The organism is Hydrogenophaga sp. NFH-34 (assembly GCF_021401345.1).
GTDB lineage: Bacteria > Pseudomonadota > Gammaproteobacteria > Burkholderiales > Burkholderiaceae_C > Hydrogenophaga > Hydrogenophaga electricum.
In genome coordinates, this window is sequence record NZ_JACBGE010000021.1 from 1 (window position 1) to 55,743 (window position 55,743).

The window sequence follows — 55,743 nt, forward strand, 5'->3', positions numbered from 1 at the left end:
TGCGTTCTGTACTCAGTCACGGGCTCGATCACCCCAGCCGCTACCAAACTGCACGGGCCGGTCTGGCCGCCTCAACGGCGGCCACACTCTACCGCGCCAGTCAGATATGAAGATACAAGCCTGGCCGGGGTATTCAACGGGCCGCGTTATTGGCACGCCCGTGCTGCGAGAGGCTGGCTCTTCTTCGCCTGAGCGCCAGGGTTGACTGCCTCCACGGCTGCCCCCGGGCGCTGCGCGCCCTCCGCCTCTATGCCGCTGCGGCAGCCATCCCTGTCACTCAGGCAGCAACCACCATGCAGGCGCGCCAACGGCTGCACACCACCGTTTCGTCAGATCGGGGTGATGGGTCGCCCTGCGCAGCGGCATCAAGGAGGAGCCGGCACAGCCGGCGGGGGACAGTCGCGGAGCAGGGTGCCCCGCCGCACCGATCCCGCGAGGTCGCTGTCAACCTGAATCAGGACAGTGTGACCTTGGCAAACTTCCGCTTGCCCACCTGCACCACATAGACCCCGGCCCCCAGCTTCAACCCCTTGTCGCTGACCACGGAGGAGTCCACCCGCACACCGCCGCCCTCGATCAAGCGGTTCGCCTCGCTGGAGGAAGGTGCCAGCCCGGCCGATTTGAGCAGCGCCCCGATGCCCAGCGGCGCACCGCTCAGCGACACCTCGGGAATCTCGTCCGGCACCCCGCCCTTGCTGCGGTTGACAAAATCCTGCTCCGCCGCATCGGCCGCCGCCGCGCTGTGAAACCGCGCAGTGATCTCCTTGGCCAGCATCACCTTCGCGTCCTTGGGATTGCGGCCCGCGGCGACCTCGGCCTTGAGGGCCTCGATCTGTGCCATGGACTTGAAGGACAGCAGCGTGAACCAGTCCCACATCAGCGTGTCCGAGATGCTCAGCACCTTGGCGAACATGGTGTTGGCGTCCTCGGTGATCCCGATGTAGTTGTTCTTGGACTTGGACATCTTGTCCACCCCGTCCAGCCCCACCAGCAGCGGCATCGTCAGGATGCACTGCGGCTCCAGGCCATACTCGGCCTGCAGATGGCGCCCCATCAGCAGATTGAACTTCTGGTCGGTCCCACCCAGCTCCAGGTCGCTCTTGAGCGCCACCGAGTCGTACCCCTGCATCAGGGGATAGAGGAACTCGTGCACGCTGATCGGCGTGCCGGCCGAGAAACGCTGGTGGAAATCGTTGCGCTCCATCATGCGCGCCACGGTGTACTTGGCGGCGAGCTGGATCATGCCCATCGAACCCAGCGGCAGGCTCCACTCGCTGTTGTAGCGAATCTCGGTTTTGCTTTCATCCAACACCAGACTGGCCTGCTTGTAGTAGGTCTCGGCGTTGGCCTTGATCTGCTCGGGCGTGAGCGGCGGGCGCGTGCTGTTGCGGCCAGAGGGGTCGCCGATCAGGCTGGTGAAGTCGCCGATCAGGAAGATCACCGTGTGGCCCAGGTCCTGCAACTGGCGCATCTTGTTGAGCACCACCGTGTGACCGATGTGAATGTCGGGCGCGGTCGGGTCCAGCCCCAGCTTGATGCGCAACGGCACCCCGCTGGCTTCGGAACGGGCGAGTTTCTTCAGCCAGTCGTCCTGCGGAATCAGCTCGTCACAACCGCGCAGGGTGATGGCCAGCGCTTCGCGAACACGGTCGGTGACCGGCGATCCGACAGACGGTGCGGCAACAGGGGCTTGAGAGGCGTCAGAGCGGGTATTCATAGGGGGATTTCGCATGTCATTCGCCTGACACTGGCTCTATACTAGAAAAGGCTGTGGTCAGATTTTAGAGGGGTCGGGCATCCCTCGTTGGCCAGACCCGGCGCACGCTGCTGTGCCCGGTGCGGAACTTGCTGCAGCCAGAACCCTCACACCAGGCTTCTGAGCCTTCCGCAGCGCTGCTGCTGCGCCTTCGCAACCGATTCGACATTTTGAAACTCAACCCCTTGCCCCTGCTGAGCGGCATGGCGCAGGCTTCGGCCCAGCTGCTGTCCCGCCATCCGCGTCGTGTGGCAGCCGGGCTGGGCGTGCTGCTGCTGGGAACCGGTGTCACCGCCTTCGGTATCGCCCCCTTGGCCCCCGACGCCGCCGACCTGCCTGTGACCCGTATCGTCGAAGCCGTGCCCTTCGCACCGCTGTCTCCCGACGCTCTCGGACCGGCATTGCCCTTCACCCTCTACCGCAGCGAAGCGGTCCGCCGCGACGACACACCCCAGAGCCTGCTGCAGCGCCTTGGCGTCCAGGACCCGGCCGCGCTGGCCTATCTGCGCAACGACCCGGCCATGCGCGACCTGTTCGGCGCCCGCACCGGCAAGCTCGTGACCGTTGAAACCAATGACCGCCACGAGTTGCTGCGACTCCAGGCCCGCTGGCTGCCCGGCGATGAACGCAGCTTCACCCGGGTCACGGTCGAGAACGGTGACCAGGGCTGGCACACCAGCGTCGAAGCCGCCGAACTCGAACCCACCTCGCAATTGGCTGGCGGGGTCATCCGCAGCTCGCTGTTTGCCGCGACCGACGCCATCGGTCTGCCCGACAGCGTCGCGGTGCAACTGGCCGAAATTTTTGGCAGCGACATCGATTTCCGCCGCGACCTCCGCGAGGGCGACCGCTTCAGCGTGGTCTACGAAACCCTCAACGCCGATGGCGAAGTCATGCGGACGGGCCGCGTGCTCAGCGCCTCGTTCATCAACAACGGCAAGACGTTCGAAGCGGTCTGGTACGAACCTCCCGGCCAGAAAGGCGCCTATTACGGCTTTGATGGCCAGTCTTCGCGCAAGAACTTCTTGTCCTCGCCCCTTGCCTTCACCCGCGTGAGCAGCGGCTATGGGATGCGCTTCCACCCGATCACCGGTAAGCAGAAGGCCCACCTGGGTGTCGATTACGCAGCACCCTCCGGCACCCCCGTGCGCACCATCGGTGATGGTGTCGTGAGCTTTGCCGGCTGGCGCAATGGCTACGGCAACACCATCGAGATCTCGCACCGGGGCAACCAGTCGACCTTGTATGCCCACCTCAGCCGCATCGGCGTGCGCCAGGGGCAGAAGGTCGAACAAGGGGAATTCATTGGTGCCGTCGGTTCGACAGGCCTGTCCACCGGCCCCCACCTGCACCTGGAATTCAAGGTGAAGGGCGTGCATCAGGACCCATTGGAAGTGGCCCGCAAGAGCGAAAGCGTGCCCATGCAGGCCGAATGGCGTGCCGGCTTCAATGCCGTCGCGGCCTTGCAACGCGCGCAACTCGACGCCGCCAGATCGGTGCAGCAAGCCAGCGCCGAATGACCCGGAGCGTGCCGCAGGCACGCCAGCAGCCAAGAAAAAAGGAGCGCCCGGGCGCTCCTTTTTTTGTCCCGGCTCGCGGAAAAACCACTCAGACGCTGAAGCTCGATCCACAGCCACAGGTCGTCGTGGCATTCGGGTTGCGGATCACGAACTGGGCGCCTTCGAGGTCTTCCTTGTAGTCGATCTCTGCGCCAGCCAGATACTGGTAGCTCATCGCATCGATCAGCAGGGTGACCCCATTCTTGGACATCTGGGTGTCGTCTTCGTTGACGACCTCATCGAAGGTGAAGCCGTACTGGAAGCCGGAACAGCCGCCCCCCTGAACGAAGACACGCAATTTCAGGTCGGGATTGCCCTCTTCGGCAACCAGGTCGGCCACTTTGGCTGCGGCGCTGTCGGTAAAGACCAGCGGTGCAGGCATGTCGGTGGGAAGGGCTTCGGCAACAGCGTTCATGAGAGATTCCTTTCGGAGGCATGGGCACAGGGCCCTGAATTGCCGGAAATGCTAGCGCAAAACGCCTTGACGCATCCCTCAGCCGTTGTTTGCCGCCAGTTTCAGTGTGGGCTTGTCTTCTTCGGCCCCTTCGGCCATCGGCTGGAGTTGCCCCGCAATGGTCGCCCCCTGGTGCATCTCCAGCGCCTTGTAGGAGACATCGCCTTCGATGCGTGCTCGCGGCTGGAGCTCCAGCAGTTCATACGCCTTCACAGGCCCTTTCACCGTCCCGTTGATGATCACGTGGTCGGCATGGATCTGCCCCGTGACACTGGCCGATTCGCTGACCACCAGGATGCTCGAATGTTCGTCGCTGGCCCGGATGTCGCCCACCACTTCCCCGTCGACCCGAAGACCATCGTGGAACACCACATGACCTTCAATGCGGGTGCCCTGGGCAATCAGGCTTTTGATGGGCGGCTGCTTCTTCTTGCTGAACATCGACGTTCTCCGGGGACGGCACAGCCGTCAGAGCTTGACGGTCTGGATGGATTTGACGGCACCGCCCTGCACGATCCGGGCGGTCACGGTTTTTACCACGACCGCTGCCGGCACGTCCACGACGCCCTCCTGGCGCAAATAGCTGCGCACACTGACCGGCTTCGGGGTGCCCGGCGCATCCAGCGTCCAGGGGCGCCCTTCGAGCGTGCCGGCAAATGAAAGCTCCAACGCACCCTTGAATTCCGGCGCGTTTTTCGACGGCTGAATCATGAGCACCTGCCACTTGAGCTGACCCTCGGTCAAACGCTCGACCTGCAGGCCACGAATGCTCAGCGCGTCGCCACCCGAGGCCGGAATCAGCCGCTCAAACAACCCCAGATCGCTGCGTAGCACCTGGTTGTCCGCTTCCAGCTGACGAATCTGCAGAATCAACTGCTCCTGTGCCGCCTTCTCGGCGGTCAGCAGGCTTTCGGCGGTATTCGCCACCGACTGGGCCTTGCCCAGTTCCTCACGCAGACTCACCACATCAGAGCGCAGTTGCGCCAACTCTTCCTTGGCACCCCGCTCAAGGCCCGCGATGTCTTTGCCCGTCTCGAAAGCCCAGAGGGCCAGCGCCCCCGAAAAACCCAGCACCACCGCCGCCAGCAACCAGCGCAGCGGCCAAGGCATGGCACTGCGGATCGCCACCCGTGGGCTGCTCACCGTCAGGCGTCGCCGTAACAGCCGGAATCTCATTGAGCACCCTTCCCGTCAGCGAAAACCACCTTGCAGCGGCCCTCCAAAGACAAAAGCCGCCCCAAGACTGACTTGAGAGCGGCTTTGGCGGTTCGAAGCAACGCGATCAGCGCTTGCTGAACTGCTTGCGACGGCGTGCAGAACGCAGACCAACCTTCTTACGCTCGACTTCGCGAGCGTCGCGGGTCACGTAACCAGCGCTCGACAGGGCGGGCTTCAGGTTGGCGTCGTAATCGATCAGGGCGCGGGTGATGCCGTGGCGCACAGCGCCGGCCTGACCGGATTCGCCGCCACCGTGGACGTTGACCTGGATGTCGAAGGTTTCGACGTTCTCGGTCAGCACCAGGGGCTGCTTGGCGATCATGATCGAGGTCTGGCGGCCGAAGAACTGTTCGATGTCCTTGCCGTTGACCGTGATCTTGCCGGTGCCTTTTTTCAGAAACACGCGGGCGACGCTGGATTTGCGACGGCCGGTGCCATTGTTCCATTCACCAATCATCGTCGGCTCCTCAGATGTCCAGCACTTGCGGCTGTTGGGCGGTGTGCGGGTGCTCGGCGCCGCCGTACACCTTGAGCTTCTTGATCATGGCGTAACCCAGAGGACCCTTGGGCAGCATGCCCTTGACGGCCTTCTCGAGTGCGCGGCCAGGGTGCTTGGCCTGCATGTCACGGAAGCTGGTGGCATAGATGCCGCCCGGGAAACCGGAGTGACGGTAGTACATCTTGTCGGTGTTCTTCGTCCCGGTCACGCGCAGCTTGGCGGCGTTGATGATGACGATGTAATCACCGGTATCGACGTGAGGCGTGTAGATGGCCTTGTGCTTGCCGCGCAGACGGAGGGCCACTTCACTGGCGACCCGTCCGAGAACCTTGTCGGTTGCGTCAATCACAAACCACTCGTGCTTCACGTCAGCGGGCTTGGCGCTGAACGTTTTGGTCATGAGTTTTCTCTGCAAAGAGTTGGTTTGGCGGGCCCTTTTCCACGGTCGGTCGTTCTCTGACGGAACGCTCTTAGGTGGGTTGGTGTGCTTCGCCGCGGGACCACGAAATCGCTGCGAAGCCGAGTATTGTACGATTTTTCCGCCATGGCCGGCAAGCAGCCCACACATCCCCGACGCATTCCCCCCGGGGTGACGGCCTCGTGGCCTGCTCCCTGTCTGCAAATCGGGCAGGGCCATCACCGTTCTGGCGCTACCATCGCCCGATGTTCAGTTACCGCCACGCCTTCCACGCCGGCAACCACGCCGACGTGTTGAAACACACCACCCTGCTCGCCACCTTGCGTCATCTGATGCAGAAGGAGGCAGGCATCACCCTGGTGGACACCCATGCGGGCGCGGGCCTTTACCGGCTCGATGGCGACTACGCGGAAAAGGGCGGCGAGGCGGCCGACGGCATCGTCAAGCTGATGGCAGCTTTGCGCGCAGCCGGACAAGAGCCGCTGCCTTCGACACCCGCCCTGGACGACTACCTCGACCTTATCGCCAGCTTCAACCCCGACGACCAGCTTCGCGTCTATCCGGGCTCCCCTTTTGTCATGCAGTCGCTCATGCGCACCGAGTCGCGCGACCGGCTCAAGCTGTTTGAACTGCACCCCACCGACAGCCGCACGCTCACAGCCAACGTGGCCCAACTGAACGCGGGCCGCCAGGTGTCTGTCCAGCTCCAGGATGGTTTCGAGAGCCTGAAACCGATGCTGCCCCCCCCACCTTCCACCTCAGGCTCCAAGCGGGCGCTGGTCCTCATCGACCCAAGCTACGAAATCAAAAGCGACTACGCGAAAGTAAGCGCCTGCATACAGGAGTGCCTCAAGCGCTTCCCCACCGGCTGCTACCTGGTCTGGTATCCGATCATTCCCCGCGCCGAGGCGCACGACCTGCCCAGGCGCCTCAAGACGCTCTCCAACCAGGCCGGTCGGCCCTGGCTGCATGCCACACTCAACATCGGGCAAAGAGACCTGTCGCTCAATGAGCGCCCAGGCCTGTCCGCCAGTGGCATGTTTGTGATCAACCCGCCGCACACCCTCAAGGCAGAGCTGCAGGCGACGCTGCCGCGGGTGCTGGACGTGCTCGGACGGGGACGCGGCAAAGCGCAGTCGGTGGAGGCTGGCGGCCGCTGACCGCTATCCACAAACGCCCGCGGCATGACCGCCGCACCACCGCCCACGGGTAAATCCCGATCCGACCGGGCCGAATTAACCAACCGATCGGTCGGTTAATTTTCTATACTGCACGCCTGTCCACGACACGGTCTCAGGAGCCGCGCATGTATACCCAGTCGTTTTCGGTCGCTGATGGTGCCACTCCCGGCGCGGCAAAGCCGGCCGCCACGCCCCTTCGCAACGAAGACGCGGCGCTGCAGGCGCACTTCGACACCGTCATCGACGCCGACGGCAAGATCGAGCCGCGCGACTGGATGCCCGAGGCCTACCGCAAGACCCTGGTGCGCCAGATCAGCCAGCACGCGCACAGCGAGATCGTCGGCATGCTGCCCGAAGGCAACTGGATCAGCCGCGCGCCCAGCCTCAAACGCAAAGCCATCCTGATCGCCAAGGTGCAAGACGAAGGCGGCCACGGCCTCTATTTGTATAGCGCCGCCGAAACCCTGGGCACCAGCCGCGACCAGATGCTGGATGCCCTGCACACCGGCAAGGCCAAGTACAGCTCGATCTTCAACTACCCCACGCTCAACTGGGCCGACGTGGGCGTGATCGGCTGGCTGGTCGACGGCGCGGCGATCATGAACCAGATTCCGCTGTGCCGTTGCAGCTATGGGCCCTATGCGCGCGCCATGATCCGCGTCTGCAAGGAAGAGAGCTTCCACCAGCGCCAGGGCTACGAGGCCCTGTTGGTGATGATGCAGGGCACGGCCGAACAGAAGGCCATGGTGCAGGATGCCGTCAACCGGTACTGGTGGAAATGCCTGGCCATGTTCGGCCCGCCCGACGCCGACAGCCCCAACAGCGTGCAGGGCATGCGCTGGGGCATCAAGCGCATCGGCAACGACGACCTGCGCCAGAAGTTCGTCGACGCCACCGTGCCGCAGGCCGAGGTGCTGGGTGTGACCCTGCCTGACCCCGACCTGAAATGGAACGAGGCGCGTGGCCACTGGGACTACGGACAGATCGACTGGGACGAGTTCTGGGCCACGGTCAACGGCCACGGCCCGATGAACCAGGAGCGCCTGACCACCCGCGTCAAGGCACACGAACAGGGCGCCTGGGTGCGCGAAGCCGCGCTGGTCCACGCTCGCAAGCAACAGCAACGCCCACAAAAGGAGGCCGCATGAACCAGAGCCCTCACCCCAGCCCTCTCCCCAAGGGAGAAGGCGCCCCGGCATTGAAAGAATGGCCCCTGTGGGAAGTGTTCGTGCGCAGCAAGCAGGGCCTGGAACACAAGCACTGCGGCAGCCTGCATGCCAGCGACGCCCGCCACGCCCTGCAGATGGCGCGCGACGTCTACACCCGCCGGCAGGAAGGCGTGAGCATCTGGGTTGTGCCGTCGACCGCCATCACCGCCAGCGAACCCGACAGCAAGGACAGCTTCTTCGATCCGGCGGCTGACAAGGTCTACCGCCACCCGACCTTCTATCAGATCCCCGACAAAGTGGGGCACATGTGATGAAGGCGCCCGTCGACTACCTTCTCCACCTGGCCGACAACGCCCTGGTGCTCGGCCAGCGCAACGCCGAGTGGTGCGGCCACGGCCCCATCCTCGAAGAGGACCTGGCGCTGGCCAACAACAGCCTGGACCTGATCGGCCAAGCCCGCCTGCTGTACCAGCACGCGGCGGAGCTGATCAACAGCAACGCCTCACTGGCCCAGCGCTTCGCGCACCTGCCGGGTGCTCGCCAGGACGGTCGCGTGACCGAGGACACCCTCGCCTATTTCCGCGACACCGCCGAGTTTCGCAACCACACGCTGATGGAGTTGCCGCACCACGGCCCCTTGGTGGGCTACGCGGTGAGCGAGCGCGACTACGCCGTGACCATCGCGCGCAACTTCCTGGTGAGCGCGCTGATGGTGCTGGTGTGGGACAGCCTGCGCGCGTCCAAGGATGCGCAGCTGGCCGCCATCGCCGCCAAATCGCTCAAAGAAGTGCGCTACCACCTGCAGCACGCGGGCGACTGGCTGGTGCGCTTCGGCGACGGCACCGAAGAGTCGCACCGCCGCGCCCAGAACGCGATCGACCTCCTGCTGCCGTACTGCGAGGCCTTCTGGCATCCGGGACCGGCGGAGTCCGCCGCGGCACAGGACGGCACGGGGGTCGACATCCTCAGCTTGCGCGAGCACTGGAACGCGCTGGTGAACGAGACCCTGGCCGAAGCCACGCTGACACGCCACGACCAGCCCCACCCGGGTTACGTCGCACAGGGCCACACAGGCATCCATTCGGAACACCTGGGATTCCTGCTCGCCGAGATGCAGAGTCTGGCCCGCGCCCACCCCACCGCCGCCTGGTGAACGCCATGAGCGCGGCCACCGAGGCATCGCTGCAAGCCGTCTTCCAAGCGCTGGCGCACCTGACCGACCCGGAGATTCCGGTCGTCAGCCTGAGCGATCTCGGCATCCTGCGTGCCGTGCGCGAAGGCGCCGACGGCGTGCCCGAGGTCGTCATCACGCCCACCTACAGCGGTTGCCCGGCCATGGGCCAGATCGCCGACGACATCTTGGTGGCGCTGCGCGATGCCGGCCTGCCCGGCCGGGTGGTGACACAGCTCGCACCGGCCTGGACCACCGACTGGATGAGCGCAGTGGCCAAAGAGAAGCTGCGCGCCTACGGTATCGCACCACCGCAGGGTGGCAGCGCGCCACCGGCCACACCCGGCGTTCTGCGCTTCAGCCGGCACGCGGCGCGCCCGGCCAGGGTGACCTGCCCGCACTGCGGCTCGCGCAACACCACGCTGATCGCGCCCTTTGGCTCCACCGCCTGCAAAGCGCAACACCGCTGCCTCGACTGCCTCGAACCTTTCGACCACTTCAAACCCTACTGACGACGCCATGAGCACCGCCGCCCCCCGCTTTCACGAGCTCACCGTCTCACGCGTCGACCCCGAAGCGGCGGGTGCGGTGGCGATCTCGCTTGCCATCCCCGAGACCCTGCGCGAAACCTTCGCCTTCAAACCCGGCCAGTTCCTCACACTGCGCGCAGACATCGGTGGCCAGGACGTGCGCCGCAGCTACTCGATCAGCAGCCCGCGCAGCCGGCTCGCCAAACATGGCGAACTCACGCTGGGGATCCGGCCGGTCGAGGGGGGCGTGTTCTCCCACTGGGCGGCCACCCAGCTCCGGGCGGGTGACACGCTGCGCGTGATGCCCCCCGATGGGCGCTTCACGGTGCACAAGCCGCGTGCAATCCACCGCGTGGGTTTCGCGGCCGGCTCGGGCATCACGCCCATCCTGTCCATCATGGCCAGCACGCTGGAAGACGCCCCGGACGCCAAATTCACCCTGGTCTACGGCAACCGGCGCATGGACAGCGTCATGTTCAACGAGGACCTGCAGGACCTGAAGGACCGCTACCCTGGTCGCCTCACGCTCATCCACGTGCTTTCACGCCAGGCCAACGAAGTGCCGCTGCTCGAAGGCCGCATCGACGGCGACAAGGTGCGCGCCCTCATGGGCGCACTGCTGCCAGTGGGCAGCATGGACGAGGTCTTCGTGTGTGGGCCCGAAGCCATGATCGACGCCACGGAAAAGGCCTTGCTCGATGCCGGCGTGCGGCCCGACCGCATCCACACCGAACGCTTCACCTCGCCCACACCGGATGTGCAACCAGCCGGTCAGCGCCAGGCTCCCACGCCGAGCCCGCCAGCGGAACGGAAACTCGGGGAAGTCGCCTTGACGGTGGTGCTCGACGGCAAACCCCATGCACTCCGGATGCGCAAGGACGAGCACGTGCTCGACGCCGCGCTCAACGCCGGGCTCGACCTGCCCTGGTCGTGCAAAGGCGGCGTGTGCTGCACCTGCCGCGCCAAGGTGATGGACGGACAGGTCACCATGGACAAGAACTTCACGCTGGAGCCATGGGAAACCGAGAAGGGTTTCGTGCTGTCCTGCCAGGCTCGGCCGACCACCAGCACGCTGGTGGTCAGCTACGACGAGCGCTGAAGCCCTGGCGGCACAGGCGCCACATCAGCCACCCCATCCGCGCGCATCCTCCATGACCTCCCGGCCCAACGGGGTCAACCGGGCGTGTTCACACACTGTGGCGAATCCCGCCTGGAACCGCCGCCGATCGTCTGCCGCCGCCAGCAATGCGGCCTTGTGCTCGGCATCGTTCAGACACCCGCTGCCGGCCAAACCCTCCATGGCCCAGGCCATGCGAGCGGAAACATAGGTCGCATGAACAATGCCATCCATCGGGCGCGGATCTTCCCGCAACGGTGAGGGATAGAGTTCGTCGTCGGCGTTTTCGATCAGCGCCTGCTCACGACACATACCGAACAGCACACTGTGACCGGACTCGTGCGCCAACACCTCGGCCACGGCGAGACGGTCGCGGTGATGCCGGGGGTTGAGCAGCAACAGGCCCCAGAACTGGTAATGCGACGCCCCGTCGAACTCGTAACGGGCCCCCGGCGGCGCCTGCGCCAGCAACACATCCGAGACGATGGCCGTCAGTTCCCCATGCAATGCCGGCAAGCCCTCGGCCAGCAGCTCGCGCCCCGCCCGGAGCAGAACCTCAAAAGCCTGTACGTCCGCCTCGCCCAAGGGATGGAAGGCATCGGCCTCTTCGCCCAGACGTGCGTCCAGGATGGCATCCAGCGTACGCGCCTCCAGGCTGCCCCGGCCACGAACACACCATGCGCCGCCCGGATCGGGGCGAGCCGGGCAGGCCGCCAGCCGGTGCGCCACCGCCAAGGCGGGCTCGGGCTCGTCCAGCAACAGGTGCTCGGCCAACTGGAAATAGAGCCCGAAGGCCTCGGGCCCCAAAGACTGCCCCGCAGACAGGCGCTCCATGGCGGGAGACAGCGCCTCCTGAAGTCCAGCAGGCCCGGCCTCAGCGAGATGGAGGAGACTGCCCAGCAGATCCGCCTGCATTCCCCGATTCAGCTGTTGGCCACGCGCAGCCGAGGGCACAAACCCCATGTCACACCTCGGCGTGCGGCACGCCCCCAGCCAACGTCGCCGGAACGCCCATCAAGCGCACATGCCGCGCTTGTCGCCCCTTTTCAGGCCCAGCAGCGGGGACGTCTTGCGACCGACCTTGAAACCCTGCTTCACCCCGCGCTTGATCCCCACACGCAACTGCCGTTGCTGCGCATCGTCAATGGATACCGAGACATCGGCCACACCATCCGACGGGGCCAGCCGAGCCGCGTCGAGACGGAAACCCAGCAACTTGCGGACATCCAACTTGATGTTCATCGAATACGCTCCAGTCAAAGTGTCTACACAAATGGACACACTGCCTCATAATTACACTGATGCAGGCCTCCGTCAATCGCGTCCGTCGACTGATTTACGTCACCACCCGGGACCATGCCTACACGTTTCAGGCCTGGCCGGCATTGCTGGCACCGACGGGCATCGAGGTGCAGAGGTTCTGCTATGAACAGTGGCTGCCTGCAGCCCGCACCCCCGTGGGCACCTACGTCCTGACCGACTTTGATCGTCTGTCCGTCAGCGAACTCCAGGTGGCGGGGGAACTGTTTCAGACCCTGGTGGCTGCGGGCATGACCGTGCTCAACGATCCCCGCCAGTTTCGCCCCAGGGCCTTCCTGCTCAAACAGCTCCAGCACTCAGGCATCAACACGTTTGGCTGCCACCTGCCCGCAGCCGGGGAGTGGCCGGATCGCTTTCCGGTGTTTCTCCGCACACTGGCCGGGCACCGGGGCGTGCTGTCCGAATTGCTGCACGATGGGACTGCCTGCCAGCAGGCGCTGGAAGCAGCGCTGGCGCAAGGCTTCACACTCAGTGACCTGGCCTTCATCACTTTTGCCGCCACCCCCAGCGCGACGGGGGCTTTTCAGAAACACGCGGCTTACCGCATCGGTGACCGCATCGTCCGCGCGGTCACCGTCAACCAGCGGCACTGGATGGCCAAAGTGGGGGAACTGGGTGTGGCCTCCGAAGCCCAGTACCGGGAAGAGCTGACTGAAATGGATCACTACCCGCACGCGGCGTTCGTACACCGCGTGTTCGACGCGGCCGGGTCAACCTTTGGCCGGCTGGATTTCGGTCTCACGGACGCGGGTCCGCAGGCCTATGAAATCAACACCAACCCCCATATGGGCAGTGGTGCACCCGACGAATTGATGCACCCGAATGCCGACCGGAGCGCCACCATGCAACGCATTCGCCGCGACCTGATCGAAGCGTTCGGGGCACAGGTGCCACCGCACCCCCGAGGCTGGATCCGCCTGCGCGATCAACGCAGGCCGGTGCCCCGGGTGTGAGGGCCCCGCGAAAGGCCCTCAACCCTTGACGGTGCTGCTCAGAACTTCCAGCCCAGGCCCACGCCCACCAGCACCGGATCGACCTTGAACTTGCCGATTTCGGCGCCACCGGCGGAGACCTTGGTGCCGATGTTGACCTTCTTCACGTCAAAGTTCAGGTACAGGGTCTGGGACAGCGGCACGTCCACCCCCACCTGCAACGCCAGGCCTGTGCTGTTGCGCTTGATGTCGACGCCTGCCGGCAGCTTGACCGAGCTGAAGCGCGTGTAGTTCAAGCCGGCACCCACATACGGCTTGAAGCTGCCGGCGTCGAAGTGGTACTGCACCGTCAGCGTCGGCGGCAGGTGTTTGAGGCTGCCGATGTCCAGCGCACCGTTGCCCGCCGACAGGGTGTGCTTCTGGGGCACGGTCAGGATCAGTTCGGCCGCCAGGTTCGGGCTCAGGAAGTAGGTGAAATCGACTTCCGGCAGCCACTTGTTGTTGACCGAAAGCGCCAGACCGGTGCTGTCCTTGTTGGCACTGTCGAGGTGCACGGCACGCGCACGCACCAGCAGGTCTCCGGACTTGAAGTCCTGCGCCATGGCGGCGCCGGCCGACAGCATCGCCAGGGCAGCGACGGCAACGATGTGCTTCTTCATCATGATGTCTTCTTCATCCTCGTCACGGGAACATTCCCGGCGGCCATTACAGAAGACCCGATGGGGCGCAACTTTGCGTCAGATCAAACCCGACCGGCGCCCCGATTCGGGGCATCGGTTTTTCTTTGCACGCTTTTGACGCACGTCAATGCTGGCGAGGAACCCGCTTTCACTCAGGCAGCAGCTGCACCCGAAACACGCCCCGGTGCCGCACCCCCAACGCTTCGGCGGCGGCGTGGCTGAGATCGATGGCGCGGTTGCCCGTGTTCGGTCCCCGGTCGTTGATGCGCACGACCACTTCGCGCCCGGTATCGACGCTGCGCACGCGCAACCAGGTGCCAAACGGCAACGTCGGGTGCGCGGCCGTGAGTTCGTCGCGGTCGAAGCGTTCCCCGCTGGCGGTGCGCCGTCCATGAAACCGGTCGCCATACCAGGAGGCCAGGACGATGGGCACCCGCCCGGGGTGCCAGCTGGTGTCGCCCAGGGCGTCCCGCTGTGTGCTGCAGCCGGCCAGCGCCGCCACGCCCAGCAACAGGAACATGCGGCGTTGCCAGCCCGGGGACGTCATGCGCGCAGTCGGCGCACGAGCTCGAGGGTCGCCGCGCTCTGGTTCATGGTGTAGAAGTGCAGGGCCGGAGCGCCCAGCGCCACCAGGCGTTCGACCAGGCTGCTGACCACGTCGAGCCCGAAGGCCTTGATGGACGCCGTGTCGTCGCCATAGGCCTGCAGCCGCAGGCGAATCCAGCGAGGAATCTCCGCACCACACGCGTCGGAAAAGCGCATCAATTGCGTGGAGCTGGTGATGGGCATGATCCCCGGCACCACCGGTACATCGGCCCCCAGCGCCCGCGCCTCGTCGACGAAACGGGCATAGGCGTCGGCACTGTAGAAATACTGGGTGATCGCGGAATCCGCGCCCGCCCTCACCTTGGCCGCGTAGGCCTTGAGGTCGGCCTCGGGCGAGCGGGCCTGTGGGTGCACCTCGGGGTAGGCGGCCACTTCGATGTGGAAGTCGCGCCCGGTTTCGGCACGGATGAAAGCCACCAGATCGCTGGCGTACTGAAATTCACCACCGATGCCATAGCCGCTGGGCAGATCGCCCCGCAGCGCCACCAGCCGCCGCACGCCCATGGTCTTGAGCTGCGCGAGCTGATCGCGCACGCTGGTCTTGGTGGCGCCAATGCAGGAGAAATGCGATGCCGCGTCCACACCTTCGGTCAGGATGGCCTTCACGGTGTCGAAGGTCCCTTGCTGCGTGGAGCCGCCGGCGCCATAGGTCACCGAACAGAACTCGGGCTGGAGCGCGTACAGCTGCTGGCGCACGGCGCGCAGCTTGTCGGCGCCCTCGGGCGTCTTGGGCGGAAAGAATTCAAAACTCAGGGGCAGGCCCATACGAAAAACTCCCGGTTGCCATCACCACCGGTGATGGCGCTGTCGAAATAGTCGCGGCAGCGCAGACCGTGATCGGCACAGGCCTGGGCCATGCGCTGCTGCACTAGGGCGTAGCTGGCGGGGTTTTTCACCAGCCCCCCTTTGCCGATGTGTTCGGGCTGCAACTCGAACTGCGGCTTGACCAGCATCAGCAGCCCCGGCCCGCCGGCCTTGAGCAGCGGCACCAAGGCCGGCCAGACCAGCGTCTGCGAGATGAAAGACAGATCGCCGACGATCAGATCGAACGGTGCGGCGGCCGCAGCGCCGCCAGCAGCCACCAACTGCGGTGCGGTCAGGTCGCGTGCATTGCACTTTTCGATGCAGATCACGCGCGGATCGTTCCGCAGCGAAGGATGCAACTGGCCCTGGCCCACGTCCACCCCGACCACGTGCGCCGCACCGCGCTGCAGCAGGCCGTCGGTGAAGCCACCGCTGCTCTGCCCCACGTCGAGGCAGCGCAGGCCCGCCACGTCGATGCCGCAGTGGGTGAGTGCCGCATCGAGTTTGAGTCCGCCGCGCGAGACGAAGCGCGATTCCGCCGTGTCCAGCAGTTCCAGATCCACCGTTTCGCGCAGCTCCTCGCCGTTCTTGGTCACCGTTTTCCAGTCGCCGCCGGGCAGGCGCCAGCGCACGCCCGCCGCGATCAGCCGCTGCGCTTGCGAGCGCGATGCGGCCAGGCCACGGTCAACCAGCAACTGGTCAGCACGCATGATGGGATGAAGAGATCTGATGCCAGGGCGCAGTGGAACCGGCTTGACCGGGCCACCAGCGCCACCCCCAAGAGGGTGACACCGAAGGCCGCGCGAGGGGCGTCCTCATGCTGCGCGGGGGATCAATACCGGTACGTGTCGGGCTTGTACGGCCCTTGCACCGGCACGCCGATGTAGGCGGCCTGTTCCTTGGTCAGGGTGGTCAGCTGGGCGCCCAGCTTGGACAGTTGCAGGCGCGCGACCTTTTCATCCAGGTGCTTGGGCAGCACGTAGACCTGGCCGACCTTGTAGTCCTTGGGCTTGGTGAACAGCTCGATCTGGGCGATGGTCTGGTTCGCGAAGCTGGACGACATCACGTAGCTCGGATGGCCCGTGCCGCAGCCCAGGTTCACCAGACGGCCCTTGGCCAAGAGGATGATGCGCTTGGCCGGCTTCTTGCCCACCTTGGGGAAGATCACGTGGTCCACCTGCGGCTTGATCTCTTCCCACTGGCAATGCTTTTCCAGCGCGGCAACGTCGATCTCGTTGTCGAAGTGGCCGATGTTGCAGACGATGGCCTGGTCCTTCATGGCCACCATGTGCTCGTAGCGGATCACGTCCTTGTTGCCGGTGGTCGTGACGAAGATGTCGGCCTTGTCGGCCGCATATTCCATGGTCACGACGCGGTAGCCTTCCATGGCGGCCTGCAGCGCGTTGATGGGGTCGATCTCGGTCACCCACACCTGGGCGCTCAGTGCGCGCAGGGCCTGGGCCGAACCCTTGCCCACGTCGCCATAACCGCAGACCACGGCCACCTTGCCGGCAATCATCACGTCGGTCGCGCGCTTGATGCCGTCCACCAGCGACTCGCGGCAGCCGTACAGGTTGTCGAACTTGGACTTGGTGACGGAGTCGTTGACGTTGATGGCGCGCAGCATCAGCGTGCCCTTGGCCGACATCTCGTTCAGGCGGTGCACGCCGGTGGTGGTCTCTTCGGTCACACCGATGATGTTCTTCAGGCGGCGGCTGTACCAGGTCGGGTCCTGCTTGAGCTTGGCCTTGATGGCCGCGTGCAGGATTTTCTCTTCCTCGCTCTTGGCCTTGCCCAGCGCCTTGATGTCCTTCTCGGCCGCGGCGCCCAGGTGCATCAGCAGCGTGGCGTCGCCGCCGTCGTCCAGGATCATGTTCGGGCCTTCGGTCTTCGAGCCCTTGGGGCCGAATTCGAAGATGCGGTGGGTGTAGTCCCAGTAATCGACCAGGGTCTCGCCCTTGACGGCGAACACCGGTGTGCCGTTGGCCGCAATGGCGGCGGCGGCGTGGTCCTGCGTGCTGAAGATGTTGCACGAGGCCCAGCGCACTTCGGCGCCCAGCGCCTGCAGGGTTTCGATCAGCACCGCGGTCTGGATCGTCATGTGCAGCGAGCCGGTGATGCGCGCGCCCTTGAGCGGCTGCTTCTTGGCGAACTCGTCGCGGATGGCCATCAGGCCGGGCATTTCGGTCTCGGCGACCTGGATTTCCTTGCGGCCCCAGTCGGCCAGGCCGATGTCGGCGATGACGGAATCGGCGTGGGGGGCAGGCGTGCGTGCGTTCATGTGGAAGGCTCCAAAAGCGACGTTGGGCAGAAAGCCACCGACGATGGGGAACCGGACTCACCTCACTCGTGCAGTGGATGAGCGTCGTTGCGAAGAAGGGATCCGAGCCTCACGCCCCGCGGCCGGTGACACCACCGGTGGGGACGCTGCAACGCTCCTCGGAATGGCGGAATTCTAGCGCAGGCAGGCTTTTCAGGCATCTGCGACACTGGCGGCCCTTTATGAACCCGACGCCGCTTTCCGACTGGCCCCTGGCCGCCCGGGCCCGCATCCAGGGCGTGCTCACCGACATCGACGACACCCTCACCACCGGAGGCGCCCTCACGCCCGACGCGGGCGCCGCGCTGCAGCGTCTGCGCCATGCCGGCCTGCCGGTGTTCGCCATCACCGGTCGCCCGGCCGGCTGGAGCGCCCCCTTCGCGCTGGCCTGGCCGGTCGATGGCATCGTGGCGGAAAACGGCGCCGTGGCCTTCTGGCGCGGCAGCGATGGGGCCCTGTGCCGCGCCTATCAGCAGGACGCGCCCACGCGGCAGCGCCACGCCCGGCGGTTGCAGGCGGTGGCCCACGCCATCCTGGCCGAGCTGCCGCATGCGCGGCTGGCGCAGGACAGTGCGGGCCGCGAAACCGACATCGCCATCGACCACAGTGAATTCGCCCACCTGACACCCGCCGACACCGCCCTCGTGCAACGCCGGATGCTGGAATCCGGCCTGAACGCGACCGTCAGTTCCATCCACATCAACGGCTGGATCGGCGACCACGACAAACTCAGCGGGGCACGCTGGATCGTGCGCGAGCGGCTCGGGCGCGACCTGGACGCCGAGCGCGAGTGCTGGGCCTTCATCGGCGACTCGACCAACGACGCGCCCCTGTTCGCCCACTTCAGCCAGAGCATCGGCGTGGGCAATATCGCGCGCTTTCTGCCGGCACTCACCCACCCGCCCCGTTACCGGACCGCCGGCGAACGCGGTGCCGGTTTTGCCGAAATGGTCGATGCCCTGCTGGCCGCGCGCGGCGCCAGGAGTCCGGCATGAGCGAGCACCCGCTGCCCCCGGCCCACTCGGGCATCGCCGGCACCGGAACGTCCGCCCCGCAGGCCGGCCGGGGCCTGGTGGCCATTTTCGGCTCCACCTTCTTCGAGCTGATCGGCTACTTCATGCTCATGCCCCTGCTGCTGCTGCGGCTCAAGGGCGACGGGCTGTCGACCTCGATGGCCGGGCTGTTCGCGGCCACGGGCTGGGTCGGCATCTTCGCCATCACGCCGTTCGCCTCGGGCATCACCCAACGCCTGGGCCGGCGCCCCACGCTGTGGCTGGCCGCTGCCGTGCCCGTGGTGGCGATCGCCGGCTTCCTGGCCACCGATGCGCTCGCGGCGTGGTTCGTGTTCGAGTTCATCTCGGGGGCCGCCTCCGGCCTGCGCTGGGTGCTGGCCGAAGCGGTGGTGGCCGAATTCGCACCCCCCCGGCAGCGCGGACGCATGGTCGGCATTTTCGAAACCATGATTGGCACCACCTTCGTCATCGGGCCGGCGCTGCTGGCCGCGGTCGGTCCCCAGAGCCCGCTGGCCTTGTGGCTGGTGCTGGCCTCGGTCAGCGTGGGTCTGGTCTGGAGCCTGCTGATTCCGCGTCTGCCGGCCGCCGCCGACCAGCACTCGGCCCGCGTCGGTCTGCACGGGGTGTGGCAAGCCCTGCGTGCGCACCCGCTGATCATGACCATCGGCTTCGTGGGTGGTTTTTTCGAAAGCGGCCTGACCTCTCTGCTGCCGCTCTACGGCCTGGCGCTCGGGCTCGGCGCCGCCGCAGCCGCGCTGCTGGTGTCGGCCAGCGGGCTGGGCAGCGCCCTGATGATGCTGCCCGCCGGGCTGCTGGCCGACCGCCTCAGCCACCACCCGCGCTGGCCGACACCGGCCCGGGCACGCCTGGCACTGATGCACGGCTGCGCCCTGGTCACCCTGCTGGCCACGCTGTTCATCCCCTTCGTCGCCGGCACACCCTGGCTGGCCGCTGTCATCGCCTTCGTCTGGGGCGGCGCAGGCGGCAGCCTCTACACCCTGGCCATGATCGACATCGGCTCGCGCGAAGAGGGCATCACGCTGGTCAACAGCACCGCCGTGCTGGTGCTGGCCTACACCCTGGGCGGGGTGCTCGCTCCGGCGCTGGGTGCGGCGCTGCTGGACCTGTCGCCCGTGTTCGGATTTCCGGCCCTGCTGATCGCCGTGGCGCTGCCCGGCTGGTGGTTGCTGCGGCGCGCCCGCACCTGAGGCGCGCCGCAAGCGCTGTCAAGGGGCGGCGGAGGCGCCAGCGGGTGCCGTGGCGGGTGCACGGTCGAGCAGGCGGTCGGCCAGGCCGCCACCGACCCACATGCCGCCCAGCGTCAGCCAGGCCGTCGTGGCGAAAATCGCGCCCCCGGTCATGCCGGCGCCCACCGCACAGCCCCCCGCCAGCATGGAGCCGAAGCCCATGAAGATCGCGCCGATGATGTAGCGCGGCATGGTGTAGGCCCCGCCGAAACCTTCGAGCTTCCAGTCCCGACCGATCAGCGCTCCCACCAGCGATCCCAGGAACACGCCGGGCATGAGCCCGAGGCCGAATGTCCAGGGTTTGCCCGGCTCGGCCAACACGCGCATCAGCCATTCGGCCGAAGGCCCGCTGAAGGTCAGCCCCTGGATCTGCACCGGCTCGAAAGAATGCGCCATCACCTGGTAGGTGCCCAGCCAGGCCAGCGCCACCATCAGGCCCGTGCCCAGCCCGCCGACCCACTTCCAGGCGCTCCAGCCGCTGTAGTGGGCAAAAAAGCCGGCGGTCACGAGCCAGACGGCACCGAAGACCAGCCCGTCCAACGGCCCGGCGCCGGCCAGCGCCAGCAGACTGCGCGACGCCCCGCCCTCCACCACCCACCAGCCGGCGATGGTTTCCCGCAACGGCGCCAGCACGCCCCCCAGAGACGCCTGCGCGACGACAGCAAAGATCAGCCCCGACAACAGCGCCCGCAGGTTGCCGTTGGCCGTCAGCACCAGCAGCCGGCTGGCGCAGCCGCGGGTCATGACCATGCCGAAGCCGAAGATCAGCCCACCGATCAGCGCCCCCGACAGGCTGCCGCGGGCAGACAGCTGGCGGGCCGTCCCCACGTCGAGCCAGCCGGCCACGACGAAGCCCTGCACCGCCACCACCGCCGCCGAAAACGCCAGCAACCAGACGGCCAGCTTTTCACCGAAGCGGCCGTGCCAGAACTCGATCACGGCGGCGCGCAGGCAAAAGCGCGAACGCTGGGCAAAGAAGCCAAAGCCCAGCCCCACCACCAGCCCGCACAAGGCCAGCACGGCAGGCTCCCCCCAACGCTCGATCCACGCGGTGGCATCCATTTTTTCACCATTAATTCAAATATCGGCAATTACGGATGTTATGACTTTCCACCCCCCGGGATCTCAGGTGCTTCCCGGATGAGCGCCCGATTCCGCCCACGCTTGCGCCAGATCAAGGGTCGGGAATCGCCACCGTGGCCCCGCTGCCGCAGGCACAGGCGCTAAGCTGACCGGCGGGCGCACCGCTGGCCGCCCGGAAAAGGAGCGTGTTTTTGGCAATTCCCTGGCTCACTGCCCTGAAAGTGATTCCCTGGGGGGACGTGATCGAACACGCCCCCAAAGTGCTGGCCGCCGCGCGGCAACTGGTGGACCGGCAGAACAAGCGCCCGGCGCCCAGCGCGGCCGACGCCGCCACACCGATACCGGTCGCCCCCGAACCGGGCGTGCTGCAACGCGAGGTGGCCGCCTTGCAGCAGGACGTGCAGCGCCTGCAGCAGACACAGGACCAGCTCACCCGCACCGTGGCCGACCTGGCGGAGCAGAACACCCGGCTGGTCGGCGCGGTGGATGTGCTGCGCCGCCGCACCCGCCTGCTGCTCGCCGTGGCGGCGGTGCTGGCGCTGGGCCTGGTCTGGCTGGGCTGGCGCTGAGCCGCGACCGGATCAGTCGGGCGCCGTGTCGGTGGTGAGCGTGGCGTCGCAGCCGCGGCCGGCGGCGATCCAGCGGCGCGCCAGTGCCTGCAGTGCGGGCGCGGCCCAGCCCCAACGCGGCCCCAGCAGCCCTCGCGCGTCGCTGATCGCTCCACAGCGGTAGAGCGACTGCGCGTCGCTCCAGCGCAAGGCTGCACAGGCGCCGGCACGGCGGCGCGAGATCACCTGCCCCAGCGGGCACGGCTCGGCCAGGCAGCACACGCCGCACCCGTTGCAGGCGACCCCCTCCGGCGGCTTGGCCGGCGCAGCGGGGTGGATGTGGATGACTTGGTGCGGCACGGCCAGAGCGTAGCGCAATCATTGTCTGCCGGTCCGCGTCGCCAAGGCGATGCGGGCGGCTTGCCTTCGAGGGGCTGCATGCCTATGGTGCGCCTTTCACCCACCCACCAAGGAGACATCACCATGAGCCTCGCTCCCCGCTTTTCCGAGCTCGTCTCGGGCTACACCTTTTTTGAAAGCCCGCGCTGGCACGACGGCCACCTGTGGCTGTCGGACTTCTACACCCACCAGGTGCTGCGCGTCGACCTGCAGGGGCGGGTGGAAAAGATCGCCGACGTGCCCCAACAGCCGTCCGGCATGGGCTGGCTGCCCGACGGACGTCTGCTGGTGATTTCGATGCGCGACCGCCGGATTCTGCGGCGCGAGGCAGACGGCCGGCTCGTCACGCACGCCGACCTGTCCGGCATCGCGAGCGGCCACGTCAACGACATGGTGGTGGACGCGCAAGGCCGCGCCTACGTGGGCAACTTCGGCTTCGACCTGATGGGTGGCGGTACACCCCAGACCGCCAGGCTGGCCCGGGTCGACCCCGACGGCTCGGTGCATGTGGCGGCCGACGGTCTGTACTTTCCCAACGGCAGCATGATCACGCCGGACGGCCGCACCCTGATCGTCGGCGAAACCATGGGCAACCGCATTTCGGCCTTCGACATCCAGCCCGACGGCCAGTTGGGCCCGCGCCGCGATTGGGCCTCGTGGGGGCCACTGCCTCCGCTGACCGACACGCCGACCGTGCTGGGCGCGCTCAAGGCGGCGCCCGACGGCGCCACGCTGGACGCCGAGGGCGCGGTGTGGTTTGCGGATGCGGTGGGCAACCGCGTGGTGCGCATGGCCCCGGGCGGCGAGATCCTCGAAAGCCTCTCCACCGGGGCGCAGGGCGCCTTCGCCTGCACGCTGGGCGGCCCCGACGGCCGCACCCTGTTCATCTGCGTGGCGCCGGATTTCCACGAGCACGCACGCCAGGCCGCCCGCGAGGCGGCGATCTGGACCACCACGGTGAGCGTGCCGGGCGCAGGCCGGCCCTGACGCCCGGGCGGGGACCGACGAGGCCCCGCCTCAGCGCGCCAGCACGGGGGCAAGCACCTGGCCGGTGTGCGTGCCCCGTTGCACCACGCCTTCGGGCGTGGTGGCCGCCACGATACGGCCGCCGCCCGAGCCACCTTCCGGCCCGAGGTCGATGATCCAGTCGGCCTCGGCCATCACGTCCAGGTCGTGCTCGATCACCACCACACTGTGGCCGCCATCGACCAGCCGGTGCAATACGCGGATGAGTTTTTCCACGTCGGCCATGTGCAGGCCCACCGTGGGTTCGTCAAGCACATACAAGGTGTGCGGCGCCTTCTGGCCACGGCGGCCGATGTCGTCGCGCACTTTGCTGAGTTCGGTCACCAGCTTGATGCGCTGCGCCTCGCCGCCGCTCAAGGTGGGCGAGGGCTGACCCAGCGTGAGGTAGCCCAGGCCCACGTCCTTGAGCAGTTGCAGCGGGTGGCTGATGGCGGGCATGCTGGCGAAGAACTCGACCGCCTCGTCCACCGCCATCTGCAGCACGTCGCCGATGTTCTTGCCCTTCCAGGTGACGGCCAGGGTCTCGGGGTTGAAGCGCGCGCCGTGGCAGACCTCGCACGGCACCTTCACGTCGGGCAGGAAGCTCATCTCGATGGTGCGCATGCCCTGTCCTTCGCAGGCCGGGCAGCGGCCTTCGCCGGTGTTGAAACTGAAGCGGCCCGGCCCGTAGCCGCGCGCCTTGGCTTCCAGCGTGTCGGCGAACAGCTTGCGCACCGTGTCCCAGAAACCGATGTACGTGGCCGGGCAACTGCGCGGGGTTTTGCCGATGGGCGTCTGGTCGACTTCGAGCACGCGGTCCACGGTCTCGCTGCCCAGCAGCTTGCTGCAGCCGGTCCAGGCCGGGCGGACGCCCTCGTTGTCCCAGGCCTGGCGGCCGGCAAAGGTGCTGCGCTGGCTCACCGCCGCGGCCACATTGATCAGCAGCACGTCGCGCGCCAGCGTGGACTTGCCCGAGCCGGAAACGCCGGTCACCACCACCAGGCGCTTCAGGGGCACGGCCGCATCGAGCTTCTGCAGGTTGTGCAGGGCGGCGCCGCGCACTTCCAGCCAATTCACCCCCGCATCAGGTGCAGGCTCACCCACGGTCAAGGGAGCAGGGGCTGCGCCGGGCAACGATTTGGCGGGAACGTATGAGGCGCCCGGCGCAACCCCTGATCCCGCAGCGGGCGCCAGCACCGGACGCCGCGCCTGCAGGGGATGCTTCATCGCATGCAGCAGGTAGCGTCCGGTCAACGAATCGGCACTGGCCGACAGGTCGGCCACCGTGCCCTGCGCCACCACCCGGCCACCGCGCTTGCCCGCGCTGGGCCCGATGTCGATGATGTGGTCGGCACGGCGGATCGTGTCTTCGTCGTGCTCCACCACCACCAGGGTGTTGCCCATGTCGCCCAGCTTGTGCAGGGCGTCCAGCAGGATCTGGTTGTCGCGCGGGTGCAGGCCGATGGTCGGTTCGTCTAGCACGTAACACACGCCCTGCAGGTTGCTGCCGAGCTGGGCCGCCAGGCGGATGCGCTGCGCCTCACCACCGGACAGCGTGGGCGCGCCGCGATCCAGCGTGAGGTAGGCCAGGCCGACCTCTTCCAGGAACGCCAGGCGGCTTTCAATCTCGGGCAGCAGGTCGCGCGCGATGTCGGCTTCCCTGGAGGCCAGACCGCCAGTGGCCATCATGGCTTGCACCCAGGCGCGGACCTCACTGACCGACAGGCGCGCGATGTCGGTGATCGACACGCCGCCGAAACGCACGGCGCGCGCCTGGGCATTCAGGCGCGTGCCTTCGCAGCTCGGGCAGGCCTCGTCGGTCAGGTCTTCCACCTCGGGCTCGGCGAAGCTCTGCTCGCGGCCCTTCTGGTCATCGTCGCGCACCGAATCGTCCAGCGCCTTGCGCTGCTCGCGCGAGAGCTTGACGCCGGTGCCCACGCAGTCGGGGCACCAGCCGTGTTTGCTGTTGTAGGAGAACAGGCGCGGGTCGAGCTCGGGGTAGCTGGTGCCGCAGACCGGGCAGGCGCGGGTGGTGGAGAACACCTCCAGCGTCCCCAGGTTCGCGGTCGACCGGCCTTCGGCCAGCGCGGGCGCCAGCCCGTCCAGGTCGGTCAGCAGGTGCAGCGTGCCCTTGCCCAGTTCCAGCGCCTTGGCCAGTTGCGTGCGCAGCCAGGCCTCGTTGGCCGGATCCACCACGCCGTCGGCCACCGGCAGCTCGATGGTGTGTTCCTTGAAGCGGTCGATGCGCGGAAACCCGGTGGTGGGCAGGAACTCGCCGTCCACCCGCAGATGCGTGTAGCCGCGCGGCCGCGCCCAGTCGGCCAGCTCGGTGTAGACACCCTTGCGGTTGACCACCAGCGGCGCCAGCAGGCCAATGTGCTGGCCGCGGTAGCGCGTGAGGATGGCGGCGGCGATGCTTTCCGGGCTCTGCGGCATCACCGCTGCGCCATCGTGCACGCAGTGCTGCGTGCCCAGCTTCACGTAGAGCAGGCGCAGGAAATGCCAGACCTCGGTGGTGGTGCCCACCGTGGACTTGCGACCGCCGCGCGAGAGGCGCTGCTCGATCGCCACCGTGGGCGGGATGCCGTAGACCGCATCCACCTCGGGCCGGCCCGCGGGCTGCACGATGCTGCGCGCATAGGCATTGAGCGATTCGAGGTAGCGCCGCTGGCCCTCGTTGAACAGGATGTCGAACGCCAGCGTGCTCTTGCCCGAACCGCTGACGCCGGAGATGACGTTGAACTTGCCGCGCGGGATGTCCACGCTCAGGTTCTTGAGGTTGTGTTCCTTGGCGTTGACGATGCGCACCGCGTCGCCACCCACCTGCGCGCGCCGCTTCTTCACCGCGTAAGGCGCCACCCGGTCGCTGACCGTGTGCACCTTGTCCATCGCGTTGGCGTAATCGCGCAGGGCCTTGGCGGTGTGGCTGCTGCGGTGTTCACGCACCTCTTCGGGCGGGCCTTCGGCCACCACCAGACCACCGCCGACACCGCCTTCGGGACCGAGGTCGATCAGCCAGTCGGCACTGCGGATCACGTCCAGGTTGTGCTCGATCACGATCAGCGAATGCCCCGCTTCGAGCAGCTTGCGCAGCGAACGCATGAGCTTGGCGATGTCGTCGAAGTGCAGGCCGGTGGTCGGTTCGTCGAACAGGAACAGCGTGCCCTTCTTCGCCAGCGCCTGGCGGCTGGCGGCACTGTTCCGCGCCGCTTCGGCCAGGAAGCCGGCCAGTTTGAGGCGCTGTGCCTCGCCGCCCGAGAGCGTGGGCACGGGCTGGCCCAGCTTCACGTACTCCAGCCCCACGTCGACGATGGGTTGCAGCACGCGGATGACTTCGCGGTCGGCCTTGAAGAGGTCGGCCGCCTCGCTGACTGTCAGGCCCAGCACATCGGCCACACTGAGCAGGCGGTCGCCGCGCTCGATGCGCACCTCCAGCACCTCGGGTCGGTAGCGCTTCCCGTCGCAGTCCGGGCAGCGCAGGTACACGTCGCTGAGGAACTGCATCTCGACGTGCTCGAAGCCCGAACCGCCGCAGGTCGGGCAGCGCCCGTCGCCGCTGTTGAAGCTGAACTTGGCCGGCGTGTAGCCGCGCTGGCGCGACAGCGGCGCGTCGGCGAACAGCGCGCGGATCGCGTCCCAGGCGCCGACATAGCTGACCGGGTTGGAGCGCGCGGTCTTGCCGATGGGCGACTGGTCGACGTACACCACTTCGCTCAAGAAGTCGGCACCGAGCAGGCGGTCGTGCGCACCGGGCGATTCGGTCGCCTTGCCGAAGTGGCGCAGCAGCGCGGGCGCCAGCACGTCCTGGATCAGCGTGGACTTGCCCGAGCCCGACACGCCGGTGACCACGGTCAGGCGCTGCAGCGGGAACTCGACATAGAGGTTCTGCAGGTTGTGTTCGCGCGCGCCTTCGAGGATCAGGCGCGGCGTGCTGTCGGTGACCATGCGCTTGAAGCCCATGCCCACGGTCTTGCGCGCGCCCAGGTAGGCGCCGGTCAGCGTGTCGGCGCTGCGAATGGCTTCGGGTGTGCCGTCGAACACGATCTGCCCGCCGCGCTCGCCGGGGCCGGGCCCCATGTCGATCAGGCGGTCGGCGGCCAGCATCACGGCCGGGTCGTGCTCCACCACCACCAGGGTGTTGCCGGCGTCGCGCAGGCGCAGCATGGCGTCGTTGATGCGCGCCATGTCGCGCGGGTGCAGGCCGATGCTGGGTTCGTCGAGCACGAACAGCGTGTTGACCAGCGAGGTGCCGAGCGCGGTGGTGAGGTTGATGCGCTGCACTTCGCCGCCAGAAAGCGTGCGGCTCTGGCGGTCCAGCGTGAGGTAGCCGATGCCGACTTCGCACAGGTAGCGCAGGCGGGTGTTGATCTCTTCGAACAGCAGCTTCAGGGCTTGTTGTTCGCCACTGCCTTTGGCGCTCGCTGCATCGTCGCGAGGGGTAGGGGCTGCGTCGTCAGTCGCACGCTCGGATTCCTCCTTCGCCCCTACCCCTCGCGACGATGCGGGTGTGGGCGTGCGAGATAGATCGACCGCGCTGGCTTCTTCCGTTGGCGTGCCCTGGTTCGGCGATGCGGGTGGGTGGGCGGAGTGTCCGGGGAAGGCATCGGAGCCTGCGACTGACGCCACCGGGCGCTCCGCCCGCCCACCGGCAGCGCCTGCGAGAGAAGTGGACAGATCGGCGAAGAACCGCCGCAGATCCGACAAAGGCATCAGCATCAGGTCGTGCAGGCACAGACCGGGCAGCGCTTCGAGCTGCGCGCGCGACCACTTCACGCCGGTGGGCAAGTAGCGCTTTTCAGCCGGCAGCACCGCGTCGGCCTGCGCCTTCGTGCCGATGCGCCACAGAAGGCTGTCGGTCTTGAGGCGCGCGCCCCCGCAGGAAGGGCATTCGGTGTAGCTGCGGTACTTCGACAGCAGCACCCGGATGTGCATCTTGTAGGCCTTGCTCTCCAGGTACTCGAAGAAGCGCGCGATGCCGTACCAGTGCTGGTTCCACTTGCCGTTCCAGTTCGGCGACCCGGCCTTCACCCAGTGCTGCTGCTCGGGCGTCAGCTTGTTCCAGGGCGTGTCGCGTGGAATGCCCGCCGCCTCGGCGTGTTTCATCAGATCGTCCTGGCACTCCTTCCAGGCCGGGGTCTGGAACACCTTGACCGCACCGTTGCGCAGCGTGAGCTTTTCGTCCGGGATCACCAGGCCGTAATCGACGCCAATGACGCGGCCGAAGCCCCGGCAGGTTTCGCAGGCGCCCACGGCGGAATTGAAGGAAAAGGCCGAAGGCGTGGGCTCGGTGTAGCGGATGTCGCTTTCCGGGCAGTGCAGGCCGGTCGAGAATTTCCAGATGTCGGGCGGCCCGGCGTCGGGTCGTCCCTCTTCCTTCAGCACATAGACCATCAGCTTGCCGGCCCCGCGCTTGAGGCCGGCCTCGATGGCTTCCATCACCCGCGCCGGTTCGGCGTTGCCCAGGCGGAAGCGGTCGGCCACCACGTCCAGCAACTTCACCGCCTCGATCACCGGCTTGGCCTTCTTGCCCTTGGCGGGCGCCTCTTCCTGGGCTTCGCGCTGCACGGTGCGCTCGGCCTGCACCCGGGTGTAGCCGCTGGCCGAGAGCCACTGCGCCACTTCTTCCGGCGTGGTGCTGGCAGGCAGCTCGACCGGGAAAGTCACCACGAGGCGCGGATCGCCCTGTTCCGCCGAGCGGCGCTGCAGCTCCGCAAAGATCGTCTCCGGCGAATCGTGCCGCACCGGCAGCGCGGTCTCGCGATCGAACAGGCTCGCGCCGCGCGCGAACAGCAGCTTGAGGTGGTCGTTCAGCTCGGTCATGGTGCCGACCGTGGAACGCGAAGACCGCACCGGGTTGGTCTGGTCGATGGCGATGGCCGGCGGCACGCCCTCCACCTTGTCCACCGCCGGCTTGTCCATGCGGTCCAGGAACTGGCGCGCGTAGGCGCTGAAGGTTTCGACGTAGCGGCGCTGGCCTTCGGCGAACAGCGTATCGAACACCAGACTGGACTTGCCCGACCCGCTCGGGCCCGTGACCACCGTCAGCTCGCCCGTGTGGATGTCGAGGTCCAGGTTCTTGAGGTTGTGCTGGCGCGCGCCGCGGATGCGGATCAGGCCCTGGGGGTCATCCGCCCCGGTGGCTTCGGGTGGGGTGATGGCGGAGAAATCGGGGGAAATGTCGTCGGACATGCAGGGGCTCCGTGTCGGGAGGCAAACATTCTAGGAGCGCCGGGCGTCGGACCGCGCCCGCCCTACGTCATTCCCACAATCGCGGCGCTGGTGGCGCCGATAGACTCCGCCCATCCATTCTCGGGAGGTTCCATGTTCCGTTCACCGAAAGCCGGTTTTTTGTGCGCAGGCGTCTGGGCACTGGCCTTGAGCGCCCTGTTGTCCAGCCCGGCCTGGGCACAGCTGCGCATCGGCATGCCCTCGGGCTTCACCGGGTCGGTGGCCGCCGGCGTCAAGGAAAACGCCGAAGGCGCCCGGCTGTACCTGAACGCGGTCAACGCCCGTGGTGGCGTGCATGGCGAACGCATCGAGCTCATCACCGTGGACGACCAGTTCGACCCGAAAACGACGGTGGAAGTGGCCACCCGGCTCATCAACGAACAAAAAGTGCTGGCGCTGTTCCTGAACCGGGGCACGCCCCATGCGCAGGCCCTGCTGCCGCTGCTGACCGAAGCCAGGGTGCCGCTGGTGGGCCCCAGCACCGGCGCCATGGTGCTGCACGAGCCCGTGCACCCGTGGGTGTTCAACGTGCGCGCCACCTACCAGCGCGAGGCGGCCCGTGCCATCGAGCACCTGGCCCGCATCGGCATGGCCCGCATCGCTGTGCTGCAGACCGACGACACTTTCGGGGCCGACGCCTACGCCGGCGCCGCCAGGGGCTTTGCCCAGGCCAAGCTGGAGCCAGCGCTGCTGGCCAAGTTTCCCCGGGAAAAGCCCGACTTCACCCCGCTGGCCCGGCAGGTCGCGGCCCTGCAGGCGCAGGCGGTGCTGATCATTGCCTCGGCCGGCAACACGGCCGAAGCGGTCAAGGCCATCCGCGCAGCGGGTTCGCTGGCCCAGGTGGTCACCCTGTCCAACAACGCCAGCGACGGTTTCGTCAAACTGCTCGGCCCCCACGCCCGCGGGGTCATCGTGACGCAGGTGTTTCCGAACGAGCGCTCGATGACGTCACCACTGATCCGCGAAGCGATGGATCTGGCCAAGGCCCAGAACCTGCCCGGCGTGTCGCCCGCGATGATGGAAGGCTTTGCCGCCGCCAAGGTGCTGGTGGAGGGCCTGCGCCGCGCCGGCCCCAAGCCCAGCCCCGAAGGCCTGCGCGATGCGCTGGAGGCCACCCGGGGCTTCAACCTCGGGGGCCTGAGCATCAGCTACAGCCCCACGAGCCACACCGGTCTGGACTTCGCCGACCTGTCGATCATCGACGGCTCGGGCAAGTTCCGGCGCTGAAAAAGGGGTTCGAAGCCCAACACCCCGCCGCTGACGCGGTCAGCGAGGTCTGCCCGTCATTCCCGCGAATGCGGGAATCCAGGCCCAAACGATCCGTCAGCCCTTGACGATGAGCACCGGCATCTTGGCGTAGGTCAGCACCTTCTGCGCCACGCTGCCCAGGATCAGGGCCTTGACACCCTGGCGCCCGTGCGAGGCCATGACGATGAGGTCGCAGCCTTCGGCCTGGGCCGTTTCGATGATGCCTTCGTACACCACGTTGCGTTCGATGGTGTCGCCGGCGAAGGGCACGCCGTCGGCCTTGCACACGGCGGCCAGCGCATCCAGCGCCTGGCCGGCTGCGGCCTTGGCTTCCGCCAGATAGGCCTGCAGACCGGCCGCTGCCGCGTCGCCGATGCCGATGTAGGGGAAGGGATCGATGACATAGACACCCACCACCTGGGCACCCTGGCTCTTGGCCAGCTGGACCGCTGTGGTGGCGGCCGCCGATGCCAGTTCCGAACCGTCGGTGGGCACAAGGATTTTCTTGAACATGGGAACAGGCCTCCTGTCGTGAAGAGCGATGAAACGGCGAACGGCCCGTGAGGACCGATGGGGCAATGGTAGCCGGGCTTCACGCGCACAGCCACTGCCGCGCCCACATCCCTTGCCCCGCATCAATCGCATTCGGCGCCGCGGCAGCACGGCATGCCGCACGGGTTGCGCTCGACTTTCAATGGGGTTAGACTGAAAAAAGCACAGGGCGCTCCGGCGCTTGTGTGCACAGGTCGAACGCCTCCTGCGCATACCGGCGCTGAGGGCTTCGGTCTCCTCGTTCAACGGCCATTGGGTCGCTTGAGTTCTTTTGTAGGTCCCCACAAGGGGGCCGACCGGCAGGCACACCGCCCTCGGGCAGTCACCCGCCGTTCGCCAGAAGCCGCTGCGCCACGCAGACCGGCTTCACCACAAACAAACCCATGGCATGACCCAGTCCGACAGGCCGACCTATACCCATTCCCTTTCCGTTCAATTTCGATCTGCCCGCCCGAGCGACGGGGCCGCAGCATGGCGCCTGGTGCGTGAGACCGGCGCGCTGGAGCTGAACTCCCCCTACTTCTACCTGCTGCTGGCGACCGATTTCGGCGACACCTGCCTGGTGGCCGAACACGACGGCCAGATGGTCGGGCTGGTCATCGGCTACCACCCGCCGCGCGAGGCAGACACCGCCTTCGTGTGGCAGATCGGCGTGCTGCCCACCTACCGCGGCCAGGGGCTGGGCCTGCGGCTGCTGCAGGCCTGGCTGCAGTTGCCGGCCAACGCCCACTGCCGCTGGGTCACGGCCACCGTGGCCGAAGACAACGCAGCTTCACAGGCCCTGTTCCGCCGGCTCGCGGCCGAACACGGCACCGCCTGCTCGGTGCAGGCGCATTTCACCCCCGACCAGTTCCCGCAGGAACACCCGGCCGAACCCCTCTACCGGGTGGGGCCGATCGTGCGTGGCGTTCCTGCCTGAGCCTGAGCCACGCACGCCCGTGCGCCCGCCCTGCGGCGGGTTGCTTTGACGAGCGGGGTGTCCCCGGGGCATCCCACAAGAGAGAGTGAGACAGACCATGAATACGTTCGAGACGTACGAGTCCGAGGTCCGCGGCTACTGCCGCAACTTCCCCGCCGTGTTTGCCACGGCCAAAGGCGCCTGGATGACCGACACCACCGGCCGCCGCTACCTCGATTTCTTCAGCGGTGCCGGCGTGCTCAACTACGGCCACAACCCCGACAAGATCAAACAGGCCCTGCTGGCCTACCTGATGCGCGACGGCATCACGCACACGCTGGACATGTACAGCGAGGCCAAGGAAGCCTTCATCCGCCGCTTCCAGGACGTGATCCTGCAACCCCGTGGCCTGTCCTACAAGCTGCAGTTCCCCGGCCCGACCGGCACCAATGCGGTGGAAGCGGCGCTCAAGCTGGCGCGCAAGGTCACCGGCCGCGACCAGGTGGTGAGCTTCACCAACGCCTTCCATGGCATGACGCTCGGTTCGCTGGCGGTCACGGGCAACGGCTTCAAGCGCGCCGGCGCCGGCGTCAGCCTGAACCACACGGCCTCGGTGCCGTTCGACGGCTACCTCGGCAGCGAGGTCGACACGCTCGACTACTTCGAAGCCATGCTGGTGGACAACGGCAGCGGTATGGAACTGCCGGCAGCCGTGATCGTGGAAACGGTGCAGGCCGAAGGGGGCGTCAACGTTGCCGGCACGGCCTGGCTGCGCCGCCTGCGCGAGATCACCGCGCGCCACGGCATCGTGCTCATCGTCGACGACATCCAGGTGGGCTGCGGCCGCACCGGCCACTTCTTCAGCTTTGAGGAAGCGGGCATCGTGCCCGACATCGTCACGCTGTCCAAGTCCCTCTCGGGCTACGGCCTGCCGCTGGCGCTGGTGCTGATCAAGCCCGAGCTGGACCAGTGGACCCCCGGCGAGCACAACGGCACCTTCCGCGGCCATTGCCCCGCGTTCGTCACCGCCACCGCCGCGCTGGGCTTTTGGACCAACACCCTGCTGCAGGACGCCGTGACCAGCAAGGGCGACATGGCGGTCGAGCAGCTCACGCGCATGGTCAAGGCCCAGGGCCTGGACGCCTCCGTACGGGGCCGTGGCCTGATCCAGGGCGTGGCCTTCAGCGAACCGGGGCTGGCCTCGGCCATCTCGCAGGCCTGCTTCGAGCGCGGGCTGGTCATCGAGACGGCCGGCATCGACGACCAGGTGCTCAAGCTCCTGCCCAGCCTGACCATCAAGGAGGACGAACTGCAACACGGCCTCGACATCATCGAAACCAGCCTGCGCGCCGCCCTGAGCCGCGACCTGCGCAAAGCCGCCTGAAACCCCAAGGAGACATTGAACATGATCGTCAAACACCTCGAAGACATTCTGGGCACCGCCGCCGACGTGGACACCGAAGGCTGGACCAGCCGCCGCCTGATCTACCAGGACGCCGGCATGGGCTACTCGGTCAACGACACCATCATCAAGCCCGGCGCCGAGCTGGAGATGGAATACCGCAACCATTTCGAGACCGTCTACTGCATCGAAGGCGCGGGCGAGATCACCGACCTGGCCACCGGTCAGACCCATGCCATCCGCCCGGGCACGATCTACGCCCTCAACCAGCACGACCGCCACATCCTGCGCGCCAACAAGGGCACGCACATGCGCATGGTCTGCGTCTTCAATCCGCCGCTGACCGGCCGCGAAGTGCACGACGAAACCGGCGCCTACGCGCTGGCGGACTGAACCGAGGGAGGTCCACGCCATGAGCACCTTTACCCCGGCGCCGTCGGCGCCCACCACGCCCGACCGCTACCCGTCCCGCGTTTCGCCGCGGGCCCGCATCACGCCCCGCCTCGACCCGGTGGTCTATGGCAGCGCCGACCAGGGCCCGCTGAGCGCGCACCAGTTGCACTTCTACGAAGACAACGGCTACCTCAGCTTCGACGAACTGCTGAGCGACGACGACATCACCCGCTGCCTGAACGAGCTGGCGCGGCTGCGGGCCGATGAATCGATCAAGGAGGGCGACACCGCAGTGATCGAACCCGAGAGTCGGGAGCTGCGCTCCCTCTTTGCCGTGCACCGCAGCAGCGAGGTGCTCCGCGGGCTCTGCAACCACCCCAAGCTGGTGGCGATCGCGCGCCAGCTGCTGGGCAGCGAGGTCTACATCCACCAGTCGCGCATCAACTACAAGGGCGGCTTTCGCGGCAAGGAGTTCTACTGGCACTCCGACTTCGAGACCTGGCACATCGAAGACGGCCTGCCCGCGATGCGCACGGTCAGTTGCTCCATCAGCCTGACGCCGAACACACCGTGCAACGGGCCGCTGATGATCATCCCCGGCTCGCACCAGCGCTATGTGTCCTGCGTCGGCGAGACGCCCGACAACCACTACAAGGCCTCGCTCAAGCGGCAGGAGGTGGGCGTCCCCGACGACGACAGCCTGACACAGCTGGTCAACGATTTCGGCATCGCCGCCCCCACCGGTCTGGCCGGGGCGGTGACCTTCTTCGACTGCAACGTGATGCACGGCTCCAACTCCAACATCACGCCGCTGCCGCGCAGCAACGTCTTCGTGGTTTTCAACAGCGTGGAGAACACGCCCGTCGCCCCCTTCTGCGGACTGCCGCCGCGCCCGGACTTCATCGCCGAGCGCACCGATTTCCGCCCCGCAGGCGGGCACTGATCCCCCCTCCCAGGAGCACACCATGTCACCCACCTCTCCCTTGCGCCGCGCCCTGCTCGCCCTGGCCGGCGCCAGCGCCCTGCTGGGCACCGGCATCGCGCACGCCGAGACCACGCTCGAACGCATCCAGAAACAGGGCTACATCCGCATCGGCTTCGCCAACGAAGCGCCCTACGCCTTCGCCACGCCCGACGGCAAGCTCAGCGGCGAATCGCCCGCGGTGTTCCGGCACGTCATGGACAAACTCGGCGTCAAGGAAGTCGACGGCGTGCTGACCGAATGGGGTTCGCTGATCCCGGGCCTGCGTGCCGGCCGCTTCGACGCCATCGTGGCCTCGATGTACATCACGCCCACCCGCTGCAAGCAGGTCATCTTCGCCAACCCGACCTACGGCATCGGTGAAGCCCTGATCGTGCAGAAGGGCAACCCCGATGGCGTCGGCAACTACGCCGACGCGGTGAGCAAGGGCAAGAAGATCGCCTTCGTGGCCGGCACCGCCGAGATCGAACACGGCAAGCTCGCCGGCATGGCGCGCGACCAGCAGGTGATCGTGCCCGACTTCGCCGCCGCCGTCGCCTCGGTCAAGTCCGGGCGCGCCTCGGCCGCCGCCTTCACGTCGCTGACCGCCCAGGACCTGGCCGCCAAGGACGAGGCCATCGAGCGCGCCGAACCCTTCACCTTCAGCCACGAAGGCAAGCTCTACAAGGGCGAGGGCTCGTTCGCCTTCCGCCAGGAAGACACCGCCCTGCGCGACGCGGTCAATGCCGAGCTGGCCAAGTTCCTGGGCACGCCGGAACACCTGGCCCTGGTCAAGCCTTTCGGCTTCGACGCGGCCAACCTGCCCGAGAAGACCGCGGCCCAGCACTGCGCCGGCGAATAAGCGGCACACCGCATGGCCGGCTCCGCGCCCCCCCACCGCCCCCAGGCCCTGCTCCTGGCCACCGGCCTGCTGGCGTTCGCCGCCGGCCTGGTGGTGGCCAGCTTTGCCGGCTTCCGCGACTTCCTGCCCGAGCTGCTGCGCGGCGCGCGGGTCACGGTCACCGTGGCGCTGGGCGGCGCGGTGGTGGCGGTGGCCGCGGCGCTGACCGCCGGCCTGCTGCGGCTGTACGGCCCGCGCCCGCTGCGCTGGCTGGCCACCGCCTACATCGAAACCTTCCGCGGCACATCGGCCCTGGTGCAACTGTTCTGGCTGTTCTTCGTGCTGCCGCACTTCGGCATCACGCTCGGCCCGATGGCCGTCGGCATCACCGCGCTGGGCCTGAACATCGGCGCCTACGGGGCCGAGGTGGTGCGCGGCGCCATCGGCGCGGTGCCCCGTGGCCAGTGGGAAGCGGCGCGGGCGCTGAACCTGAGCCAGGCCCAGACGCTGCGCCGCATCGTGCTGCCACAGGCCCTGGTGGCGATGATCCCGCCCTGGGGCAATTTGCTGATCGAGCTGCTCAAGGCGACCTCGCTGGTCTCGCTCATCACGCTCGCCGATCTCTCGTTCAAGGCGCAGCAGATCAACCAGAACACCTTGCGCACGGCCGAAGTGTTCGGCCTGGTCCTGCTCATGTACCTCGCCCTCTCGACCCTGATCACCCTGGGCATGCGCGCGCTGGAGCGCCGGGCGGCGCGTGGGCTGCGCCGCGGGAGAGCCGCATGACCCCGATCTGGGACGGGGGCTACGCGCGCGAGATCCTGCCCATCCTGGCCGAAGCCTCGCTGATCACGGTGCAGGCCACGCTCATGGGCTTCGCCCTGGCGCTGGTGCTGGGCCTGCTGTTCGCCGCCGGCCGCCTGTACGGCCCGCCGGGGTTGCGGCTGGCCTTCGGCGCGGTGGTGGAGTTCATCCGCTCCACGCCGTTGCTGATCCAGATCTTTTTTCTCTACTACGTCATGCCCGATTTCGGCCTGACACTCGACGCCCTGCCCACCGGCGTGCTGGCGCTGGGCCTGCACTACGGCGCCTACTGCGCCGAGGTCTACCGCGCCGGGCTGGACAACGTGCCCAAAGGGCAGTGGGAAGCGTCGATCGCGCTCAACCTCTCACCCTGGAACACCTTCCGCCGCATCATCCTGCCGCAAGCCATTCCCCCGGTGGTGCCGGCGCTGGGCAACTACCTGGTGGCCTTGTTCAAGGAGACCCCACTGCTGTCGGTGATCGCGGTGCTGGAGCTGATGCAGACGGCCAAGATCCTGGGCTCCGAGAGCTTCCAGTACACCGAACCCATCACCCTGGTCGGCCTGTTCTTCCTGGCCTTCAGCCTGGTATCGGCCGCCCTCATCCAGCGCCTGGAGCGCCATCTGAACCGCCGGCCCGGTCGGCAACGCACCCCATGACCACCGACACCCCCGACCACGCCGCCGTCACCGCGCCCATGGTGCGTTTCGAGCGCGTCAGCAAGCGCTACGGCGAGCTCACCGTGCTCGACGGCCTGGACCTGGACATCGCGCCGCACGAGAAGGTCGCGATCATCGGGCCGTCGGGCTCGGGCAAGACCACCGTGCTGCGCATGCTCATGACGCTCGAACGCATCGACGAGGGCGTGATCTGGGTCGACGGCGAGCCGCTCACCCATCGGCGGCGCGGCGAACAGTTGGTGCCGGCCGACGCCGCCCACCTGCGCCGCATGCGGGGCCACATCGGCATGGTGTTCCAGCACTTCAACCTGTTCCCGCACATGAGCGCGCTCCGGAACTGCATGGAGGCGCCGGTCACTGTGCTCGGCCTGCATCCGGACGAGGCGCGGGAACGCGCCGGCGAGCTGCTGGCCATGGTGGGCCTGTCGGACAAGCTCGACCATTACCCGTCGCAGCTTTCGGGCGGCCAGCAGCAGCGCGTCGCGATCGCGCGTGCGCTGGCCATGCGGCCCAAGGTGATGCTGTTCGACGAAGTCACTTCGGCACTCGATCCCGAGCTGTGCGGCGAGGTGCTCAGCGTGATCCGCAGCCTGGGTGCACAGCACCAGCTGACCATGCTCATGGTCACGCACCAGATGGGCTTCGCGCGCGAATTCGCCGACCGCGTCTGTTTCTTCGACGCCGGCAAGATCGCCGAACAGGGCCCCGCGCAGGCCTTCTTTGAAAACCCGCAGAGCGAGCGCACGCGCCAGTTTCTGCGCGCGGTGATGGAAGCGGTCTGAGCCCTCGCGCCGGCGCCGCTCAGGGTCGGCGCTGCACCGCGGCGGGCAGCCGGCCCGGAGCGTCCCAGGCATCGGTGCCGAACCAGGCGCCACCGTCGAGGCAATCGCGCAGCATGGGCAGTGCGTCGAGCCCCCAGAACAGCCGCCCGTCGACCACCAGGGCCGGCACACCGAACACCCCTGCGGCCAGCGCGGCATCGGTGTTCTCGCGCAGACGCTGTTTGACCGCGTCGGTGTCCGGCGCCAGCCAGGGCCGGCCGCGCTGCGTCATGTGGTCCTGCAACCCGGCTTCGAGCGCGGCCAGGCGTTGCGGAGCCGTCGCGTCCTGCCCGCCCTGCCAGACGTGGCGAAAGAGCTGCTCGGTCACGTAGCGGCTGGTTTCGCCCGGCGCCTCATCGGTGGCGGTGGCCAGGCCCAGCCGCAGCAACGGCAAGGGGTTGAAGGGGTGTGCCGCCGGCAGGTCCAGCGCCACGCCGTGCTGCTGCGCCAGCCAGAGCACCTGGCGGTAGGTCCAGTCGCGCTTGCCGGGGATCTCGGCCGGCCCGAGCTGGCCGCTCGCCTTGAGCAGCGCCGCGAACAGCACCGGGCGGTAGCGGACTTGCACGCTCAGGCCCTGCAGCGCCAGGGGCAGGCGCTCGAAGGCCAGACAGGCATAGGGCGAGATGGGGTCGTACCAGAACGTGATGTCGTGCAGGCGCGGGGCGGTGGCGGCGGTCATGTGGTGAGCTCCTGGCGGGCTTCGATCTGGGCCCAGATGGCCAGGCGACGGGCTTCGTCCGCCTGGCCCCAGCCGGCAATTTCGTCCAGCGTGCGCCAGCACCCCTGGCACCAGCCGGTGGCCGCGTCCATGCGGCAGACCCCGACACAGGGCGAGGGCACACCGGCCACCCCGGGGCGGCGGCGGGCATCGGCCAGCCGGAGCGGCGGGCGGGCGGCGTCCGCCATGTCAGGCGACCGGCGGCACGACCGTGACGTCGTGCACCGGCGCGCCGGTGAACCGCTGCAGGTCGTCCGGAGTGAGGCGGAACACACCGTGCGGATGGCCAGCGGCGGCCCAGATGTCGGCAAAGCGGAACAGCTGGGCGTCGATCAGCGTGACCGGCGGCGTGCTGTGCGCCAGCGGCGACACCCCGCCGATGGAAAACCCGGTCTTGCCCTTGACGAATTCCGCATCGGCCCGGCCCAGCTTGCCCCCATCGGCACAGACGAGGGCCTGCACCTTCTTTTCGTCCACGCGCAGGTCGCCCGAAGTGACCACCAGCACGGCGGCCTCGTCGGATTTGCGCCGGAAGATGATGCTCTTGGCGATCTGCCCCAGCGCCACCCCCAGGGCGTCGGCCGCCTGCTGGGCGGTGCGGGCCGCGTCGTCCAGCTTCACCGGGGCATGCGGGTGCCCGAAGGCCGCCAGCGCCGCCGCCACCCGCTGCATGCCGGCGGGCCAGGCCTCGGAAGAAACCGTGTCGTTCATGGTCGGGAATGGTAGCGGCACGGTCCTGGCGTCAGGCCATGCGCTTGACCATGAACAGGCTGGCGCCCATGGCCATGAGCACACCGCCGAACACGCGGTTCTGCGCCCGGCGCGCACGCGCCGTGGCCAGCCAGCGCTGCGCGCGCGACGCCAGGAACGCGTAGCCGTGCATGACGATCACGTCGACCATGACCGTGGTCAGCAGCAGCACCAGCAATTGCATGCCCAGCGAGCGCTGCGGATCGATGAACTGAGGCAGCACCGCCACCATGAACACGATGCCCTTGGGATTGGTCACGTTGGTGAAAAAGCCCAGCAGGAGCCGCGACCGCACCGGCGGAAGCCCACGGGGTTCGGCCGCCGCGACGGTGCTGGCCGGGTCCGCCCTGGCCTGGGCCGGTTCAGCGGCCGGCACCGGTGCGGCCCACTGCCGCCAGCCCAGCCAGAGCAGGTAGACCGCCCCCACCACCTTGACCACGGTGAATGCGGTGGCCGACGCCAGCAGCAGGGCCCCCACGCCCACACCGGCCACCAGCAGCACCACCGCCAGGCCCAGTTGCAGGCCCGCAATGGTGGCACTGGTGCGCCGCACGCCGTAGGCCAGCCCGTGCGTCATGGACAGCACCGCGCCGGAACCGGGCGAGAGAGCGATCACCCAGGCAGCGGCAAAGTAGGCGAGCCAGACGTGGAATTCCATGGAAAGTCAGCGGCAGAAAACGGACAGCCCGCCATGATGCCACCACCGCAGTGCGCGCGGGGCCCCTTGCCGGCTTGCCCCCACCTCTGGCTCAGCCCCGGCCCGCGAGCGGGTACAGGGCCTGGAGCACGGTGTCGGGCAGGTCCATGCCGGCTGCCGCGGTTTCGTGGCGCCGCGCCAGACGCTGGGCCCCGGGCAGCCGCACGCCGTCCTCGGCCAGCATGGCCGCGACCAGCGCTTCGATGCGCGCGTCGTAGGTGCCGTGCCCGGCCAGCGCGGCCGGGTTGATGAACAGGAACACCTGGCCCACGCGGGGCACCTCGCCTTCGGCGTCGAGCAGCGAACCAGCCTCGAAACCGAAGTGCGAGCCGGTGAGCGTGCCCACCAGCAGGTCGATCATCAGCGCCAGCAGCGTGCCCTTGAGCCCACCGGCCGGCACCATGGTGCCGGCGAGCCCGGCGCGCGGATCGGTGGTGGGCTGGCCCTCGGCATCGAGCGCCCAGCCCAGCGGGATGGATTGCCCTTCGCGCGCGGCCACCACCAGCTTGCCGCGCGCCACCGCCGACAGCGACAGGTCGATCAGCACCGGCTCGTGCCCGGGGCGCGGGAACACCGCCGCGATGGGGTTGGTGCCGAACAGGGCGCGCTTGCCGCCCCAGGCCGGCATGGCGGCCGGCGCATTGCCCAGCACCAGCCCGACCAGCCCGGCATCCGCCACGGGCTGCAGGTGGTAGCCGGCCGCGCCGAAGTGGTGGCTGTTGCCCACCGCCACCAGCGCCACGCCCTGCTCGCGCGCCAGCGCAATGCCCCGCTCCACGGCCAGCCGGCAGGCCGGATAGGCCAGGCCCGTGCCGGCGTCGATCCACAGGGCCGCGCCCTGCGCGCGCCGGATCACGGGCTCGGCCCGGCCATCGGCGCGGCCGTTGCGCAGATGCGCGGCGTAGGCCGGGATGCGCGTCACGCCGTGCGACGCCAGGCCTTGCAGGTCGGCCTCGACCAACGCTTCGGCCGTCAGGCGGGCCATGGTGTCGTTGGCGCCAGCGCGGGCCAGTGCCTCGCGGGCGAGTTCAAACAGGTCGGAAGGGGTGATGTGGGCCAAGGGCGCTCCGTGCGGCAGTGATTCCAAGGGGCGCGATGCTAAGCCATGGGCCGGGCACCCGGCCACCAACCCCGGTGCGGGCTCAGCCCGCGCGCTTGGCCAGCAGCGCGCGCGCCACGCGCGAGCCGCTCGGGCGGCCCAGTTGCTCGCTGATGTACTGCCCGGCATCAACCAGCGCGTCGAGATCGATGCCGGTGTCGATGCCCAGGCCGTGCAGCAGGTAGACCACGTCTTCGGTGGCCACGTTGCCGGTGGCACCCTTGGCGTAGGGGCAGCCGCCCAGGCCGGCCACCGACGACTGGAAATTCCACACGCCCAGCTCCAGCGACGCCAGCGTGTTGGACAGCGCCTGCCCGTAGGTGTCGTGGAAATGCCCGCTGACCTGGTTGATGCCGAAGTGCTGCAGCGTGGCCTCGATGGCGGCCTGCACCTTGCGTGGCGTGCCCACGCCGATGGTGTCGGCCACATCGACGCGTTCGACCCCGATGCCTTTCATCAGGCCGGCAAGGTACGCGACGCGCTCGGGGGCGATGTCGCCCTCGTACGGGCAGCCCACGGTGCAGCTCATGGCCCCCCGCACCGCGATGCCGGCGGCCTTGGCCGCCGCGACCACGGGCGCGAAGCGCTCGATGCTTTCGGCGATGGAGCAGTTGATGTTGCGCTGGCTGAAGGCCTCGCTGGCCGCGCCGAACACCACGATCTCGTCGGGCTGGTCGAGCACGGCCGCCTCGTAGCCCTTGAGGTTGGGCGTGAGCACCGAGTAGCGCACCCCGGCCTGGCGGGCCATGCCCTGCATGACGGCGTGGTTGTCGGCCATCTGCGGCACCCATTTGGGCGAGACGTAGCTGGTCACCTCGATCTCGGTCAGGCCGGCCGTCTGCAGGCGCTGCACCAGCTCGATCTTGACCGCGGCCGGTACCGGCTGCTTTTCGTTCTGCAGGCCGTCGCGCGGGCCGACGTCGATGATCTGGACGCGGGAGGGGTAGCTCATGGGAAAGTCCTGGGGTTCGGGAAGGGAAGCCGGGCGCCGCCGCCGGTCATTGCAGCTTGAGCAGCTCCGCGCCTTCGGTCACCTGATCGCCGGGCGCATACAGCAGCTCGGCCACGGTGCCATCGGCCGGCGCGGCGATGGTGTGCTCCATTTTCATGGCTTCCATCACCGCCAGCGGCTGGCCCTTCTTGACCGCGTCGCCGGCCTTGACCGCGAAGCTCACCACCTTGCCCGGCATGGGCGCGGTCAGGCGCCCGCCCTCGGCCGCCGCTTCGCCCGCGTGGGCCAGCGCGTCCAGTTCCGTGATCACGGTGGCGCCGCGGTCGCCGAACACATGCACCGTCTCGTCGCGCTGCCAGGTCTGCACCGTCTGGCGCTGGCCGTCCCACTGCAGGTCCAGCCGCGTGCCGCTGTCGGCCGGCAGCGCCTGGAAGCGCAGGACCGCCGCTTCACCGCCCGCCACGGCGAGCTGCAGCGCGCCGTCGTGCAGGTAGGTCAGCTGTGCCGTCAGGGTTTCGCCCTGGTAGGCGAAATCGAAGCGGCGCCGCGCCAGGCCGAAGGGGCGCCAGCCGTCGGTGCGCGAGAAGGGGTCGGCGCCCTCACCGGCTTTTTCGTGCACCAGGGTCTGGGCCACGGCGGCGGCCACGGCCGTGTCGCGGCCGACCGGGTCCTGCTTGAACAGCACCGCGGCCTCGCGCGGGATCAGCGCGGTGTCGAGCCGGGCCTGGGCGAAGGAGCCGCTGCGCACCACGTGGCGCAGAAACTGCACGTTGGTCGCCAGGCCGATGATGCGGGTGTCGGCCAGCGCCGCGTCCAGCCGCGCCAGCGCCTGCTCGCGCGTGTCGCCGTGCACGATCAGCTTGGCCACCATGGAGTCGTAGAACGGGCTGATGGCGTCGCCCTCGCGCACGCCGTCGTCGAAACGCACGCCGGCCGCCGGGCCGGCCACGGGCGGCCGTTCGAAGCTCGCGTGCGCCGGCTTGCGGTAGACGTGCAGCTGGCCGGTGGCGGGCAGGAACTGGTTGTCGGGGTTCTCGGCGCAGATGCGCGCCTCGATGGCGTGGCCGGTGATGCGCAACTGGTCCTGCGTGCACGGCAGCGGCTCGCCACTGGCCACGCGCAGTTGCCACTCGACCAGATCGAGCCCGGTGATGGCTTCGGTCACCGGGTGCTCCACCTGCAGGCGGGTGTTCATTTCCATGAAGTAGAACTTCATCTGCTCGGGGTGCTCGTAGCCGCCGGGCTGCTCGACGATGAATTCCACCGTGCCGGCGCCCACATAGTTCACCGCCCTGGCCGCGGCCACCGCCGCTGCGCCCATCTGCTGGCGCAGCGCGGGCGTCATGCCGGGTGCGGGCGCTTCTTCCAGCACCTTCTGGTGGCGCCGCTGCACCGAGCAGTCGCGCTCGAACAGGTAGACGCAGTTGCCATGCGTGTCGCCGAACACCTGGATCTCGATGTGGCGCGGGCGCTGCACGTACTTCTCGATCAGCACCGCGTCGCTGCCGAAGCTGTTGATGGCCTCGCGCTTGCAGCTCGCCAGTGCGGCCGCGAAATCATCCGCCTTCTCCACTGCGCGCATGCCCTTGCCCCCGCCGCCCGCGCTGGCCTTGATCAGCACCGGGTAGCCGATGCGGTCGGCCTCGCGCTGCAGCAGCGCCGGGTCCTGGTCTTCGCCGTGGTAGCCCGGCACCAGCGGCACGCCGGCCTGCTCCATCAGGCGTTTGGATTCGGCCTTCAGGCCCATGGCCTGGATCGCCGACGAGGGCGGGCCGATGAAGACCAGCCCCGCTTTCGCGCAGGCGTCGGCAAAGGCCTCGTTCTCGCTCAGGAAACCGTAGCCGGGGTGGATGGCCTGGGCGCCCGTGGCCTGCGCGGCCGCGATGATGCGTTCCCATTGCAGGTAGCTCTGCTTGGGCGCGCTGCCGCCGATGTGCAACGCCTCGTCGCAGGCGGCCACGTGTTTGGCACTGGCGTCGGCATCGGAATACACGGCCACGGTGCGCACGCCCAGGCGGCGGGCGGTGGCGGCGACGCGGCAGGCGATTTCGCCTCTATTCGCAATCAGGATCTTGGAGAACATCAGGCTTCCTTGAGAGGACCGGAGGAAAGAAGCGCACGCAGGCGACGGAACGCCGCGCGCAGGAAGGTGAACAGCATCCAGGTGACGATCCACATCAGCACCAGGACGATGAGCAGCAGCACGCCGAAGAGCACCGTGTGGTGGGTGGCGAGCCAGATCGCGGCGACGACCAGCCCGTCTTCGACCAGGCTCATGCCGATGTTGGACAGGGGTTCGGGCGAGGTGTTGATGGCCGCGCGCGTGGTGGTCTTGGCGGCCTGGCTGCTGGCGGCCAGGGTGCCGCCCATCAGCGCCGCCACCAGCGCCATGGTGGTGTTGTCGGCGCCGAACACGCCCGCCGCCAGCGCAGCGCCGGCGGGCACGCGGATCACGCTGTTGACGATGTCCCACAGCGAATCCAGGCCGGGAATCTTGTCGGCGAAGAACTCCACGAACAGCAGCGCGCCGCTGGCCGCGAGCACGAGCGGGTGCTGCAGCACCTGCAGGCCCTCGGGCAACGGCATCCAGCCCACCGCGCCCAGGGCACCCACCAGAAACACCACCGCATAGAGCCGGAAGCCGCTGACCCAGCCCAGCGCCGCAGCGAGCGCGAGCAGGCTGGGCATGTCCAGGTGGCTGGCGGCGGCCCCGACGCCGTCGGCCACCTGGCCACCGGCCTGGGTGCTCCAGCCCGCGATCCATGCCATCAAGCCGTTCCAGATGCTGTCCATACGCTGACCTCCTGTGAATGAAGGATCAGATTACCCCGCCAGCCAGGCCGGTTTGCGCTTTTGCAGAAACGAAGCCACACCTTCGCGGCCTTGTTCACTCGCGCGGATGTCGGCGATGCCTTCCACCGTCGCGGCGATCAGCGGGGCATCGATGGCGCGCCCGGCCACGTCCTGCACCAGCTTCTTGCAGGCCCGCACGGCGGCCGGGCTGGCGCTGACCAGTGCGGCCGCGAGTTCGGCCACCTTGGCCGCCAGCGCGTCGGCTTCGACCAGCTCGTGCACGAAGCCGATGCGGTGCGCCTCTTCGGCGCTGAAGCGCTCGGCGGTGAGGAAGTAGCGGTGCGCCGCGCGCGCGCCCATGGCGCGGATCACGTAGGGGCTGATGGTGGCCGGGATCAGCCCGAGCTTGACCTCGGACAGACAGTAGGTGGCGGTGCGCACGCTCACCGCCATGTCGCAGGCCGCGACCAGGCCCATGCCGCCCGCGAACACGTCGCCCTGCACCGCGGCGATGGTCGGCTGGGGGCATTCGTAGATGGCCTTCAACATGGCGGCGAGCTGGCCGGCGTCGGCGATGTTTTCGTCGCGCGTGTAGTCGGCCATGCGGCGCATCCAGTTCAGATCGGCACCGGCGCAGAAGGCCGGGCCTTCGGCGGCGAGCACCACGGCGCGCACGTCGTCCCGGGCACCGACCGTTTCAAAAGCGGCCTTGAGTTGCTGGATCACGTCGTCGTTGAAGGCGTTGCGCACCTCGGGACGGGTGAGGGTGATGCGGGCGATGCGGTCCTGCACCGCCACGGTCAAGGCTGGGGTCATCGGGAAGCTTCCTCTTGCAGCAGGTAAACCAGATCCAGCTCGGGGCTGGCATGGCCGAGCGCGGTCAGCGCGGAGGTGATCTGGCCGCGGTGGTGCGTGCCGTGGTTGAACACGTGGGCCAACGTGGCGGCAAACGGCAGGGTGGCGGCCGTGCCGCGCATGGTGGTGTAGGCCAGCACGCCGTCAAAACGCTCGGCGGGCCAGCTTTCGATCAGCGGGGCCCAGCGCGCCACGCCCGCGCGCAGAGCCTGCGCCAGCGCGGCGCGATCGGTTTCCACCTCGGCGTCCAGCGCCAGTTGGGGCGACACCCCTTCGGCAAAACGCCGGAACCACAGCCTGTGTTCGCCCACCAGCAGGTGGTTGAGCGTGCCGTGGATGCTCTTGAAGAACAGGCCCACGTCCTGGCGGTAGCCGGCTTCGGGCACGGCGGCCACAGCGTCCAGCAGGCGCTGCGTGGCCCACACGTTGTAGCGCGCCAGGGTCAGGAAGTGGTGGGTCGCGTGCATGGTCGGGGGTCTCAGCGGACGGCGGGTGCGGCAAACCCCTGGGCATCCAGAAAGGCCGACACCACCGGTTGCCAGGTCGCGGGAAAACGGGTGAACAGGCTGTGCCCGTCGGCACCCTGGGGGCCGAACTGCACGAACTGCGCCGTCCCGCCAGCCTGGGTGAAGGCGGCGTGCCATTCGCGCGGCAGGCGGGCGCCGAAATAGCGGTCGTTGTCGGCGTACACCCACAGCATGGGCACACGCGCCGTGCGGCCATAGGCGGCAAACAGTTGCGCCAATTGGGCGGGCGAACACGGCTGCTCCGGATGGCGCTCCGGTGAACCCCCGCCGCCACCGGCAAAGTTGATCGCGGCGCGCACGCCCGGCGGATTCATTGCCGCCAGGGCCACCGCCGTCGCACCGCCGAACGACTGCCCCAGCACCAGCACGCGGTCCGGGTCCACGTCCGGACGCTGGCGCACGGCCTCCAGCACGGCCAGCGTCTGTTCGGCGGCCGCGGCGAACACGGCCGGATAGCGGCGCTGCGCGCAGGCGCCGGAAGCCTCCACATCCTCCCCACCCGACACGCCGTAACCAACGCGCGTGGGCACGGCGACGACAAACCCCCGGCCCACCAGGTAACGGGCGGCATCGCTGTAGCGCGCCCGGCCCAGCGCCGCCCGCCCCGACGCGCTCGGGGCGCGGCCGTGGTTGATGAGCGCGATGGGCGCCGGCCGGGGATTCGTGGTGTCGGCAAAAACGGTCACGCGGATGGGCTGGGCGACCGCCCGGCCCCAGGCGTCCTGAACCCGCACCGGCACATCGATCTGCGTCTCGACCAAGGCCGCCTGGGCGCGCCCGACCAGGGCCCACAGGGCCAGCGCGCAGCAGAGAAAGCCCAACGGACGCATGCTCACCGGCTCACATCCGGAACAGACCGAACTTGGTGTCCGGGATCGGGGCGTTCAGCGAGGCGGAGAGGCCCAGGGCGAGCACGCGGCGCGTGTCGGCCGGGTCGATCACGCCGTCGTCCCACAGGCGGGCGGTCGCGTAATAGGGGTGGCCCTGCACCTCGTACTGCTCCTTGATCGGGGCCTTGAAGGCGGCTTCTTCTTCCGCGCTCCAGCTGCCGCCCTTGCCTTCGATGCCGTCGCGCTTGACAGTGGCCAGCACGCTGGCCGCCTGCTCACCGCCCATCACGGAAATGCGCGCGTTGGGCCACATCCAGAGGAAGCGGGGCGAGTAGGCGCGGCCGCACATGCCGTAGTTGCCGGCGCCGAAACTGCCGCCGATGATCACCGTGAACTTCGGGACCGCGGCTGTCGCCACGGCCGTCACCATCTTGGCGCCGTTGCGGGCGATGCCTTCATTTTCGTACTTGCGACCGACCATGAAGCCGGTGATGTTCTGCAGGAACACCAGCGGCGTCTTGCGCTGGCAGCACAGCTCGATGAAGTGCGCGCCCTTGAGGGCCGATTCGCTGAACAGGATGCCGTTGTTGGCGATGATGCCGACCGGCATGCCTTCGATGCGCGCGAAGCCGCAGACCAGGGTGGTGCCGAAGCGCGCCTTGAACTCGTCGAACTCCGAGCCGTCGACGATGCGGGCAATGATTTCGCGCACGTCGAACGGCTTGCGCGTGTCGGTGGGAATCACGCCATACAGCTCTTCGGCCGGGTACCGCGGCGCCACCGGATCGATGGTCGTGATGGGCGGCACCTTGCGGGCATTCAGGTTCTTCACCGCCTGGCGCGCCAGCGCGATGGCGTGCAGATCGTTCTGCGCCAGGTGGTCGGCCACGCCACTCAGGCGCGTGTGCACGTCGCCGCCGCCCAGGTCTTCGGCGCTCACCACCTCGCCGGTGGCGGCCTTCACCAGCGGCGGGCCACCCAGGAAGATGGTGCCCTGGTTCTTGACGATGATGGTCTCGTCGCTCATGGCCGGCACGTAGGCGCCGCCCGCCGTGCACGAGCCCATCACCACCGCGATCTGCGCGATGCCCTGCGCGCTCATGTTGGCCTGGTTGAAGAAGATGCGGCCGAAGTGGTCGCGGTCGGGGAAGACCTCGTCCTGGTTCGGCAGGTTGGCGCCGCCCGAGTCCACCAGGTAGATGCAGGGCAGGTGGTTCTGCTGCGCCACCTCCTGCGCGCGCAGGTGCTTCTTGACGGTCAGCGGGTAGTAGGTGCCGCCCTTCACCGTCGCGTCGTTGCAGACGATCATGCAGTCCACCCCGCTGACACGGCCGATGCCGGCGATGACGCCGGCGCAGGGCGCGTCGCCGTTGTACATGGCGTGCGCGGCCATGGGGCTGAGTTCGAGAAACGGTGTGCCCGGGTCCAGCAGCATCTGCACGCGGTCGCGCGGCAGCAGCTTGCCGCGTGCGGTGTGCTTGGCGCGAGCGGCCTCGCCGCCACCGAGCGTGGCCTTCTCGATCTGGGCCTTCAGGTCGTTCACCACGGCGCGCATGGCAGCGGCGTTGGCCTGGAAATCGGCAGAGCGGGCGTTGAGTTGGGTGTCGAGTATCGTCATATCAGGGGTCCAGCGTGCGGCGCAGGGGCCGCTGTCAGGCGGTGTGGGCTTCGGCCAGGCCCAGTTCTTCTTTCATCGCCTCGCGAATCCTGAATTTCTGGATCTTGCCGGTCACGGTCATGGGAAAGGCGTCGACGAAGCGTATGTAGCGAGGCACCTTGTAGTGCGCGATCTGGCCCTTGCAGAAGGCGCGGATGTCGTCCTCGCCCAGCACCTGGCCGGGCTTGGCGATGATCCAGGCGCACAGTTCTTCGCCGTACTTCTGGTCGGGCACGCCCACCACCTGCACGTCCTGCACCTGGGGGTGGCGGTAGAGGAATTCCTCGATCTCGCGCGGGTAGACGTTTTCGCCACCGCGGATCACCATGTCCTTGATCCGGCCGACGATGTTGACGTAGCCCTCGTCGTCCATGATGGCCAGATCGCCGGTGTGCATCCAGCCTTCGGCGTCGATGGCTTCGGCGGTGCGCGCCGGATCGTCCCAGTAGCCCTGCATCACCGAATAGCCGCGCGTGCACAGCTCGCCGCGCTCGCCCACCGGCACGGTCCGGCCGCTGTCGGGTTCGATGATCTTCACCTCCAGGTGCGGCTGCACCAGGCCCACGGTCGACACCCGCTTGTCCAGCGGGGTGTCGGTGCTGCTCTGGCAGCTCACCGGGCTGGTCTCGGTCATGCCGTAGGCGATGGTGACCTCGCCCATGTGCATCTCGGCCTGGACCCGCTTCATCACCTCGATCGGGCAGGGCGAGCCGGCCATGATGCCGGTGCGCAGGGTGGACAGGTCGAACTCCGCAAAACGCGGATGGTCCAGCTCGGCGATGAACATGGTCGGCACGCCGTGCAGGCCGGTGCACTTTTCCTGCTGCACCGCCTGCAGCACCGACAACGGCTCGAAAGCGTCGTTCGGGTAGACGATGCAGGCGCCGTGCGTGAGGCAGGCCAGGTTGCCCAGCACCATGCCGAAGCAGTGATACAGCGGCACCGGAATGCACAGCCGGTCGGCCTCGCTCAGCTTCATCGCCTCGCCGATGAAGAAGCCGTTGTTCAGGATGTTGCGGTGCGTGAGCGTCGCGCCCTTGGGGAAGCCCGTGGTGCCGCTGGTGAACTGGATGTTGATCGGGTCGCGCGCCGTCAGCAGCTTGGCCACCACATCCAGCCGGGGGTCGGCTGGGTCGCCGCTGCGCATCAGATCGGAGAACCGGCGGAAGCCGGGCACGTCCTCGCCCTGCCCGGCCTCGTCGATCCAGATCGCGTGCTTCAGGTGCGGCAAGCGCTCCGACTGCAAGGCGCCCGGCTGCGCGTGCGCCCATTCCGGAGCCAGCTCGCGCAGCATGCCGATGTAATCGCTGGTCTTGAAGCTGGGCATGGTCACCAGCGCCTGGCAATCCACCTTGTTGAGCGCGTATTCCACCTCGGCCGTGCGGTAGGCCGGGTTGATGTTGACCAGCACCAGCCCCGCACGGGCGGTGGCGATCTGCATCAGCACCCATTCGGCGTTGTTGTGCGACCAGATGCCCACGCGGTCGCCCACCTTGAGCCCCAGGCCCAGCAACGCGCTCGCCAGCCGCCGGCTCTCGGTCTGCAGCTCGCGGTAGGTGTAGCGCCGCCGCTGGTGCAGCACCACCAGCGCCTCGCGCTCGGGCACCCGTTCCACCATGGCATCGAAAAAGGCACCAATGGTCTGCTCGATCAGCGGCTGGTCGGTAGCGCCGCGGGCATGGCTTTCGCTCAGGGGGCCCATGTGCGTTGTCTCCTCAGGGTCTGTGTGGCAAGCGTGTGCCCTGGCAATGTATACCCGGCGCGCACGACCTTGAACCGGCAGCTTACCCGCGACCGCACCACCTTTGGCGTCACCATGGTTGCAAAATGCGCCACCATATCGCCCCAAAGTGCTCCACCATGCCCACCCGCCCCAGCCTGCCGCCCGCGCGCACACCCTTTGCTTTCGTGCAATGTGTGCTGACCGCCTACGAGCGCCGGCACCAGGCCGCCGACGCGGCGCTGGAAAAGGCACAAATTGCGCCAGATGCGAGAGGCCGGTGGCCGGCGCGGGTGTCCTCGCTGCAGTTCGAACGCCTGTGCGCCGCCGCGATGCAGGAGCTGGACGACGAGGCCCTGGGCTGGTTTGAGCGCCCGCTGCCCTGGGGCAGCTACGGCATGCTGGCCCGCGCCTCCATCAGCGCCCCGACCCTGCGCGTTGCCCTGCGCCGCTGGTGCCGCCACCACGGCCTGCTCACGCGCGACGTGCTGCCCGCGCTGGACGAAGCCGACGGCACCGCCTGCATCACGGTGCACGAACACCGCGACCTGGGCCCGCTGCGCGAATTCGCCCTGCTCTCGCTGATGCGCAATGTGCACGGCCTTTCATGCTGGTGGGTGGACTCGCGCATCCCGCTGCAGGCGGCCGAATTCCCGGTGCCGAAACCGGCGCACGCCGATGTCTACGACACGCTGTTTCCCGGTCCGGTGCGTTTTGGGGCCCCGCTCGCCCGGCTGCGCTTCGACGCCGCCTACCTCGACCTGCCGCTGCACCGCGACGAAACCGCGCTGGCCCAGATGCTGCGGCGCGCCCTGCCCATCATGGTGCTGCCCTACCGCCGCGACCGCCTGCTGGCCCTGCGCGTGGGCCAGCAGCTGCAGTTGCGACCCGATCTGGGCACCGAAGCGCTCGCGGCCACCCTGTCCCTGTCCGCGCGCACCCTCCAACGCCAACTGGCCGACGAGGGCACCTCGCTGCAGGCGCTCAAGAACGAAGCCCGGCGCGACCGCGCCATCGCCCTGCTGCAGCGCACCCAGCGCCCCATCAAGCAGATTGCCGAAGCCACGGGCTTCCGCAATGAAAAGAGCTTCATGCGCGCTTTCAAGGACTGGACCGGGCTGACGCCCGGCGAATGCCGCCTGGGCGGCTCCCCGCGCACGCCCTGAACCGCGCGCCCACGCGCACGGCCACGCCCGGCCCACCCGTTTTCCGCGCCCGTGGCCGGGCGCCCCTGCACGCGCAAGCCTGGGTGGTGCGCGCACCACCACAAGGCGCCCGCACGCCCCATTTCGGCACAAGCCGCCGCCCGATCGCGCGCCGTCCCGGGGCACCCTGCGGCGGGGCATGCCGCGCTCAGCTCCACGTCTCCCGCAGGCCACACGGTGCGTCAGAGGGCACACCCCTGGGGCAGGGCCGCCAGCCCCCGATCTGGCACAGGCATTGCTTATTTTGATCAAGAGATTTTTGGATCCAATTATCAAAACCCCAGTCATGCGGAACTTCGAACAACCCGGCCGGTCCCTGGTGCGCTCCACGCACGGCATGGCCGCCACGTCCCACCCGGCCGCCTCCCTGGCCGCCATCGACACCCTGCGGCAAGGCGGCACGGCCATGGACGCGGCCGTGGCCGCCTGCGCCGTGCAATGCGTGGTGGAACCCGGCTCGACCGGCATCGGGGGCGACTGTTTTGCCCTTTACGCCCCCCGCGGCACCGACCGCATCGTGGCCTTCGACGGCTCCGGCCGCGCGCCCATGGCCACCACGGCCGCCGCGCTGCGCGACATGGGCATGAGCAGCATTCCCCGCAGCTCCGCACACGCGATCACCGTCCCCGGCGCCGTGGACGCCTGGTGCCAGTTGCTGCGCGACCACGGCGCCCTGCCGCTGTCGCAGGTGCTGGCCCCGGCCATCGAAGCCGCCACGCAAGGCTATGTGGTGGCCGAGCGCGCCGGCACCGACTGGGCCAAGCAGGAGAAGCTGCTGGCCGGCGACGACAACGCCCAGCGCCACCTGCTGGTGCAGGGGCGCGCGCCCGCCATCGGCAGCGTGCACCGCCAGCCGGCGCTGGCCGCCACGCTGCAGGCCATCGCCGCCCAGGGGCGCGACGCCTTCTACACCGGCGCCATCGCGGGCGACATGGTCGACTACCTGCAATCGCTGGGCGGCCGGCACACGCTGCAAGACTTCGCCGCCTGCCAGGGCCACTACGTCACACCGATCAGCACCGGCTTCGCGGGGCACGAGGTGCACGAATGCCCACCCGCCGGCCAGGGCGTGATCGCGCTCATGATCCTGCGCCTGCTGCAGGACCTGCCCGCCGGGCACAACCCGCTCGACCCCGACCGGCTGTTCCGCGAACTGGAAGCCTGCCGGCTGGCGTATTCGGTGCGCGACGCGGTGATCGGCGACCCGGCCGGCGCCGCGGTGGACGTCGACTGGCTGCTGTCGGACGGTCTGATCGACGCGCTGCGCCAGCAGATCCTCGACGGCCGGGTGAACCGCGACATCCCGGCCTTCACGCCGCCCACACACAGCGACACCGTCTACATCACCGTGGTCGACAAGGACCGCAACTGCGCCAGCTTCATCAACTCGGTGTTCAGCCCGTTCGGCAGCGGCCGCGTGTCGCCGGCCAGCGGTGTGCTGTTCCACAACCGGGGGCAGAGCTTCACGCTGGCCGAAGGCCACCCCAACGCCATCGGCCCCGGCAAACGGCCCATGCACACCATCATTCCCGGCATGGTCACGCGGGATGGCCGGGTGCGTTTCTCCTTCGGCGTGATGGGCGGCCAGTACCAGGCCATGGGCCACGCCTGGTTCCTCTCCCGCGTGCTGCAGTACGGCATGGACATGCAGGCCGCCATGGCCCTGCCCCGGGTGTTCGCCAGACCGGGCGGTTGGACGGTGGAGCACGAAGGTACGCTGGCCCCGGCCACCGTCGAGGCGCTGCGCGCGCGCGGCTACGACATGGTGCCGCCCGACTGGGCCATCGGCGGCGCCCAGGCGATCGAAATCGACTGGGAGACCGGCACCCTGACCGGCGCTTCCGACCACCGAAAGGACGGCTGTGCGCTTGGATACTGATCTTCACCGGGTGGCCAACGCCCACCAGCTTTCGGCCGTGCAGGAGGCCTACGCCTTCATCGACAACCGCATCCGCAGCGGTGTCTATGCCGCAGGCCAGCGCCTGGTGGCCGACGACATCGCGGCCGAGCTGTCCATGAGCCGCATGCCCGTGCGCGAAGCCTTCCGCCGCCTGGCGGGCGACGGCGTGATCATGCTGCGCGCCAACCGCGGCGCCATCGTCACCTCGCTGGGCGAGCAGGACGTGCGCGAGGTGTTCGAAATGCGCGCAGCCCTCGAAGGCCTGGCCGCCGGCAACGCCGTGGCCCGCATCAAACCTTCGCAGATGCGCGACCTGGAGCTGCTGCTGGAGCGCATGGAGGAGGCCAACCTGGAGCACCAGACCTGGGTCACGCGCCACCGCGAATTCCACGAATACCTGACCGACCTGGCCGGCATGCCGCGGGTGAGCCGCCAGATCGCGGTGCTGCACACGGTGATCGAGCCGTACATGCGCGTCTGGGTCTCGCGCGAGGTCAACTCCATGCAGTCCAAGGCGTGCCATGAGCACATCCTGGAAGCGCTGCGCACCGGGGAGCGCGAGGTTGTCGAGCAGGCCCTGCGCACGCACGTGCTGTCCACCATCCCGCCGTTCGCCGGCTGCCTGCCGCCCGGAGTCTGACCATGGCGTATTTCGAACAGCTGGTGCTCAACGGCCTGCTCATGGGGGCGATCTACGCGCTCGCGGCCGTGGCCTACACGCTGGTCTACGGCGTGGTCAAGATGGTGAACTTCGCGTTCGGCGAACTGTTCATGCTCGGCGGCTTCCTCACCGCCACGCTGATGCTCGACAAGGTCACCCTTTTCGGCACAGACATCGCCATGCCGGGCCTGGGCTTCGGCACCGCCGCGGCGCTGGCGATGGCGATGGTGGCCGCGCTGGGCGGCCTGATCGACCAGGTGGCCTACAAGCCGCTGCGCAGCGCGCCGCGGCTGGCCCCGCTGATCACCTCGATCGCGGTGTCGGTGGTGCTGCAGAGCCTGGCGCAGGCCGCCTGGGGCCCGGGTTCGATGCTCTTTCCGGCGATGCCTTTCGAACACGTGCCCGCCATCCCGCTGGGGCCGGACCTGCTGATCGAAGGCACCGAATGGGTGGTGATGCTGGCAGCGCTGCTGGCCATGCTGGGCGTGCACCTGTTCGTGCACCGCACCCCGATGGGCAGCGCCATGCGCGCAGCGGCCATCGACCCCATGGCCGCGTCGTTGGTCGGCATTCCGGTCAACCGCGTGATCGGTGCCGCGTTCATGATCGGCTCGGCCCTGGCCGCGCTGGCCGGCCTGCTCTACGCCCAGACCTTCCAATTCACCAGCGCGACCATGGGCTTCCTGCCCGGCCTCAAGGCGCTGACCGCGGCCGTGCTGGGCGGCATCGGCAGCGTGCCCGGCGCCGCGCTCGGTGGCCTGCTGCTGGGCCTGATCGAATCGCTGGCCGCGGGCTACCTGCCCGAGGGCGCGGTCTACCAGGACGTGGTGAGCTTCGTGCTGCTGATCCTGCTGCTGCTGTTCCGACCGCAGGGCCTGCTGGGCAAAAAGGAAATGAACAGCGCCGCACCGGGCAGCCTGACCTCGGGGCGCGGCCTGCAGCCGGGCCGGGTGATGGCGGCCGTACTGGGCGGCTTCGACCGCCTCTTCACCACCCCGGCGCTGCAGAAACCCCAGGCCCGGCTGCTCCTGCTGGGCGCGGCCATCGCGCTCGGCTTCGCGGTGCGCTCGGACTACTGGCTCGGCATCTTCGTCATGGTGCTGATCTACGGTCTGCTGGCCACCGGGCTCAACGTGGTGGTCGGTTTCGCCGGCCTGCTGGACCTGGGCTTCGTCGCGTTCTGGGCCATCGGCGCGTACTTCACCTCCATCCTCTTCATCGACGTGATCCAGCAGGGCTGGGGCCTGGACACCAGCGCCTGGTGGTGGCTGCTCTACCCCAACCTGCTGGTGGGCGGCCTGGTCGCCGGGCTGGCGGCCATGCTGATCGGCTACCCCACGCTGCGCGTGCGGGGCGACTACCTGGCCATCATGACGCTGGGCTTCGGCGAGATCATCCGCATCGTCGCGACCAACTGGGTCAGCTTCACCAACGGCCCCATGGGCCTGCGCGGGATTCCGGCGCCGCAGTGGTTCGGGTGGGTGCTCGACACCCCGCGCTCGCAGTACTTCTTTGCCCTGGC

Annotated in this window: 54 protein-coding genes, 1 pseudogene and 1 riboswitch (1 of these 56 only partly in view); of the genes and pseudogenes, 25 read left to right on the plus strand and 30 right to left on the minus strand. The window is 68.2% G+C overall.

The genetic code is table 11. The annotated features are described in order from the left end of the window. Window positions 1-454 precede the first annotated feature (454 nt). Window positions 455-1,717, minus strand: a complete 1,263-nt coding sequence (gene tyrS / locus L0977_RS18580; RefSeq protein WP_234266358.1) for a tyrosine--tRNA ligase — start codon at window positions 1,715-1,717, stop codon at window positions 455-457. Between the two features lie 209 nt (window positions 1,718-1,926). On the opposite strand from tyrS, the gene L0977_RS18585 reads away from it, so the two are divergent. Beyond that, window positions 1,927-3,276, plus strand: coding sequence for a M23 family metallopeptidase (locus L0977_RS18585; protein WP_234266359.1), 1,350 nt, complete (start codon window positions 1,927-1,929; stop codon window positions 3,274-3,276). 88 nt (window positions 3,277-3,364) lie between these two features. Here L0977_RS18585 and erpA read toward each other — a convergent pair whose 3' ends face one another. The 5 genes from erpA to rplM form a co-directional block, all read right to left on the minus strand. Further along, a complete protein-coding gene (gene erpA, locus L0977_RS18590; protein WP_234266360.1) occupies window positions 3,365-3,730 on the minus strand; it encodes an iron-sulfur cluster insertion protein ErpA in 366 nt (121 codons plus the stop codon). Window positions 3,731-3,808: 78 nt separating this feature from the next. Then, entirely contained in the window at window positions 3,809-4,210 is a 402-nt protein-coding gene (locus L0977_RS18595; RefSeq protein ID WP_234266361.1) for a bactofilin family protein, read from the minus strand. A gap of 27 nt (window positions 4,211-4,237) precedes the next feature. Next, the gene (locus tag L0977_RS18600) at window positions 4,238-4,945 is read right to left on the minus strand and encodes a DUF6776 family protein (protein ID WP_234266362.1); all 708 of its coding nucleotides are present in this window, start codon (window positions 4,943-4,945) and stop codon (window positions 4,238-4,240) included. 106 nt (window positions 4,946-5,051) lie between these two features. Then, on the minus strand, window positions 5,052-5,444 hold the full coding sequence (gene rpsI / locus L0977_RS18605) for a 30S ribosomal protein S9 (protein WP_234266363.1): 393 nt from the start codon (window positions 5,442-5,444) through the stop codon (window positions 5,052-5,054). Window positions 5,445-5,454: 10 nt separating this feature from the next. Then, window positions 5,455-5,886 (minus strand): 50S ribosomal protein L13, encoded by a 432-nt coding sequence (gene rplM, locus L0977_RS18610; RefSeq protein ID WP_234266364.1) that lies wholly within the window; start codon window positions 5,884-5,886, stop codon window positions 5,455-5,457. Window positions 5,887-6,149: 263 nt separating this feature from the next. Between rplM and L0977_RS18615 the strand changes: the two genes are divergently transcribed. From L0977_RS18615 to L0977_RS18640, 6 genes are all read left to right on the plus strand, one after another. Continuing rightward, window positions 6,150-7,064 (plus strand): 23S rRNA (adenine(2030)-N(6))-methyltransferase RlmJ, encoded by a 915-nt coding sequence (locus L0977_RS18615; protein ID WP_234266365.1) that lies wholly within the window; start codon window positions 6,150-6,152, stop codon window positions 7,062-7,064. 146 nt (window positions 7,065-7,210) lie between these two features. Then, window positions 7,211-8,233, plus strand: a complete 1,023-nt coding sequence (gene paaA, locus L0977_RS18620) for a 1,2-phenylacetyl-CoA epoxidase subunit PaaA (protein WP_234266366.1) — start codon at window positions 7,211-7,213, stop codon at window positions 8,231-8,233. Then, complete coding sequence (gene paaB / locus L0977_RS18625) at window positions 8,230-8,565, plus strand: 1,2-phenylacetyl-CoA epoxidase subunit PaaB (RefSeq protein ID WP_234266367.1); 336 nt, start codon at window positions 8,230-8,232, stop codon at window positions 8,563-8,565. The genes paaA and paaB overlap by 4 nt, the downstream gene beginning before the upstream one ends. Continuing rightward, window positions 8,565-9,407, plus strand: coding sequence for a 1,2-phenylacetyl-CoA epoxidase subunit PaaC (paaC, locus tag L0977_RS18630; RefSeq protein ID WP_234266368.1), 843 nt, complete (start codon window positions 8,565-8,567; stop codon window positions 9,405-9,407). Before paaB ends, paaC begins: the two co-directional genes overlap by 1 nt. Window positions 9,408-9,412: 5 nt before the next feature. Further along, window positions 9,413-9,937 carry a 1,2-phenylacetyl-CoA epoxidase subunit PaaD gene (paaD, locus tag L0977_RS18635; protein ID WP_234266369.1) on the plus strand — a complete coding sequence of 175 codons (525 nt, stop codon included), beginning with the start codon at window positions 9,413-9,415 and terminating at the stop codon, window positions 9,935-9,937. A 7-nt stretch (window positions 9,938-9,944) separates the two neighbouring features. Next, entirely contained in the window at window positions 9,945-11,054 is a 1,110-nt protein-coding gene (locus L0977_RS18640; protein ID WP_234266370.1) for a 2Fe-2S iron-sulfur cluster-binding protein, read from the plus strand. 24 nt (window positions 11,055-11,078) lie between these two features. Here L0977_RS18640 and L0977_RS18645 read toward each other — a convergent pair whose 3' ends face one another. After that, the gene (locus tag L0977_RS18645; protein WP_234266371.1) at window positions 11,079-11,906 is read right to left on the minus strand and encodes an aKG-HExxH-type peptide beta-hydroxylase; all 828 of its coding nucleotides are present in this window, start codon (window positions 11,904-11,906) and stop codon (window positions 11,079-11,081) included. Between the two features lie 180 nt (window positions 11,907-12,086). Further along, on the minus strand, window positions 12,087-12,314 hold the full coding sequence (locus L0977_RS18650; RefSeq protein ID WP_234266372.1) for a hypothetical protein: 228 nt from the start codon (window positions 12,312-12,314) through the stop codon (window positions 12,087-12,089). Between the two features lie 59 nt (window positions 12,315-12,373). Between L0977_RS18650 and L0977_RS18655 the strand changes: the two genes are divergently transcribed. After that, entirely contained in the window at window positions 12,374-13,345 is a 972-nt protein-coding gene (locus L0977_RS18655; RefSeq protein ID WP_234266373.1) for a hypothetical protein, read from the plus strand. Between the two features lie 38 nt (window positions 13,346-13,383). Here the strand turns inward: L0977_RS18655 and L0977_RS18660 are convergent, their stop codons facing one another. From L0977_RS18660 to ahcY, 5 genes and pseudogenes are all read right to left on the minus strand, one after another. Continuing rightward, window positions 13,384-13,983 carry an OmpW/AlkL family protein gene (locus L0977_RS18660; RefSeq protein ID WP_234266445.1) on the minus strand — a complete coding sequence of 200 codons (600 nt, stop codon included), beginning with the start codon at window positions 13,981-13,983 and terminating at the stop codon, window positions 13,384-13,386. Between the two features lie 169 nt (window positions 13,984-14,152). Then, window positions 14,153-14,425 (minus strand): annotated as a pseudogene (locus L0977_RS18665) (septal ring lytic transglycosylase RlpA family protein); the annotation flags it as partial. Window positions 14,426-14,547: 122 nt separating this feature from the next. Continuing rightward, window positions 14,548-15,375: a methylenetetrahydrofolate reductase [NAD(P)H] gene (gene metF / locus L0977_RS18670; RefSeq protein WP_234266374.1), complete on the minus strand. Its 828-nt coding sequence runs from the start codon at window positions 15,373-15,375 to the stop codon at window positions 14,548-14,550. Continuing rightward, complete coding sequence (locus tag L0977_RS18675; protein WP_234266375.1) at window positions 15,360-16,124, minus strand: TlyA family RNA methyltransferase; 765 nt, start codon at window positions 16,122-16,124, stop codon at window positions 15,360-15,362. Before L0977_RS18675 ends, metF begins: the two co-directional genes overlap by 16 nt. Window positions 16,125-16,246: 122 nt before the next feature. Beyond that, the gene (ahcY, locus tag L0977_RS18680) at window positions 16,247-17,695 is read right to left on the minus strand and encodes an adenosylhomocysteinase (protein WP_234266376.1); all 1,449 of its coding nucleotides are present in this window, start codon (window positions 17,693-17,695) and stop codon (window positions 16,247-16,249) included. A gap of 72 nt (window positions 17,696-17,767) precedes the next feature. Further along, window positions 17,768-17,861: riboswitch (S-adenosyl-L-homocysteine riboswitch) on the minus strand. A gap of 55 nt (window positions 17,862-17,916) precedes the next feature. Between ahcY and L0977_RS18685 the strand changes: the two genes are divergently transcribed. Both L0977_RS18685 and L0977_RS18690 read left to right on the plus strand, forming a co-directional pair. Further along, a complete protein-coding gene (locus L0977_RS18685; RefSeq protein WP_234266377.1) occupies window positions 17,917-18,729 on the plus strand; it encodes an HAD-IIB family hydrolase in 813 nt (270 codons plus the stop codon). Continuing rightward, window positions 18,726-19,955: an MFS transporter gene (locus L0977_RS18690; protein ID WP_234266378.1), complete on the plus strand. Its 1,230-nt coding sequence runs from the start codon at window positions 18,726-18,728 to the stop codon at window positions 19,953-19,955. Before L0977_RS18685 ends, L0977_RS18690 begins: the two co-directional genes overlap by 4 nt. Window positions 19,956-19,973: 18 nt before the next feature. Here the strand turns inward: L0977_RS18690 and L0977_RS18695 are convergent, their stop codons facing one another. Next, a complete protein-coding gene (locus tag L0977_RS18695) occupies window positions 19,974-21,056 on the minus strand; it encodes a YeeE/YedE family protein (RefSeq protein ID WP_234266379.1) in 1,083 nt (360 codons plus the stop codon). 206 nt (window positions 21,057-21,262) lie between these two features. On the opposite strand from L0977_RS18695, the gene L0977_RS18700 reads away from it, so the two are divergent. Continuing rightward, a complete protein-coding gene (locus L0977_RS18700) occupies window positions 21,263-21,646 on the plus strand; it encodes a bZIP transcription factor (RefSeq protein WP_234266380.1) in 384 nt (127 codons plus the stop codon). Window positions 21,647-21,658: 12 nt separating this feature from the next. Here L0977_RS18700 and L0977_RS18705 read toward each other — a convergent pair whose 3' ends face one another. Further along, window positions 21,659-22,003: a hypothetical protein gene (locus L0977_RS18705; RefSeq protein WP_234266381.1), complete on the minus strand. Its 345-nt coding sequence runs from the start codon at window positions 22,001-22,003 to the stop codon at window positions 21,659-21,661. A 105-nt stretch (window positions 22,004-22,108) separates the two neighbouring features. Between L0977_RS18705 and L0977_RS18710 the strand changes: the two genes are divergently transcribed. After that, a complete protein-coding gene (locus L0977_RS18710; protein ID WP_234266382.1) occupies window positions 22,109-23,011 on the plus strand; it encodes an SMP-30/gluconolactonase/LRE family protein in 903 nt (300 codons plus the stop codon). A gap of 30 nt (window positions 23,012-23,041) precedes the next feature. On the opposite strand, the gene L0977_RS18715 is transcribed toward L0977_RS18710, so the two are convergent. After that, window positions 23,042-29,218, minus strand: a complete 6,177-nt coding sequence (locus L0977_RS18715) for an excinuclease ABC subunit UvrA (RefSeq protein ID WP_234266383.1) — start codon at window positions 29,216-29,218, stop codon at window positions 23,042-23,044. Window positions 29,219-29,350: 132 nt separating this feature from the next. Between L0977_RS18715 and L0977_RS18720 the strand changes: the two genes are divergently transcribed. Continuing rightward, window positions 29,351-30,484, plus strand: coding sequence for an ABC transporter substrate-binding protein (locus L0977_RS18720; RefSeq protein WP_234266384.1), 1,134 nt, complete (start codon window positions 29,351-29,353; stop codon window positions 30,482-30,484). A 96-nt stretch (window positions 30,485-30,580) separates the two neighbouring features. Here L0977_RS18720 and L0977_RS18725 read toward each other — a convergent pair whose 3' ends face one another. Next, window positions 30,581-31,018, minus strand: coding sequence for a universal stress protein (locus L0977_RS18725; RefSeq protein WP_234266385.1), 438 nt, complete (start codon window positions 31,016-31,018; stop codon window positions 30,581-30,583). A 427-nt stretch (window positions 31,019-31,445) separates the two neighbouring features. Here L0977_RS18725 and ectA point away from each other — a divergent pair, with 427 nt between their 5' ends. The 8 genes from ectA to ehuA all read left to right on the plus strand — a co-directional run bounded on the left by ectA (window position 31,446) and on the right by ehuA (window position 37,818). After that, window positions 31,446-31,976, plus strand: coding sequence for a diaminobutyrate acetyltransferase (gene ectA, locus L0977_RS18730; protein WP_234266386.1), 531 nt, complete (start codon window positions 31,446-31,448; stop codon window positions 31,974-31,976). 97 nt (window positions 31,977-32,073) lie between these two features. Further along, entirely contained in the window at window positions 32,074-33,339 is a 1,266-nt protein-coding gene (gene ectB / locus L0977_RS18735) for a diaminobutyrate--2-oxoglutarate transaminase (protein WP_234266387.1), read from the plus strand. Window positions 33,340-33,360: 21 nt separating this feature from the next. Then, window positions 33,361-33,750, plus strand: a complete 390-nt coding sequence (locus tag L0977_RS18740; RefSeq protein ID WP_234266388.1) for an ectoine synthase — start codon at window positions 33,361-33,363, stop codon at window positions 33,748-33,750. 19 nt (window positions 33,751-33,769) lie between these two features. Further along, window positions 33,770-34,693 (plus strand): ectoine hydroxylase, encoded by a 924-nt coding sequence (thpD, locus tag L0977_RS18745; RefSeq protein WP_234266389.1) that lies wholly within the window; start codon window positions 33,770-33,772, stop codon window positions 34,691-34,693. Window positions 34,694-34,715: 22 nt separating this feature from the next. Further along, window positions 34,716-35,573: an ectoine/hydroxyectoine ABC transporter substrate-binding protein EhuB gene (gene ehuB, locus L0977_RS18750; RefSeq protein WP_234266390.1), complete on the plus strand. Its 858-nt coding sequence runs from the start codon at window positions 34,716-34,718 to the stop codon at window positions 35,571-35,573. Between the two features lie 12 nt (window positions 35,574-35,585). Continuing rightward, window positions 35,586-36,338: an ectoine/hydroxyectoine ABC transporter permease subunit EhuC gene (ehuC, locus tag L0977_RS18755; RefSeq protein WP_234266391.1), complete on the plus strand. Its 753-nt coding sequence runs from the start codon at window positions 35,586-35,588 to the stop codon at window positions 36,336-36,338. Next, entirely contained in the window at window positions 36,335-37,015 is a 681-nt protein-coding gene (gene ehuD, locus L0977_RS18760) for an ectoine/hydroxyectoine ABC transporter permease subunit EhuD (RefSeq protein WP_234266392.1), read from the plus strand. The genes ehuC and ehuD overlap by 4 nt, the downstream gene beginning before the upstream one ends. Continuing rightward, window positions 37,012-37,818 (plus strand): ectoine/hydroxyectoine ABC transporter ATP-binding protein EhuA, encoded by an 807-nt coding sequence (gene ehuA / locus L0977_RS18765; RefSeq protein WP_326491086.1) that lies wholly within the window; start codon window positions 37,012-37,014, stop codon window positions 37,816-37,818. Before ehuD ends, ehuA begins: the two co-directional genes overlap by 4 nt. Before the next feature lie 19 nt (window positions 37,819-37,837). Here the strand turns inward: ehuA and L0977_RS18770 are convergent, their stop codons facing one another. The 13 genes from L0977_RS18770 to L0977_RS18840 all read right to left on the minus strand — a co-directional run bounded on the left by L0977_RS18770 (window position 37,838) and on the right by L0977_RS18840 (window position 50,437). Beyond that, window positions 37,838-38,512, minus strand: a complete 675-nt coding sequence (locus L0977_RS18770; protein WP_234266447.1) for a 2-hydroxychromene-2-carboxylate isomerase — start codon at window positions 38,510-38,512, stop codon at window positions 37,838-37,840. A 20-nt stretch (window positions 38,513-38,532) separates the two neighbouring features. Beyond that, window positions 38,533-38,763: a DUF1289 domain-containing protein gene (locus tag L0977_RS18775; protein WP_234266393.1), complete on the minus strand. Its 231-nt coding sequence runs from the start codon at window positions 38,761-38,763 to the stop codon at window positions 38,533-38,535. Window position 38,764: 1 nt separating this feature from the next. Further along, window positions 38,765-39,286: a YbaK/EbsC family protein gene (locus L0977_RS18780; RefSeq protein ID WP_234266394.1), complete on the minus strand. Its 522-nt coding sequence runs from the start codon at window positions 39,284-39,286 to the stop codon at window positions 38,765-38,767. A gap of 31 nt (window positions 39,287-39,317) precedes the next feature. Beyond that, a complete protein-coding gene (locus L0977_RS18785; RefSeq protein WP_234266395.1) occupies window positions 39,318-39,983 on the minus strand; it encodes a LysE family transporter in 666 nt (221 codons plus the stop codon). A 91-nt stretch (window positions 39,984-40,074) separates the two neighbouring features. Beyond that, window positions 40,075-41,082, minus strand: coding sequence for an Ldh family oxidoreductase (locus L0977_RS18790; protein ID WP_234266396.1), 1,008 nt, complete (start codon window positions 41,080-41,082; stop codon window positions 40,075-40,077). Between the two features lie 82 nt (window positions 41,083-41,164). Then, window positions 41,165-42,073: a hydroxymethylglutaryl-CoA lyase gene (locus L0977_RS18795; RefSeq protein WP_234266397.1), complete on the minus strand. Its 909-nt coding sequence runs from the start codon at window positions 42,071-42,073 to the stop codon at window positions 41,165-41,167. Window positions 42,074-42,119: 46 nt separating this feature from the next. Then, window positions 42,120-44,156, minus strand: a complete 2,037-nt coding sequence (locus tag L0977_RS25710; protein ID WP_442786652.1) for an acetyl/propionyl/methylcrotonyl-CoA carboxylase subunit alpha — start codon at window positions 44,154-44,156, stop codon at window positions 42,120-42,122. Further along, window positions 44,156-44,866: a DUF4126 domain-containing protein gene (locus L0977_RS18815; RefSeq protein WP_234266398.1), complete on the minus strand. Its 711-nt coding sequence runs from the start codon at window positions 44,864-44,866 to the stop codon at window positions 44,156-44,158. The genes L0977_RS25710 and L0977_RS18815 overlap by 1 nt, the downstream gene beginning before the upstream one ends. Window positions 44,867-44,896: 30 nt before the next feature. After that, entirely contained in the window at window positions 44,897-45,682 is a 786-nt protein-coding gene (locus tag L0977_RS18820) for an enoyl-CoA hydratase/isomerase family protein (protein ID WP_234266399.1), read from the minus strand. Continuing rightward, entirely contained in the window at window positions 45,679-46,188 is a 510-nt protein-coding gene (locus L0977_RS18825; RefSeq protein ID WP_234266400.1) for a DinB family protein, read from the minus strand. Before L0977_RS18825 ends, L0977_RS18820 begins: the two co-directional genes overlap by 4 nt. 11 nt (window positions 46,189-46,199) lie before the next feature. Further along, the gene (locus L0977_RS18830; RefSeq protein WP_234266449.1) at window positions 46,200-47,078 is read right to left on the minus strand and encodes an alpha/beta hydrolase family protein; all 879 of its coding nucleotides are present in this window, start codon (window positions 47,076-47,078) and stop codon (window positions 46,200-46,202) included. Window positions 47,079-47,088: 10 nt separating this feature from the next. Further along, the gene (locus L0977_RS18835; protein WP_234266401.1) at window positions 47,089-48,696 is read right to left on the minus strand and encodes a carboxyl transferase domain-containing protein; all 1,608 of its coding nucleotides are present in this window, start codon (window positions 48,694-48,696) and stop codon (window positions 47,089-47,091) included. Window positions 48,697-48,730: 34 nt separating this feature from the next. After that, window positions 48,731-50,437, minus strand: coding sequence for an AMP-binding protein (locus tag L0977_RS18840; RefSeq protein WP_234266402.1), 1,707 nt, complete (start codon window positions 50,435-50,437; stop codon window positions 48,731-48,733). 158 nt (window positions 50,438-50,595) lie between these two features. Between L0977_RS18840 and L0977_RS18845 the strand changes: the two genes are divergently transcribed. The 4 genes from L0977_RS18845 to L0977_RS18860 form a co-directional block, all read left to right on the plus strand. Beyond that, the gene (locus L0977_RS18845; protein ID WP_234266403.1) at window positions 50,596-51,621 is read left to right on the plus strand and encodes an AraC family transcriptional regulator; all 1,026 of its coding nucleotides are present in this window, start codon (window positions 50,596-50,598) and stop codon (window positions 51,619-51,621) included. A gap of 325 nt (window positions 51,622-51,946) precedes the next feature. Beyond that, entirely contained in the window at window positions 51,947-53,539 is a 1,593-nt protein-coding gene (locus L0977_RS18850; protein WP_234266404.1) for a gamma-glutamyltransferase family protein, read from the plus strand. Beyond that, window positions 53,529-54,200 (plus strand): GntR family transcriptional regulator, encoded by a 672-nt coding sequence (locus L0977_RS18855; RefSeq protein ID WP_234266405.1) that lies wholly within the window; start codon window positions 53,529-53,531, stop codon window positions 54,198-54,200. Before L0977_RS18850 ends, L0977_RS18855 begins: the two co-directional genes overlap by 11 nt. Window positions 54,201-54,202: 2 nt before the next feature. After that, window positions 54,203-55,743: the 5' portion of an ABC transporter permease gene (locus L0977_RS18860; protein ID WP_234266406.1), read on the plus strand. 460 nt of this gene lie beyond the right edge of the window; only the first 1,541 of its 2,001 coding nucleotides appear in the window; the start codon lies at window positions 54,203-54,205; the stop codon falls past the right edge of the window.

What these genes read in the sequence shown, in the direction of transcription:
- tyrS (WP_234266358.1), bottom strand. Translation starts at nt 1,717, where the DNA reads ATGAATACCCGCTCTGACGCCTCTCAAGCCCCTGTTGCCGCACCGTCT.
- L0977_RS18710 (WP_234266382.1), top strand. Translation starts at nt 22,109, where the DNA reads ATGAGCCTCGCTCCCCGCTTTTCCGAGCTCGTCTCGGGCTACACCTTT.
- L0977_RS18720 (WP_234266384.1), top strand. Translation starts at nt 29,351, where the DNA reads ATGTTCCGTTCACCGAAAGCCGGTTTTTTGTGCGCAGGCGTCTGGGCA.
- metF (WP_234266374.1), bottom strand. Translation starts at nt 15,375, where the DNA reads ATGGGCCTGCCCCTGAGTTTTGAATTCTTTCCGCCCAAGACGCCCGAG.
- L0977_RS18845 (WP_234266403.1), top strand. Translation starts at nt 50,596, where the DNA reads ATGCCCACCCGCCCCAGCCTGCCGCCCGCGCGCACACCCTTTGCTTTC.
- ehuB (WP_234266390.1), top strand. Translation starts at nt 34,716, where the DNA reads ATGTCACCCACCTCTCCCTTGCGCCGCGCCCTGCTCGCCCTGGCCGGC.
- L0977_RS18645 (WP_234266371.1), bottom strand. Translation starts at nt 11,906, where the DNA reads ATGGAGCGCCTGTCTGCGGGGCAGTCTTTGGGGCCCGAGGCCTTCGGG.
- L0977_RS25710 (WP_442786652.1), bottom strand. Translation starts at nt 44,156, where the DNA reads ATGTTCTCCAAGATCCTGATTGCGAATAGAGGCGAAATCGCCTGCCGC.
- L0977_RS18835 (WP_234266401.1), bottom strand. Translation starts at nt 48,696, where the DNA reads ATGACGATACTCGACACCCAACTCAACGCCCGCTCTGCCGATTTCCAG.
- L0977_RS18820 (WP_234266399.1), bottom strand. Translation starts at nt 45,682, where the DNA reads ATGACCCCAGCCTTGACCGTGGCGGTGCAGGACCGCATCGCCCGCATC.
- paaC (WP_234266368.1), top strand. Translation starts at nt 8,565, where the DNA reads ATGAAGGCGCCCGTCGACTACCTTCTCCACCTGGCCGACAACGCCCTG.
- ectA (WP_234266386.1), top strand. Translation starts at nt 31,446, where the DNA reads ATGACCCAGTCCGACAGGCCGACCTATACCCATTCCCTTTCCGTTCAA.
- paaB (WP_234266367.1), top strand. Translation starts at nt 8,230, where the DNA reads ATGAACCAGAGCCCTCACCCCAGCCCTCTCCCCAAGGGAGAAGGCGCC.
- L0977_RS18795 (WP_234266397.1), bottom strand. Translation starts at nt 42,073, where the DNA reads ATGAGCTACCCCTCCCGCGTCCAGATCATCGACGTCGGCCCGCGCGAC.
- L0977_RS18850 (WP_234266404.1), top strand. Translation starts at nt 51,947, where the DNA reads ATGCGGAACTTCGAACAACCCGGCCGGTCCCTGGTGCGCTCCACGCAC.
- rplM (WP_234266364.1), bottom strand. Translation starts at nt 5,886, where the DNA reads ATGACCAAAACGTTCAGCGCCAAGCCCGCTGACGTGAAGCACGAGTGG.
- L0977_RS18775 (WP_234266393.1), bottom strand. Translation starts at nt 38,763, where the DNA reads ATGGCGGACGCCGCCCGCCCGCCGCTCCGGCTGGCCGATGCCCGCCGC.
- L0977_RS18675 (WP_234266375.1), bottom strand. Translation starts at nt 16,124, where the DNA reads ATGCGTGCTGACCAGTTGCTGGTTGACCGTGGCCTGGCCGCATCGCGC.
- L0977_RS18825 (WP_234266400.1), bottom strand. Translation starts at nt 46,188, where the DNA reads ATGCACGCGACCCACCACTTCCTGACCCTGGCGCGCTACAACGTGTGG.
- paaA (WP_234266366.1), top strand. Translation starts at nt 7,211, where the DNA reads ATGTATACCCAGTCGTTTTCGGTCGCTGATGGTGCCACTCCCGGCGCG.
- L0977_RS18815 (WP_234266398.1), bottom strand. Translation starts at nt 44,866, where the DNA reads ATGGACAGCATCTGGAACGGCTTGATGGCATGGATCGCGGGCTGGAGC.
- L0977_RS18830 (WP_234266449.1), bottom strand. Translation starts at nt 47,078, where the DNA reads ATGCGTCCGTTGGGCTTTCTCTGCTGCGCGCTGGCCCTGTGGGCCCTG.
- L0977_RS18690 (WP_234266378.1), top strand. Translation starts at nt 18,726, where the DNA reads ATGAGCGAGCACCCGCTGCCCCCGGCCCACTCGGGCATCGCCGGCACC.
- L0977_RS18595 (WP_234266361.1), bottom strand. Translation starts at nt 4,210, where the DNA reads ATGTTCAGCAAGAAGAAGCAGCCGCCCATCAAAAGCCTGATTGCCCAG.
- ehuC (WP_234266391.1), top strand. Translation starts at nt 35,586, where the DNA reads ATGGCCGGCTCCGCGCCCCCCCACCGCCCCCAGGCCCTGCTCCTGGCC.
- thpD (WP_234266389.1), top strand. Translation starts at nt 33,770, where the DNA reads ATGAGCACCTTTACCCCGGCGCCGTCGGCGCCCACCACGCCCGACCGC.
- L0977_RS18840 (WP_234266402.1), bottom strand. Translation starts at nt 50,437, where the DNA reads ATGGGCCCCCTGAGCGAAAGCCATGCCCGCGGCGCTACCGACCAGCCG.
- L0977_RS18785 (WP_234266395.1), bottom strand. Translation starts at nt 39,983, where the DNA reads ATGGAATTCCACGTCTGGCTCGCCTACTTTGCCGCTGCCTGGGTGATC.
- L0977_RS18725 (WP_234266385.1), bottom strand. Translation starts at nt 31,018, where the DNA reads ATGTTCAAGAAAATCCTTGTGCCCACCGACGGTTCGGAACTGGCATCG.
- L0977_RS18600 (WP_234266362.1), bottom strand. Translation starts at nt 4,945, where the DNA reads ATGAGATTCCGGCTGTTACGGCGACGCCTGACGGTGAGCAGCCCACGG.
- L0977_RS18695 (WP_234266379.1), bottom strand. Translation starts at nt 21,056, where the DNA reads ATGGATGCCACCGCGTGGATCGAGCGTTGGGGGGAGCCTGCCGTGCTG.
- L0977_RS18615 (WP_234266365.1), top strand. Translation starts at nt 6,150, where the DNA reads ATGTTCAGTTACCGCCACGCCTTCCACGCCGGCAACCACGCCGACGTG.
- ahcY (WP_234266376.1), bottom strand. Translation starts at nt 17,695, where the DNA reads ATGAACGCACGCACGCCTGCCCCCCACGCCGATTCCGTCATCGCCGAC.
- L0977_RS18740 (WP_234266388.1), top strand. Translation starts at nt 33,361, where the DNA reads ATGATCGTCAAACACCTCGAAGACATTCTGGGCACCGCCGCCGACGTG.
- erpA (WP_234266360.1), bottom strand. Translation starts at nt 3,730, where the DNA reads ATGAACGCTGTTGCCGAAGCCCTTCCCACCGACATGCCTGCACCGCTG.
- ehuA (WP_326491086.1), top strand. Translation starts at nt 37,012, where the DNA reads ATGACCACCGACACCCCCGACCACGCCGCCGTCACCGCGCCCATGGTG.
- ectB (WP_234266387.1), top strand. Translation starts at nt 32,074, where the DNA reads ATGAATACGTTCGAGACGTACGAGTCCGAGGTCCGCGGCTACTGCCGC.
- paaD (WP_234266369.1), top strand. Translation starts at nt 9,413, where the DNA reads ATGAGCGCGGCCACCGAGGCATCGCTGCAAGCCGTCTTCCAAGCGCTG.
- L0977_RS18640 (WP_234266370.1), top strand. Translation starts at nt 9,945, where the DNA reads ATGAGCACCGCCGCCCCCCGCTTTCACGAGCTCACCGTCTCACGCGTC.
- L0977_RS18660 (WP_234266445.1), bottom strand. Translation starts at nt 13,983, where the DNA reads ATGAAGAAGCACATCGTTGCCGTCGCTGCCCTGGCGATGCTGTCGGCC.
- L0977_RS18655 (WP_234266373.1), top strand. Translation starts at nt 12,374, where the DNA reads ATGCAGGCCTCCGTCAATCGCGTCCGTCGACTGATTTACGTCACCACC.
- ehuD (WP_234266392.1), top strand. Translation starts at nt 36,335, where the DNA reads ATGACCCCGATCTGGGACGGGGGCTACGCGCGCGAGATCCTGCCCATC.
- L0977_RS18780 (WP_234266394.1), bottom strand. Translation starts at nt 39,286, where the DNA reads ATGAACGACACGGTTTCTTCCGAGGCCTGGCCCGCCGGCATGCAGCGG.
- L0977_RS18650 (WP_234266372.1), bottom strand. Translation starts at nt 12,314, where the DNA reads ATGAACATCAAGTTGGATGTCCGCAAGTTGCTGGGTTTCCGTCTCGAC.
- L0977_RS18685 (WP_234266377.1), top strand. Translation starts at nt 17,917, where the DNA reads ATGAACCCGACGCCGCTTTCCGACTGGCCCCTGGCCGCCCGGGCCCGC.
- L0977_RS18715 (WP_234266383.1), bottom strand. Translation starts at nt 29,218, where the DNA reads ATGTCCGACGACATTTCCCCCGATTTCTCCGCCATCACCCCACCCGAA.
- rpsI (WP_234266363.1), bottom strand. Translation starts at nt 5,444, where the DNA reads ATGATTGGTGAATGGAACAATGGCACCGGCCGTCGCAAATCCAGCGTC.